Origin of the sequence: Pseudoalteromonas rubra (assembly GCF_005887095.1) — a bacterium.
Taxonomy (GTDB): domain Bacteria; phylum Pseudomonadota; class Gammaproteobacteria; order Enterobacterales; family Alteromonadaceae; genus Pseudoalteromonas; species Pseudoalteromonas rubra_E.
In genome coordinates this window covers 1-55,807 of record NZ_PNCI01000006.1, presented here as the reverse complement: position 1 = coordinate 55,807, position 55,807 = coordinate 1, and the positions used below count along the sequence as shown (strand labels likewise).

The window sequence follows — 55,807 nt, the reverse complement described above, 5'->3', positions numbered from 1 at the left end:
GTGTTTTTCAGTGATGACTAACGAGGCACACTTACACCTGACCGCCCCAATTGGTTAAATTTTAGGAGTGACAACTATCCTGCCATAGGGGGCTAACTTGAAAAACACCGTAAACACGATCCAAACAATATGATCGTTGATCATTTTTCAATAAAAGACAAGTCACCAAACCAACCCAAAACATTGAAAAACAACACTTTTGTTGTGATTTTCAATTCAAAATAGAGCCTATGATTGAAATATATCAACGGTGCTTTTTAGCGCGATTTGCTAACTTTATGATTTACTTGGGAGGAAACAATGATTTTGTTGTGGAAGTTTTTTTCGGATCAAAAAATGAAAAAATTTAAGACATTTTTAAAAAATTTTCAGACAATAATGTATTTTTCCCTAATTCACGGGTAATAACTTGAAAAAGAGCCCCCAAAAAAGGTTGAGCTCTTTTTCACAATTTAATTTAAAACGTGCCTAAAGTTTATTTACATATAGAACAGATGGCCAATCTGCACTATTTTTTACTTGGCCTAATGACCAAACTTTGATCATTTGCTCAAGTTGCTTGTGTACCTCAGTAAATTCAAATTGAAAAAGTTCTCGACTGACTTCATGAGACCAATAACCAACTCCTTGATCAAAAGCTATTGAATATTGTTCGCCATCCTTGAATGTTAAAATCAACTCTCTTCGATGAGGAACGTTTGCTCTCTTCTGATGAATAGTAAGTTTAACTGGCAAAGAAATCCCTTTTGCGAACCAAATATCTACAACTTGCTTAAATTCATCCTGACAATCCCAGTCGTCATGTAGCCGCCTGCCAGTCCTGTCTTTTGGATTAAACAACGTGTTAATTGAAAAAGATGTATTATCCAGACTACCAAGACCACGCATTACTTCTCCCAATAAAATAATACTCCAGGGTGACTGAATGTACCTGTCTGTATACTCAATTGACTCTACCCCAACACTAGCAACTTTCTGATTGATACTCGAATACTTACCTTCGATAGTACTCCATAATTTTTTTCCAAATTGATTAACTCGACCATTAAGCTCCGACTTAATCTCAATTCTTCCCCCTGCTTTAAACTCTTGCCAATCAGAGGTATCGACATCAGTCCAAATTGGAGTATTAGCAAGTGATGCGGTTACCACCATGCAACCTGAATCAATATCTAACCAGTTACTGCAAGGGACTAATGGCGATTCGTTTTGTACAGCTATGCCATACATTTGCTCATCTCTTCCAACAGCTACTGCTAAGCAACCCCCATTTTCTGCAACAGTGGATGTAGTAACCAATGCCACACCTAACTCTTGATAACGTTTTAATATCTGCTGTTCAGATTTTGATAGCTTTGTCGCAGGCAAAACCATACTTAGCGAGACGTTATAATACTCAACAAGCTGCTCTACGTATCTATGGACTTGTCTAGCATTGAGATCCCACTCATTTGAATTTGCTGATAGCCAAATGAAAACTTTATTGGCACCTTTGCTTACCCTGCGAGAAATTTCCTCCTTGATAGAATGATGACAGTATTCAGCGTCAGGCAAATACTGGTACTCAGCAGGAAGGTTTAGAAAAAGATTAAAGTCATCACCTAACCAATCGAGTGCTGCATTTCTATTTAAGCTATTAGCATCATGGCGAGTGTTGGAGTCTAACAAACATGATGAACAAGCCTCCTCGCAGCTATCTACGCATTTCAACTCCTCATGCATTTTACGTAACAAAACATTGATGTCTTCAGCTGCACTTGAGGCGAAACCAGCTCCACCAGAAAGAGTGTCATATAGTTGGATAACCATTCCAGGAAGGTTTGACAACTCATCGATACCAGCCTTAACTAAATATCCTATTTCAGAAGTAGATATACCTCTCTTTCCAGCAAGAGCATTTCTTAGCGCTACAGCTAACGTCAACGCAATGGTTTTACCTTCTTCGGTATTGGCGATTAACTCACCTGTAACAGGGTGCTTTAATACCAGTTCAAAAGCATCAGTATAGCTGGAACAGCCAAGATGAATTTCTTTTTGAAGATTCCCATCACATCTTTCATCAAACTTATTATCGTCTTTTGACTTGGGTGTGGACAGGATAGGACGGTGCTTTTCATTTGGTTGTAATTCTCTTGGGTACTCACCATCAGCTGACATCGACTCTGCTTTTCCGCAACTCAAACAAACCGCATATCCATGACCGTGTTCACCAGATGAATGCTGGAATAGCTGAGCATTAGAACCTACTCGCATGCGACCAACTAGAGGGTTAGGCAATGGCTGGTATTTTCCAGAAACCGATAACCAGGCTGGTTGAACAGGTACATATTTTTGGGAACTAATGTCATTGCTTGGTTCTTCAAAGAAGTCTGTAACAAAGCCTGTTGGTTGCAAGGTTTTCTTTAGTTCTGAGTTTGGTGAAAGCGCCACTAGATGTCCACATGAGTAGCATTCTAACTCTGATTCATCGACAACGTTACCTTCTAAACCGGTCTGCCCACATCTTCCACACTTCCAAGCTAGGTCAAATTTTTCACCACCGCGTTCGCCAAACTTCTGCCAGTTCAATGAAATACCAGCAGATTTAAATACTCTACCATCAATTACAAGTTGAGAGCCCGGCGCATATTCACGAATGGCAACCGCCAAATTGCGGCTTGGCATTTCTCTTAATTGAGAAATATTATCTTCTCGATTTTCTTTAGGTTTATTTTTTCCTTGCTTGGCACGCCTATAATCAACAATATTGGTATTGTCCAAAGTAACAACGTCCGTTGGAAACCCATATCCTGGTAAAAAAGTCTTTGCAGTCAACTCCTTTAGCAAATATTCTGAACGATGACGTGCAAGCTCTAATTCAATGCGGTATTCAAAAGGAGAATCTTTTACTGCATTTTTCAATTTATTAGATAGATCATTGAATTGATTAGCCCACTTTCGTTGCAGTGTGTTAATCTGCCCTATAGTGTTGTTAACTATCCTTATGGGCTCATGGCTTTCAAGCGCAGTGCCCTGCACCAGTTTTATAATCTTTGCTTCAACAACATCAAAACTAGTATCCAGCCATGCCGTAAATCGCTCGCAAACTGACTGTCGGCTCTCGTCTGGCTCAAAAAACCATTGTAGATTTAATGCAGTTTTTTCTTTCTCTGTATACCCTACAACGTGTTGAAGAAACTCAGCAAGTAATAATGAGTTTACATGCCTATATACTAATCTCTCTGAATTAAGAGAAATATGCGGTGCAGGTATTGTAGTTATAAATGGCCATAATGGTTCACTGAAAGCTTGTCTGTCATGAGGATTACTTTTACATAATGTATGTGTGATTGCTCGAGACTCTTTACTTCGACCAGCACGACCCGCCCTTTGGAGATAATTTGCAGGATGGGGAGGAACATTATTCATCACAACAGCTGAAATACCACCTATATCAACACCCATTTCCATGGTGGTTGAGCAATTTAATACGTTAATGTTTCCCTTTTTGAATTCACCTTCGTATGCTTGTAATCGATCTGCTGATTGTTGAGCTGAGTGCTCTGCGGTCCTATAGTAAAAGCCTTTCTCTACAGTCCTATCATTAATATCTGTCCACAAGCTTTGCTCCCGGAGTGCTTCAATACCAGCGTCTTGATGCACTAGCTCACGCATCTTGCTTAACCCTCGCGAATAATCCTCTTGAGATATATCAAACATCCAAAAAGCTGGAATAGGCACTTTTTCACAGAGTATGTTGCTAGCTTCAATGTTGTGAGGAAGGTAAGGCGTCAAACCCTTGAAAGTCGTATCGATAAGCTTATTTGTATTTGGACAAACATAACTGGTGTCCGAGAATGAAAAAGTAATTTTTTCTGGATTTAAATAGAATTGGTTACCTTCGTTATCCAAGATTCTTCTTGTAGTAAGAGCATTCCAAGCAGACTTCAGCCACTCGTTCACTATGTCGATTGCAGTACTATCACTGGCATCCAATTTTGCAGCTATAAGCAGCATCTTTCCTAATCGACTGCGATGTTGTTTTGAGATCTGAGGCCACTTTTTGATCCTATCGCTTTCAATTTCATTTGATTGAGGATTAAGTAACTTTTTGGGAAAGAAGCGGAAACCTACCCATTTCAACAACCTTGGGTCCAGAAGCGTAAAGGTATTTTCTCTTACGAAAAAATCCAGACTGACCTTCAAAAAATCCAGCCAATCTTGCAGTGAAAATCCATGTTCGACCCAACGTTCTGGCAGTGCTGTTATGCTTTCCAAGCCGATATATCCTAGTTTAACTATACCTTGGGTTTCCAAGTTATTTTGTCGCTTTGGTCGTCTCGCGAACTCCCGAATTAACAACATTTTGGCCAACGTTTTAGCACCCAAACTATCATCAAACAATTCAGGGTTGGCATATTTGTTATATTTGAGAATGGAGTATTTTATATCCGCTTTTTCTGATAGCAAATCAACCATTTCTGGCCAGCTAACCACAACAGGTTTAAGACCGTTGTTTATAGACTCTTGTTGGTTAAGTTGGTTTTCAAGCTTTGCCGCAAATTCGTGTTGACCTGCCATTTTCAAGGCCGTAATCGCTTGCTTTTGTTGAGCAATTTCGTCGTCTGTTGGGCCATCATTAGAAGAAGTTTCAGATAATTGTTTGTTCTGGAGAATCTCAAACAATAATCCTCTGAGTCGACTTCGTTCCGCCTCCTGCTGCATCCTAACGGCCATTCTGGCTGTTCCCTGACGACTATCTGTGAACGTAATTAGTTTTCGACCTCGCCCTGGAAGCTCTGCTGGTGATAATTTATTATCAACGTCAGGCTGGTGATCTGGACAATATTCTAAAATCGTAGGAACGGCATTAGCTACGTAAAATGGAGAACCAAGAATGGCCCGTCGAATCGCTTTTTGTCCTCGAACACCTTTAAATCCGCACCCACCACACTCATTTTCATAGTCTTGTAAAAGATATAACGGGATAGGGTCATTCGCTGTTCCAATTGAAGCTGTTGTCTTATCAATATTGACTTCAATGTAATCACCTGCTTTATCCGGCTCTGCTCTTAGTGTTACTGGGTAGATGGTTTTTTTGTTATGTGAAATGTTGGATTCGTCGACTTCCTCTACTTCTTCAGTATCAAGTAATAAAGCAAACTCGTCCGATATAAATAGATCTCGTTGCGTTAATGTACCATCATGCTTTTCAACTGCGAGAAGGTGTGGCGAATTGCAATCATCGCAAAGCGCTACTTCACATACAGGAGCCCCACATTCACAACGGCTACGTTGGCGTGTATAAACAAATCCAAATGGCCAATGGTCTTGCAGTGAAGTGCCTGATTTTTCCTCGCATTTAGGGTTAATACAACTCCACAAACCATTCAACATTGACTGAAAAAAATGTGCTCTAATCTTAAGAAAGGCCTCTTGATTCTCTTCGCCCTTGGTACCTGTCAGTAGATCAATCCATTGTAGAATAACCGATTCATCCACTGTTTCACTTGGGAAACATAATTCCAAATGTTCGCGTAACTCTGTAAGCTTCAAAGCTCTATCACTCGTTACAAACTTATGCCTTATTTCGCGAGCTATTGGTGACTCACATAACTTATTAAAGCGTTCACTAGACACTTCCTCTGAACTATCAATTGCTAATAATTCTTCTAGAGAATGGTGGGCGCTTAAAGCAGATGGCAATGATGGAATAGCCCTGTTGCCGTCTATAACAACAATTTGCTCTTCAGATACATTTGCAAGACCTGCCAGATAAGTCTTTAACTGTTGATGAGCATTCTTATCGGCAATGGTTGCCGATGTTGCTACAAAACGAACATCTTTGGCGTCTACGCCAAAAGCCTGAATAACACGGCGCAATTGCATCGATAACTCTGCGGCCTGAGATCCGATGTATGAGTGAGCTTCGTCCAATATTATCCACCTAAGAGATTTTTCTTTCCGGGATGTTTGGACAATTGGCGCATCGATGTTTCGAACCAACATGTATTCTAGCATTGTGCCGTTTGTAACAAGTATTGGAGCTGGTTCTTCTCTCATTAACTCACGCGATAATATTTCATTTGGTCGCTCTTTTTGCTTGTCACGGACGGTTCGCATTTTTTCAGGCGTATTTCCGTTGTACAAACAATAACGGACATTATCGCCAAATGATTGAGTCCATGCATTTAGCCTTTCACGCTGAGAGTTTATTAATGCATTTAACGGGTAAAGAAAAATTGCGCGAACTCCAATAAGTTTACCCTTTGACTGCGCGAACTCGCGATAAAGATCTTCCAAAACCGGTACCATAAAACATTCCGTTTTACCTGAACCCGTACCGCTGGTAACAATTACGGACTGAGGCTTGTCTCCCAATAGCGTTTGCCAACTTGCTAGCTGGTGAGTATACGGTGAAAAATGAGCTGCAAATCGATACCGATTCTCGATCTCTTTACCTTCTATACTTTTCACCTTTTCTCGATTCAATGACTCCACTATAGGACCGGAAAGCAAACCATTATTATTAGAAAGACCTCCCAGCGTGAACTCCTTTGCTTGCTCCCATCCAAATGTATGTTCCATCACCGGATCTGCTAAGAACGAACCGGGAGTGCCACACTCTTTAGACATCTGCTGTTGAAGGTGTTTTCTTAAATTAGGGCTAGTGATCCCCAACACACCCAGTGTAGACTCTTTAGCTCGATTGATTGATTGCTCAACAAGGCTTGTGAAATATTTCATGGTTAACTCCCTTTATTCTGATTTTCATAAGCACTGACAAAATAGCTGAATGCAGCACTGAACCAATCACGATCAAAATCGCGTAATTTTTTCATTTCATATATGGCGTTGGCATCGACTCGAACATAGTCTTCTATCTGCATCATACCCATAGCAATAGCCGCACAAATAGCAGGATAATAAACAGCTGACGTTTGATATGGCTCGCATTCCATAAATCCAACAGCTTTACAGGCTCTTGCAGCCTTTAAAAATGGTGTATTTAACATATCTGGCCATTTGGAATCAGCATGTATGCGACGAAGATCTTGGAGCCAACATTGATTTACAAGAACCTTTGCTTGAGCAACCTCTAACACTGTCTCAAACTCGCCTTGAACCAAGTAATGAGCAAACGGGTCTGGGAATGAAGAAACACAACTTGTCAGGTTTGAAAAAAGCTCACTCAAACGGGCTGTTACAATGTTGCTATCTGGCAAAAAACGACCAATAAATGCCCTATATTGTTCGATTGCCAATTTCCAATCATCAATCTTTATCATTTCCCAAAAAATGGGAAACTCTATGTCCAATTTTTGAATAAACTCTTCGTTCATTTCAAAAACAAAAAGTGCTAATGTTAAAGCTCGATCATCTTTAGCTAGTTCGTGCCACACTTGAAAAGTTGAAAGAGGAAGGTAGTTAGTTTCAGTCCAAAGTGTTCTGAGATACCCCCAACTGCGATGCTCAATATTTTTCCCCATCTCAGATATAACCTTACCGATGACACCTGGATTAGAAACAGGGTGATATGCTCTTACTGCTGATTGAAGGGTATCAATCTCTCGTGTTTCAACATTGTCGACTTCATGTCCCAAACTAAATAACCGTGGTCTAAAAGCAAGGTCGTTTCCACGTCCAGGAATGATCATCCAAACATCGCCCTTAAACATTGCTGGCGGCAATTCAAAACGATCAAACAAAATGTCACCGAGTTTCTTTGGCGGAAGAGGTAAAGTGTGTCTCTCAGGCTCTGCAATTCTAAGTGTTTGAGGCTGCTCACTAAAAGTATCAACCTCACTATCGCTGTTGAAAGAGACGATATTGTGTTTTGCGTCTATTTCAATTTTTGTAATGTATTTTCTGACATTGTACTTCTTAGCATTGATGCCATTACGTATTTCAATTTCAACTTCAGCGTCAATTCCTTCCTCCAGTGCGCATAACGCAAAAAGCTCCATTATTCTGTCTTTAAAGCTATAGAGGCTGACAGTAACTGGGCGATTTCCAACTTTAATTTTGGATTCAAATCTCGGCGAATTACGAGTAATAGGTTTAAGCGATACGGACAAAATATAGGTTTCAACATAATCTTTTGCCGAGTAAAGCAATACCTCAGAACCAAGTAACTGAGGTACAGTAAGTGAAGAACTAAGTTCATCTCCTTTACTATTAAAACCGAATATTCCAGCAGCCGGAAATGGTAGAGTTATATCAATTGGGTCGGAGGCAAGGTTGGCGTTCAAAAACAGCTTGATAGTAGATGGCGGCTTGTCATTAACCTCCAAAGAATAAATATGGGTTTGCTCTTGCTTTGAGTATTCACTATGTACATTGTCAGCCATAACTTCTACGAAAATCGTTGCAGCAGTAGTGATGTGCAGTTCAACGCTTCGTTGCGTAGAGTGAAATTTCATAGTCAGATCTTCTGGCAGCACACCTATCTTTCTTTTTAATAGAACATCACCCTCGGAATTTTTCAGGCTAAAAGTATGAACACCGTACTTTTCGTGTGTTTTTAGTTCATGTAAAGGCCTGTCGTTAAGAAACTCAAATGTATTTGGCGCATTTTGATTGTCTGCGTCTGGCAATACTACTCTTGGCATGCCTTTATAAACTCGTGTTGGTTTAGTCTCCCATTGCAATTCCAGCCCCAACAACTCAAATGCACCTGTGCTGTTATGGGTAGAATTTGTGCAAATGCGATATCTGTTGCCATTATCGTAAACACGGATTTCGCCAAACATTTTATACCATTTCAGTTTTTTTTCGCGCAAAAACAATGTCTTTTCTAGTTCACAGTTTCCCCCCAACACTTCTAACTCGGCATTACCCGATACAAGTACATAAATCGTTTTTGTTTTGACACTAAAACTAGCCTGACCGCAGCAACTGAATCCATTTTCAGTCTTTTCAAAACCGATAGGTATTTCGCCTAAGGGAATTGCAGAAGCCCTGATTTCCTGCCGGTCTCTGCAAATACCAGACTCAGATAATTCGACAAATAGTGGTGTGTATAGATTATCTCGATTAACAACAACGCTTTTTGATCTTGGTCTGACTTTACATACGCGCTCATCAAATTGAGCATAAGCGCTCCCTAATTGCGCCGCCTTTTTTACACCCTCATTAAGTCCAAGTTCTAATCTTGTTGAACTAACTTGTGAGCGGTCAATGTCAAAACTAAGATTTTTGGGAAACGTGACCTTGGATTTTATTTTTAAAGTGTCAATGTCAAAGAAATGCTCACAAGTTAGCTTAGTCTGAATGTTTTTTATCGATTGACTTGCGGTACTTGCCTTCTCAAGCCAGTTATTTAAAAGCTCATGCCCCGTTTCGTTGTCCAAAGGAATGGGAAATTGTTCTCGCCAATTCGGCACAAGTTTATCTAACTGTTGAGAAGGCCTTAGATCCAAGTTATTAAGGTCCACTTCGTTACCTAAACGCATTAAATTTCGGATCAAACTGGCGATAAGCTCTACACTTTCTGATTCTGAAAAAACAGTAGGTAAGTAACCGACATTTAGCCTGATGAGTTCAGATAACTCAATCCCTAATAGTTCGACTTGGTAATAATTTTTCAAGACTCGCCAAACCAAAAAGCCAAATTTATTGTCGGACTGGCGTATAAGTTGGAATGGCAAACCTCCTTCAATAAATACTGACCCCAAGAAGGTTCTGGCACCGGACACTTCAAAACGGCGAACAGTTCTCTTCCAGTAAGTCTCCAACCCCATTGGGACTATCTGGCGGATATCACTTGGGTCTAATTGAAAGTTCAACTCCTGCCAAATAGGGGACCATTGCCATCCATCTTGTGCCTGATATTCCCTCCGGTACCACTCAGCACAAAACAACACAAAGCAAGCCGCCCAATGAGTGTGTCGTGAGGCTGTTACAGATGTCTTAGGATAAAAACGCTTTGTTACATCACGCAGAGATATATATTCATCGTGAGATACTTGATAGGCAAAAAGAGGTTGGCCAGTAGGCGTATTTAGTCCTCTTTTATTTAGTAGGGAAATAATAAAGTCTGATGGTGTTACTAATGTGCTCGTTGTTGCTAATATATTCTTTTCCATAATCGCTACCTCCTTTTATGCGCTTAACTTCAGAATGTCATAATCAGCATAGAACCCTCTAACCTGACACTCTAACTCCAGCTCGCGCCATCGCTTACCTCTTGAATAATTAGCCGCAACTGTTGGGCTCATTCCCTCAATAAGCACCTGGTGTACACCTAAACGCTTGATAAATTTTTTTAGAATTGCTTTTTCTTTGTTTTCCTCGGCTATCATTCCAGCATATAAAAATAACAGAATGAATTGCACCTCTTGAGGTCTTGGGTAAGACCTTGAAATATGTACAATTTTTTCAACTAAATCATAATTAACGTGATTTGTCACTTCATTGAATATGCTCAAAAAATCCCGATAAAGCAAAAAGCGAGTGTGCCCAGAGGCGTAATGACTCATCATCATAAATACTTCCTCATCCCTGACTGCATGAGCTTTGTTCTCCCGAACATGGTAAATACACCAACGGTCAAATCTACCTTGTGAAAATACAAACCGTGTACCGTCTTGCAGGTGTGCGATTAACGTTGATTTAGTATTAAAGTTTTCATTGATAATAAATGACATACTAGCCTCCAGATTGATGTACATCGCATCTAAGCTTTAGTAATGCCAAAAACAAGCCAATTTAAAAACAATTAAAAATCAATATATTAAAACAAAAAAACAACCAAGATAGTTAACATTTTTACCTTTAAGTAAGTTTTTTTACTTTCTAGCATTCTTTAAATACATAATGCCAGTTAGCTTGCTTTAACAAGTAGCAATCCAATATTTTTATTTATCAACGTCTATACCAAGACGCTTCATCCAATTTGTTAGCGTTTGATGATCTTTTAATCCCAACATTTGGGTTGCGTGCTTCTTCACATTCCCGCTTGCTTTCAATGCTGCTTCAACATATTTCTTTTGATAATTTTCAGTTAGTTGAACTATGTCCACTTTATCGTTAAAAGACAGCCTAACATCATTATTTTGCGCACCAAGCCTTCTATTTATGGTCGCGTGAGACAGTTCCTTTTCACCTACCAATTTTGCATCTGTCCAGAGAAAAGCCCTGTTCAATGTGCTCCATAATTCACGAATATTGCCTAGCCATGATTGCGATAAAATAAATTTAATTCCATTTTCGGAAACTTTTTTACTTATGTAGTTTGGGTGCTTGGACCCCGACTCATTAATTTGTTCTGTCAGTTGTTCAACTATGATTGGAATATCTTCAAGTCGATCTCTAAGTGATGGCATATTGATAATGCCCACTGCTAATCGATAAAAAAGATCTTCACGAAAATCCCCTTGTTCAATCAAGGTGGTCAAATCTTGGTGAGTAGCAGCAATAACGCGCACATCGACATTAATGGTTTTCGTATCACCAAGTCTGGTAATTTCACCTTGCTGTAATGCCCTTAGAAGCTTAATTTGTATATCGGGCTTTAATTCACCAACTTCATCTAAAAATAAGGTTCCACCGTTAGCTTGCTCAAATAGACCTGCATAATCTTTATCTGCGCCAGTAAACGCCCCTTTTTTATGACCAAAGAGTGTTGAATCAACTATATTTTCAGCAAGCGCACCACAGTTTACGGCTCTTATAGGCTTGTTGCCTCTTAGGCTACCTTTGTGAATAGCATTTGCCATTAGCTCTTTACCAGTGCCAGTTTCACCTAAGATAAGTGCTGGAACTTCAGATGCAGCTATTCTTTTAGCTTTTTCAACCACATCGGTCATTGTTTTTGACCTGGCAGTTAATTCTGAAAATGCCTTTTGTACCTTAGGTAATGAGGTCGCTGTATGAGCAATGTTCTTTGAGGCAGACCTTACGTATTCTTTACCGAAATCCAGCGGTATTTCGACTTCTTCAATAACGTTTTTAGGGGACGATTGCACAAAGCGGGTATTGGACTTTCCCTTGCCATGAAGCACCGAAAGGGTTGTCATTGCTGGTGTGCCAGATGTTAGGTTGATTGAGAGCGTGTCAGACTCTTCAGACAACTTTGTGATCCACTTTTCTGTTTCAACTGAGATAGATTGGTAGTCAATTGGACTCTGAATTTGCGCCAAGTGAATTTTAATATCTTCAGATGGTCTGCTTATCATCGCCATGCGCTTTTTCAAAAAGCGTTCAAACAAATCCCACTTAGCTTCATCTTTATTAGAAAGAATAACGATTTTATCAAATGGAACTTCAGATTTTGTTGCAAGTGAAACAATAGCCGCGTTTTGCTCTTGCTCCATGTTTTCAATATCGCGATTACCAAGCCACGTAAAAAGTGTATGCACTATCCAATTGCTTATTTTTATTCGTTTGTAAATCATCTTACATGAAATAAAAATTTTTACCCATTAAAAAAGGCGAACCATTTCTAGTTCGCCTTTTCTTATTTATGCGTTCACAATCTTAATTGCATTCACATTTTTAATTGTTGCGTTCACAAACTTAATTGTTGATCGCCACAAAAATTCACTTACTCAGCATAAGTCTCAACAGCTGGGCAAGAACAAATAAGGTTACGGTCGCCGTATACGTCGTCGATACGGGTTACCGTTGGCCAGAACTTGTCTTTAGCAACACTTGCAACCGGGAAGGCTGCTGCGAGGCGGTCGTAGGCACGATCCCACTCGTTGCCCAGTACGTCTGCCTGGGTGTGTGGTGCGAACACCAGTGGGTTGTTCTCTACTGACCATTCGCCGTTTTCTACTTTGGCGATTTCAGCGCGGATAGAGATCATGGCTTCGATGAAACGGTCGATTTCTACCTTAGACTCAGATTCCGTTGGCTCGATCATCAGCGTACCAGCAACCGGGAATGACATAGTCGGCGCGTGGAAACCGTAGTCCATCAGACGCTTCGCTACGTCCATTTCTGTGATGCCAGAGGCTTCTTTCAGCGGGCGCAGGTCGATAATACACTCGTGGGCAACGCGGTCGTTGCGGCCACGGTAGAGTACCGGATAGTGCTTACTTAATTTCTCTGTCAGGTAGTTGGCGTTTACGATGGCCATTTCAGTGGCCTGCTTCAGGCCTTCGCTACCCATCATGGCAATATACGCCCATGAGATTGGCAGGATGGCTGCTGAGCCATAAGGTGCCGCAGAAACTGCACCGTTACCTTCGTTGGTGCCCGCTACTTTGATCACGCTGTGGTTAGGCATAAATGGCGCAAGGTGCGATTTAACACCGATAGGACCAACTCCCGGGCCACCACCACCGTGCGGAATACAGAATGTTTTATGCAGGTTCAGGTGCGATACGTCAGAACCAATTGAGCCCGGGCTGGTTACACCAACCTGTGCGTTCATGTTCGCGCCGTCCATGTAAACCTGGCCGCCGTGCTGGTGAACGATGTCACACACTTCACGGATGGCTTCTTCGTATACACCGTGGGTTGACGGGTAAGTAACCATGATACAAGACAGGTTCTCAGACACATCTTCTGCCTTCGCGCGCAGATCGTCCAGGTCAATGTTACCGTCGCTGTCACAACCAACCACAACTACTTTCATGCTGGCCATCTGCGCCGACGCAGGGTTAGTACCGTGCGCAGAGCTTGGGATTAGACACACGTTACGGTGACCTTCGCCGCGTGACTCGTGGTATTTACGAATCGCGATAAGACCCGCGTATTCACCCTGCGCACCTGAGTTAGGTTGCAGTGATACTGCGTCGTAGCCTGTGATGTTCACCAGCCAGTCGTGCAACTCAGTCATCATGACCTGATAACCCTGTGCCTGCTCTAACGGGCAGAATGGGTGCAGTTCAGCGAACTCAGGCCAGGTGACCGGGATCATCTCAGCGGTCGCGTTCAGCTTCATGGTACAAGAACCCAGAGAGATCATAGAGTGGTTCAGTGCCAGATCTTTGTTCTCAAGACGCTTGATGTAACGCAGCATCTCAGTTTCGCTGTGGTAGCTGTTGAAGTTGTCGTGCGTCAGTACTTCGTCATCACGTACCAGGCTCGCCGGAATACCTGTGATGTTGTTTGCAGCAACTTCGCTGTCCAGTGCAGCTACATCTAAACCATGGCCTTCGCCCAGGATGATGTCGAACAGTTCTGCGATGTCACCGCGGGTCGTCGTTTCGTTCAGCGCAATCGAGTACTCGCCAGCGTGGTTGATGGCAAAGTTGACTTCGTTTGCAACGGCGCGCGCGACTACTGCGTCTTTGTCAGCATCGTTAGCAACCACTGTGATGGTGTCGAACCAGGTATCGTGCTTCAGTGCTACGCCTTTGGCTTTCAGGCCGGTTGCCAGAATGCTGGCGAAACGGTTAATGCGCTCGGCAATGGTTTTCAGGCCCTGTGGACCGTGGTACACCGCATAGAATGCAGCCATGTTGGCCAGCAGTACCTGCGCTGTACAAATGTTTGAGTTGGCTTTTTCGCGGCGGATGTGCTGCTCGCGCGTTTGCATTGCCATACGCAGTGCGTCGTTACCCAAACGGTCTTTCGATACACCAATGATACGGCCTGGCAGTGAACGCTTGTATGCATCACGTGTTGCAAAGAACGCAGCGTGTGGACCACCGTAACCCATAGGTACACCAAAGCGCTGTGCAGAACCCAGTACCACGTCTGCGCCCAGTTTACCTGGTGCTTTCAGTAGCATTAAGCTCATGATGTCAGCGGCCACACAGGCAATCGCTTTTTTGCTTTGTACTTGTGCGATGATGTCTGTGATATCGACCACTTCACCTGAAGTCGTTGGATACTGGAACAGGGCACCGAAAATCTCGTGGTTTGCCGCTTCGCTTGCAGGACCAACGATCACTTCAAAACCAAACTGCTCGGCACGAGTGGTGACTACGTCGATGGTTTGTGTATGTACGTCTTCTGCAATAAAGAACAGGTTCGCTTTTTTCGCTTTAGAAACACGCTTAGCCAGCGCCATGGCTTCGGCTGCTGCGGTTGATTCGTCAAGCAGTGACGCACTGGCCAGGTCAAGGCCAGTGATGTCCATGGTCATAGTCTGGAAGTTAAGCAAAGACTCAAGACGGCCTTGTGCAATCTCTGGCTGATACGGCGTATAAGCTGTATACCAGCCTGGGTTTTCCAGTACGTTACGCAAGATAACGTTAGGCACGTGTGTCGGGTGATAACCCTGACCGATGTAAGATTTGAAGACTTTGTTTTTGCTTGCTACAGATTTTAGATAGCTCAGCGTTTCTACTTCGGTACGGCTTTCACCAATTTGCAGGCCTTGCTCTAAACGGATTGAGCTAGGTACTGTCTGACCGATCAGCTCTTCAACACTCGATACTCCAAGCGCAGCAAGCATGTCACTCACCTGAGCCGGGCTCGGGCCGATATGGCGACGAATAAAGTCTTGCTTTTGCTCTAGTTGTTCAAGAGATTTGGCGTTTGACATGTGTCCAGATTCCTATGATCCAAGTAAAAATGGGGGTGTCACTGTTGTTCGACGACCTGCACCTTTATGCACAGTGCGACGAAAATACCTTGGTAACAGTCACAGAGTTTAACGGTGTTGCCACGCCTTAACGTTGTGGCACAACTATAAAAGCCCCACGCAGGGGGCTTTTATGGTATCTACAACGAATTAGTCTTCGTCGATGTTGGCTTCGTAGCCTTCTGCGTCAAGCAGGTTTTCAAGTTCGCTTGCATCAGATGCTTTAATGCGGAACAGCCAGCCGTCACCGTAAGGGTCGTTGTTTACCGATTCCGGAGAGTCTTCAAGCTCTTCGTTGATGGCCACGATCTCGCCACCGATTGGCGCGTAGATGTCAGATGCAGCTTTTACAGACTCAGCAACCGCGCAGTCATCACCAGCGTCAACTTCGTCACCTACGTCAGGCAGGTCAACGAATACCATGTCACCCAAAAGTTCCTGCGCATGCTCAGTGATACCCACTGTGAATGTGCCGTCGTCTTCAGCGCGAACCCACTCGTGAGACGTTGCGTACTTTAACTCGCTAGGAATGTTGCTCATTTTTTTGTTCCTTTGGTCGATTTATGTGGGCCATCGCCCGTTATTCTTTAATGCTCTGTGCGTTACAGAACCGACTTACCATTGCGTACAAAGCAAGGTTTAACCACTTTAACGTCTACCAGCTTTTTGCGCATTTCAACCTGAGCTGTGTCACCCGTAGAGCGAGGTACACGGGCCAAAGCTACGCTAAAGCCTAACGTCGGCGAGAATGTACCAGAAGTGATAACACCTTCGCCACCTTCTACGATAACTTTAGAGCCACCGCGCAGCACGCCTTTGCTCTCAAGTACCAGGCCAACCAGCTTGTCTGTGCTCTTGTCAGCACGTTGCTGCTCAATCACTTTACGACCGATAAAGTCACGCTCTGCCGGCTCCCACGCAATGGTCCACGCCATGTTAGCTGCCAGTGGAGAAACGCTTTCGTCCATATCTGAGCCGTAAAGGTTCATGCCCGCTTCTAAACGTAGCGTATCACGTGCACCTAGGCCAGCCGGACGGACGCCCGCGTCTAATAATTTTTGCCACAGTTGCGCTGCATCATCGTTGTGTACCACGATTTCGTAGCCGTCTTCACCTGTGTAGCCCGTGGTGGCAATAAACAACTCTTCGGCTTGCACGCCAAAGAACGGCTTCATGCCCTCTACTGCTGCGTTTTGTGTATCGCTCAGTATGGTGGCTGTTTTTGCTTTGGCATTTGGACCCTGTACCGCAATCATCGCGTACTCAGGGCGCTCAGTGATGGCCACTTCAAAGTCGGCAGCAACCGCATTCATGTGTGCCAGATCTTTTTCGCGTGTTGCAGAGTTTACAACCAGACGATATTCAGTTTCTGTGAAGAAGTAGATGATCAAATCATCAATCACACCGCCCTGCTCGTTCAGCATGCCAGTGTAAAGTGCTTTACCTGCAACTTTCAGTTTAGCCACATCGTTGGCAACCAGCTTGCGCAAGAACGCCTGAGCTTCGGCGCCTTTCACATCCACTATGGTCATGTGAGACACGTCAAACATACCCGCGTCTTCACGCACAGCGTTGTGCTCTTCGATTTGGGAGCCATAGTTGATTGGCATTTCCCAACCGTGGAAATCAACCATTTTCGCGCCAGCTTCTAGGTGCTTGGCATGCAGTACTGTTTTAGAAGTCATACTCTTCCTTCACTTATTGTCATCACCCACCCGGTTACAAGCCAGGTGCATGTTCACCAGCGCAACACCGGTGAATGGGGTTAATTTGGGGCGTGTTCGACTGGCTGAGCAAAACCCTGTTCAGCCAGTCGAGCCTGCCACAGGCTCAAAGATTCTTGGTTTGCAATCAGCTGATATTGCTGCTGGCCCTGTTGTACTAAGGTAGTGACGAAAACGTCGCCGCTTTGTTTACCATAGCACGCCTGCAAGTCTGAAATTTGCAGGCCCGGTGTCAGCGAAAAGCTGTTCAGCACAGTCTCAAGCGCAGCCTGACCGCTCAGTTGTGTAATGGCCAAGTCGCTGCGACGTACCAATTCAATGTCATAGTCGCTGTCATGTTTGCTTACCAGCGCAGTAAGTGCTTGTGCAGCGTCTTCGCTCAGCACAAAACGGTAGGCAGTTTCGCTAAAGTAATAAACAGCAAATGACTGTGCGCCTGCCAGCTGACCTTGTACACCCAGACCGGGTGCCATCAGTTTGTTGAGGTTCAGCCCCAGCTCCTGATTTAGAAAAGGTGTGGTTTCAAATCCGCTGAAATCCAGTACGACCAGATCCTGTGGCGAGAAAATGCGATTTTCCGCCGCCACCGTACCTAAACGGTGCTTAGCGAAGATGATTGGCGTGCTCATCATGCGACTATCCTGATGAAATTAAGATGCCCAAAAGTATAGGGATCCGCTATCGCAACAACAAATTGTATTTATTTATCGTTTGATAAATAATATTAATGTATTTGGGTTTTATAAATTGATTTTATTAATATGAAAAACTTATCGATTGATGGCCTGCGCACCCTGGTGACTGTGGTTGAAGTGGGTGGTTTTGCCAAGGCTGGCGAGCTGCTGGGCCTGTCTCAGCCAGCGGTGAGCTTGCAGATAAAACGCCTTGAAGAGCAACTGGGCTGTAAACTGTTTAAAAAGCAGGGCCAGCGACAGGTACTCAACCAGTATGGCGAGCTGCTGCTGCCTCAGGCCAAGCAAATGCTGCAATTCAACGATGGGATCATTCAGCAATTTACCTCAGAGAGCGTTACCGGCCGGGTGCGTCTGGGTATTCCCAGTGAGTTTGCCGCACGCATATTGCCCGCCATCATCGGCGACTTCGTGTCTTTATATCCGGACGTGGCGCTGGAAGTGAAATCCCGACTCAGTAAACATCTGTTATCGGTTTCTCGGCAGGATCAGTTCGATTTGGTGCTGGCGCTGAACGAAGATCTTAATTCGTCAAATTATCCGGTGTTTATGCAGGACCAGCTGGTATGGGTGGGCGACCTGTCTCTGGCACAACAGCAAATTGTTACTTTGGTCACGGCCCCGGAGGGCTGTATTTATCGTCGCCGTGCCATTGAGGCACTGCAACAGGCCGGTCTGCAATACCGCATTGTGTACAGCAATGCCGATTTAACAGGGCTGACGGCTGCGCTTAAAGAAGGCCTGGGCATTACGGTGCTGGCCAAAAGCACCGTGCCGGCTACGCTCAGTTACCAGGCACAAACGCCCTTTTTGCCCGAACTGGGCCAGATTGGGATCAGCCTGGTTAAAAACACTCAGGAGTCTGCGCACGCGGTGAATAAGCTGGCCGAGTTTATTGCACTGCGTTTGGGGTAAGCACTGCTTTTGAGAACTGCGGGATGACGGGTGGCGTATGTGGGAATGGGTGTTATTGGTGTCACTCCTGAGTCGCCTGTTAGCAGATCCCGCATCGAGTGCGGGATGACTAAGGATGGATGCGAGAGTTGGTGCTTACAAGCAGTATTGAGTCGCCTGACCCCTCGATTATCACTCCTAACCGGTGTGCCTACACGCCGTCATCCCGGCCTGCGAGCCGGGAACTATTTGAATTCAGCTTAAGCGCATTTTTTAGCCGCCAGGTCGCCTGCTAGTAGTTCCCGCATCAAGTGCGGGATGACAGGCTGTGTATGTGGGAATGGGTGTTATTGGTGTCACTCCTGAGTAGCCTGCCCCTTTAAGCTCTGTCTATCATTGCTCCTAATCAGTATGCCTACACGCCGTCATCCCGGCCCCCGAGCCGGGAACTATTTGAATTCAGCGCAGGCGTATTTTTTGGCCAACAAGTCGTCTGTAAGTAGATCCCGCATCAAGTACGGGAAGACAGGCTGTGTATGTGGGAATGGGTGTTATTGGTGTCACTCCTGAGTAGCCTGTTAGCAGATCCCGCATCGAGTGCGGGATGACGGGATGACGGGAGTTGAGTTTCAAAAGTTGTGTTTGATGCTCAACCCTGCAGGTGTAAGCGGGCTGCTTGTTTGGCACAAAGCAGCCCTTCAATATTAGTTATTCGCCGATGGCTTGCTGTACAAATAGGTCTTTAATGGGGCCGAGGTTGTCTACCACATTTAGCCCCACGCCACGTACCAGCTTTTTCAGTGGATGACTGCCGCTGAACAATTCTTTTAAGCCCTGCATCATGGCAATGTGTTTTTGTGCATCGAGTTTGCGGGTGCGTTCGTACTCGCGCAATGTACGATGAGAGACGAACTCCTCGTTGTCTTCGCTGAGTGCTTTGATCAGGTGCGCAGCATCTTTAAGGCCCAGGTTCATGCCCAGTCCGGCCAGCGGGTGAATGGTGTGTGCGGCATCGCCCATTAACACCACTTTGCCGGTCAGCCACTGCTGTGCGTAGCGCATGGTCAGCGGGAATACCGCGCGCTCGCCCTGCACCTTGCACAAACCACATTGCAGGTCACTGGCAGCACTCAATGCTTTATTAAAGCTTTGCTCATCCATGGCCATCAGCTCGCGGGCGTGTTCAGGTGCCGTTGACCAAACGATTGACTGGGTATGGGGGTCAGACAAAGGCAACAACGCCAGAGGACCATTCGGCAGGAACACCTGACGCGCTGTGGCATCGTGCGGTTGCTCTGTTTTGATGGTGGCCACAATAGCATGATGATCGTAATCCCAGAAGCTGATCGGCAGGTTAAACTGGCTACGTACCCCTGAGTTGGCACCGTCTGCTGCAACCAGCAGTTTAGCCATCACGGGTGTGCCCTGCTCCAGCGTGATCAGCACATCGCTGTCGGTCTGGTGGATAGACTGATAGCGACTACCAAACAGTAAACTCGCCTGGCTGTGCTGTTGTAAGGCCTGATATAGGGCAAAACGGATAGCATCGTTTTCGATAATATGGCCCAGCTCAGGCAGAGCCAGCTGCTGTGCATTAAACTGAATACTGCCAAAGCTGTCGGCGTCGCACACCGACATCTTGCGATAGGCCGTGGCCCGCTGCGCCTTAATGGCATCCCACACGCCTAAAGACTCAAACAGACTTTGGCTGGCCAAACTGATGGCACTGACCCGTGCGCCATAAGCCTCGCTCAGTGGCTGAGGTTCAGGACCGGCATCCAGCACCATCACCGAGATATTGTTCTGTGCCAGACCCAGCGCTAAAGCCAGGCCGACACACCCACCACCGACTATGCACACTTGTACTTGCTGCATGATTATTCCTTACAGGGTTCGTCCCATGAGTTGTCGCGCCAGTGGCGCTTTCAGTTGTGAGAACAGGCTCATCGACAACAGGCCACAACTGCGCCCCAGTGCCAGCATACGGGAATCATTAGAAAACAGTCTGACCAGAGAATCGGTCAGTGTCATGACACGGTTAATATCTGACTCGCGCGCGGTTTTGTAGCTCTGTGTGAACGCATGACTGCCCCACTGCTCACGTTCTGTCTGTTGCAACTGCGCAACCAGCGCCTGAATATCACGCAATCCCAGGTTAAAGCCCTGACCTGCAATAGGGTGAATGGCATGCGCGGCATTACCAATGAGCACACAGCGATGATGCACCAGCTGCTCAACCCGACCCAAAACCAGTGGGTAACTTGTGCGTCTGCCAACCCGTTCAAACATCCCGGCGCGATAGCCAAATGCGCTTTGCAAACGCGCCAGAAATTCCGTCTCATCGCATTCTCGCAACGTATCGAGTTCCTGCTGCGGCATACACCACACCAGAGAGTAGCGGTTGTTGCTCATCGGCAGCAGGGCCATCGGGCCATGCTCGGTAAAGCGTTCAAACGCCTGACCCTGATGATTATCGCTAATCTGCACATTGGCGATCAGGGCACCCTGTTCATAGGCCACGCTGTCAAAGCCAATATTCAGCTTACTGCGAGTAGGCGATTGCGCGCCATCAGCCACCACCAAGAGTTTACCCGACAGCGTTTCGTCGCTGTCGAGCACCACATCGACCTGCGTCTGCTGCTGATGCAAACTGGTAATTTTGGCCGGGCAATACAACGCAATGTCCAGTTTGCTCAGTTGCTGATGCAAATACGCGCCGTAAGGGTTCACTTCGACCACATAACCCAGCGCCTCAACAGCAAATTCATCATGGGTAATCGTGGTTTTGCCAAAGTGACCACGGTCAGATACGTGCACCTGAGTGATCGGCTCTGCAAACGTCCAGTGCGGATCAAACAACCCGAGTGTACGCAAATAAGAAACCGACTGCTCAGCCAGTGCCAGGCTGCGGTCGTCAAAGCTGGGATGATGCGCCGCTTTAGGCTCAAAGGCTTCAATCACCGCGATGCGGCTGTCGGGAAGCTGTTTTTTGATCGTGACGGCAGCGGTGGCACCGGCCATGCCACCACCCACGATTAACACATCAAAGTGTTGCAAGTGTTGCTCCTGCTTGTATTTATTCGCCTGAGCGCATTAAGGTTTCAATCTCTGCAATGGTTTTAGGCACCCCAGCGGTGAGGTTTTCAAAGCCATCCGCGGTGATCAGCAAGTCATCTTCAATGCGCACGCCAATGCCCTTAAATTGCTCAGGTACTTCAGCATCTTCATCAAAGTACAGACCCGGCTCTATGGTCAGCACCATGCCCGGTTCAAATGGTCTGTCGGCTTCATCCAGTTTGTATTCGCCCACATCGTGCACATCCAGCCCCAGCCAGTGGCCCAGGCCATGCATATAAAAAGCTTTACAGGCTTGCTTGTCGAGCAATTCATCGACTTCGCCGGCCAGAATGCCCAGCTCTATCAGCCCTTCGGTCATCACCCGCATTGCGGCTTCATTGGCTTTGACCAAAGTGCCGCCCGGCTTAACCTGTTCAAAAGCGGCCTGTTGAGAGGCCAGTACTAACTCATATACGGCTTTTTGCGGCGCGCTGAAACGACCATTTACCGGGAAAGTACGCGTAATGTCGGCAGCATACCCTTCAAGTTCGCAGCCTGAGTCGATCAGGATCAAATCGCCGTCGGTTAATACGTCGCAATTGTCGGTATAGTGCAAAATATTAGCGTTGTTACCCGAGCCCACTATGGTGCCATAGGCCGGATGACGGGCCCCGTTCATGGCGTAATGGTGGTGAATTTCGGCTTCCAGCTGGAACTCGGTGGCACCGGGCTTTGCAAACTGCATGGCACGTTTATGAGCATCTGCACTGATCTCGCCCGCTTTGCGCATCACTGCAATTTCAGCTTCTGACTTAAACAGGCGCATTTCATGCAGTAACGGGCGCACATCCTTAATGATTTCTGGTGCCCGGTAGCCTTTTTTCGGCGCGCCACGCAAAGTGCCAAGTATGGCCCAAATTTTATCGTCAAACGCGGTGTATGTGCCCTGACCGTAGTAAAGTGCCTTACGGCCATTGACCAGGTTCAGCAACTCCTCATCCAGTTCACTCAAAGGAAAGGTCTGGTCCAGCTCTAAGGCGGTTTTGGCTTTTTCGTGACCCATGCGGCGGCCGTGCCAGATCTCAGCTAGCTTGTCTTTGTTACGACAAAACAGCGTTTGCTGTGTTGTGCCGTCTTTGTCTTTACAAAGCACCAGTACCGCATCGGGCTCTTTAAACCCGGTTAAATAGAAAAAGTCGCTGTCCTGACGGAACGGATACTCAGTATCACGGCTACGGGTGAGCTCAACGGCAGCGGGGATCACTGCCACCGCATTATTATCCATCTGCGCCAGCAGCTCAGTGCGGCGCGTTACAAATTCCTGGTTGGCTATCATCATAATTAATGCACTGTTTTAGAGGTCGGTGAAGCAGCGTCTTTGCCTAGCTCAGCAAAACACAACAGTGCCGACACACGGATGTATTCAATCACCTCATGCAGTGCCTGTTTGTCTTCTTCACTTTCGTCAAAATGGGTATCTAATTTAGTGATTTCGCTAAAATCACCAATCACTTCCTTTACATCAGCCGAAAACTTACCATAGTCTTTTTGCTTGAGGCCAAAGCCTAGTAAAAACCCGGACACCCAGGCCACCAAGGCATTGGCCTGATCGCTCAGGCTTTCTTCCATTGGTAAATACAGCTCAAACAGGTGCTCTGGATCATTAAAATGTGCAACGACCAGTTTATATAGCTCGGCAAAAAATTCTTTCAGTGGCGCAGCAAACTTCTGACCATCGTTAAAGACATCGCTCAGCAGCCCCAGGTACTCCTGCTCTTCGATATTCAGGCCACATGCCAGTAATCCGCTGATGGTACCGTGCACTTCAGCAGGGGCTATGTAGATATCGTGTTGTTCCAGCAGTAGCTGTGCTTGCTGATAATCTCTTAATTCACTCATGGATAATGTTCTCGTTTGCTTTGATCTGCTTAGTTAATGCTACCACCCGAAGTATAGCAACAGCAACGACTTGTCTGTTTGCGTACAAATAATCTACGCACTTTTTTGCATTGTTCAGATGCCATACAAAAAGTGCATGAATCGCGGCCAGTCGGACGACTTTTTACGGATATTTGCCGATAAAGGTTTCTAGATGCGGCTGGGTCTTATATACTGAAATCGTTCCCTAGCACGTTGGACAGTGGATGATGTCCCTGAGCCGATAACTTTTTCTTAGGAACGCAGTTTGCTTACTATTGCGCAGGCTCGGCAGGTACCGAGAAGCCTACGGTAGGCTGTTGCTTTCCGCCTTGAACCTTAGGGTTCAAGGACTGACATCTGCATCCGCGTTGCCGGGGACACCTTTTCTTTTTGCTGCAAATGCACCGCCACTCCTTGCACCATCAATCAAACATAAAAACAGCCAGGCATAAAAAACGCCCCGAAAGGCGCTTTAGATTACTACTGCGACAACTTGCGTTTAGCGGGCTGCGCGTAGATAGATAGTACCAGCTGGCGTAACTCTTCTGGCACTTGCTCCAGCGCTTCCATAAAACGATTTTTTTCAAGCTCACTGCTCTGACTTTCATCGCCGGCGGCCAGGTAATTGCTCGAATGCAAATAATAATTGCTGACTATCTGCTGGTCGATGATTTCGGCTAGCTGCTCCGGCGTTTCGAATTCTTCGTCTATGGGTGAGCCAAACGCCACATGTACATGACCCTTGTCGCTGCTGAACCCTTCGATGATGCTGCTGATGTCTTCGCCTTCGGCTTTCACATATTCACCGAACTGCTGTTTATGGTACAGCTCGCGAGCTTTTGACACGGCGCAGGGTTCATACTGGTAAGAAATCGACACAGGCACAATCTTGAGCTGGCGCACATATTCGGCAAACGGCAGTTTTAGCTTACGCCCATTCAACTGCAACATTTTCAGCAATGCCGGATCGGTAAAGTCGACGCCATCTTTGGCACGGCCTTCTTTTTGTGCAATCCAGATTGAATTGCCCTCATCCAGCGAATCATAAATATACGCTGACAGCTGAGACAAGGCACGCAGCATTTCTTTTGGTGCTTTGGCTGAGCGCTTCACAATAAAGCTCTTATTCAGGCGCATCAGTTCAGTGATGTATGGCACCTGCAGCAAGTTATCGCCAATGGCAATGCGCACGGTTTGCATCTTTTGCTGATGCAGGCCCCAGTTGACCAGCGCCGGATCCAGCACTATGTCCCTGTGGTTGGAGATAAACAGATAGGCGCCCTGCTTGTCGAGCTTATCCAGGCCAGAATAGGTGACTTTACTGGTTGTACGCTCAATCAGCATCGACAGATAACCGGCCACTTCATTCTGAACCGCTTCAACATTGGTGACTGACTGCCACTTTTTCTTCAACCGGCTACGTACCAGTGGCCGGGATATCAGATCCCATCCTGCCAGCCATTTGGGCAGGTTATGCTCCGCAATCACATCAATAAACTGATCATCGTCCAGCAAACGCTGCAAAGCTGCGGGGACTTCATCGTCATTGTAAGGTCTGATATCTGCGTATTTATCCACTAAACTACTCTTTATTATTGGGTGGTTGTCATCAAAACGTCTTATTCTATCGTGCAGCCTGATCGGAAGCTAAGAATATCAAGTCTGACCAGAAGTGCCTGCATCACTTGTTTCATCATGCGGGCACCTGAAGTTAAGCTGAAGCCTGAGTGGGCGTAAAGCGTTGTTTAATACCCAGCAACATCAACCTTGCCATCAGCAGAGCCAATGCCACGCCAGACCCCAGCGTCAGCCAGTATGGTAAGACTTCATGGTCATGCCCCATCATAGGCGCCACCGTAAAGCCAAACTGTGCCACCAGCCAGTCGGTCAAAAATCCAAAAATAATTGCCACACCTATGACCGCGCCAAGATAAGCAAACACGGCGCGACGACCCAGCTCTTTGGCCACCACACCAATGGTGGCAACGTTGGTGGCGGGACCTGCCAGCATAAAGACCAGCACCGCACCGGGAGACACACCCGCCAGCAATAAACCGGCTGCAATGGGCGTTGAGGCTGTGGCACAAATGTACATTGGAATGCTAACCAGAATAACCACTATCATGGCCAGGATGCCGTTGCCCCACTGTGCTAAAAAGGCTTCGGGAACATAGGTTTGCACTAAGGCCGCAAAGAATAGACCAATCAGTAGCCATTGCATAGTATCGGCTAACAATTTGTTACAGCTAAATTGCACGGCAGACATTAACTTTTGCCAAAGCCCGGTCTTAGCTTGCGCGGATGCACAACAGGATACAGCCTGTTCGGCGGGCTTTTGTTCAGGCTTACTGTCGCAACAGCTGGTGTGTGATGCTGGTTCTACCTTAGTTTGGCTGTCACAACAACTGCTGGATTGCACTGGCGCCGGTTTGGGCTCAGTGGCACAGCAACTGCTTTTTTCCGCTGCTACTTTTTTAGCTTTACTGCCACAGCACCCACTGTCTGATGCATCTGACTTGGTGGGCTGTGTGTTGCTTTCGTCTTTACCAACCAGCACACCGGCGGTGATCGCACTGGCAACCGCGGCAATAGGCCGGATCACGGCCATAAAAGGCCCCAGCAGCGCGTAAGAAACCGAGATGGAGTCGACTCCCGTTTCAGGTGTGGATACCAAAAAGGCAGTGGTGGCACTTTTGGACCCGCCCGCACGACGCAACCCGATGGCGGCCGGGATGACGCCACAAGAACACAACGGCATAGGCGCACCAATCAGAGCTGCTTTAATGGTCGTCCAGAGACCTTCTTTACCCAGGTGCCTTTGTAAAAAATCTTTGGGAATAAATACGTTAAGTAACCCGGCAAGCAGCAAGCCCAGCATCAGCCAGGGCGCTGAAACCAAAAAGAGTTGCCAAAAATTATCAAGCAGAGCCATCTACATCCTCCAACGCGGTTAAAATGGAACAATCATCAGCACTTTCTTCACCGCCACAGCAACGCTCGGCCAGCACACTCAATGAGCGCTCAAACTTCAGTAATTCTTCAATTCTTTGCCGGGTTTGAGTCAGCTTCTGTAACGTCAGCGATTTCACTTCTTCACAGCTGTGATTGTGTTTATCAATTTTAATGGTCAGCAGTTCCTGAATATCTTTGAGACTGAAGCCCACTGCCTTTGCCCGCACGATAAAACGCATCTGCTCAAGCGCGCTATCGTCATATAACCGGTAACCTGCCGGGCTGCGAACACTGGCCTGCAACAGACCCTGACGCTCATAATAACGCAGTGTGTCGGTAGACACATTCAATTGTTTTGCAATATGGCCAATCTTATACATAGTCAGTTTTGCCGTTCTTTATGAATCTGATCACAGTATAAACCTTAGAGTTGAGTTCAAGGTCAAGCACAAAGATAAACTTTGGCAATAAAAATGATACACTCGGCGCCATCTGTTAGTAAGGAATGTTTGCTCACCATGAATATTGTTGTTTTAGATGCCGCCACACTGGCGGGTGTTAGTCTGGATCCGCTCAGAGAGTTTGGCGCAGTCACCGAGTACGATACCACCTCAGCTGAGCAGCTGATGTCACGTATACAGAACGCAGAGGTGGTGGTGACCAACAAGGTGGTGCTCAATGCCGATGCACTGAGCCAGCTGCCAAACCTCAGATTGATTTGTGTAGCCGCGACCGGCACCAATAATATCGACCTGGAGGCTGCACGTGCCCACAATATCGCGGTGACCAATGTGGCTGGCTATTCTACGCCATCTGTGGTTTTGCATACTTTTACACTGCTTGGCAATCTGATGAGTAATATTCACCGCTACACGCAGGATTGTGCCAATGGTGCCTGGCAACGCAGCGACCTGTTTTGTCGTCTGGACTACCCAATTCACGACCTGTCGGGCAAACGCTTTGTGATAGTCGGCTATGGTAACCTTGGTCAGGCGGTCGCTAAGGTCGCCAGCGCCTTTGGAGCCGAAGTAGTGATTGCAGAGCGGCCTGGACAAGAGACAGTACGTGCTGAGCGCGTTGAATTTACTGAGGCGCTGCGTAGTGCCGATATTGTCTCTATTCATTGCCCTTTGACCGACACCACCCGCGACTTGTTCGATGCCGACACATTAGCACTGCTTCCGGCTCACGCCATCTTACTGAATACGGCACGCGGTGGCATTGTCAATGAACAGGCACTGGCAGATGCGCTTGCCACTAAGCAGCTACTCGGTGCCGGCGTGGATGTACTCAGCGTTGAGCCGGCAGCAGCTGATAACCCGCTGGTACAGTATCAGGGCAATAACTTACTACTGACCCCGCACACGGCCTGGGCGAGTCAGGAGTCGATCACCCGCTTGATCCAAGGTATTGCCGAGAATATTGATAGCTTTTTACAGGGGCGCGAACATAACCGACTGGTGTAATAGTGTTGCTTCGCGAGCCTGATATTTGGAGTCTTCGCCGTATTGTCTGCGTTCGAATCCGGAACTGCTCGAGTACAGTGGATCAGTAGCCAGCCAGCATCGAGTCGCCTGTTGGTAGTTCCCGCATCGAGTGCGGGATGACGCGCGGTATGTGAGAGTGGGTGCAATTGGCGTCACTCCTGAGTCGCCTGTTGGTAGTTCCCGCATCAAGTGCGGGATGACGGTCCGTGTATGTGGGAATGGGCGTAATTGGTGCTACTCTTGAGTCGCCTGCCCCTTTAAGCTCTGTCTATCATTGCTCCTAATCGGCATGCCTACACGCCGTCATCCCGGCCTGCGAGCCGGGAACTATTTGAATTCAGCGTAAGTGTATTTTTAGTCACCAAGTCGCCTGTTGGAAGTTCCCGCATCAAGTGCGGGATGACAGGCTGTGTATGTGAGAATAGGTGTTATTGGTGTCACTCTTGAGTCGCCTGCACCTTTAAGCTCTGTCTATCATTGCTCCTAATCGGCATGCCTACACACCGTCATCCCGGCCTGCGAGCCGGGAACTATTTGAATTCAGCGTAAGCGTATTTTTAGTCACCATGTCGCCTGTTGGAAGTTCCCGCATCAAGTGCGGGATGACAGGCTGTGTATGTGGGAATAGGTGTTATTGGTGTCACTCTTGAGTCGCCTGCACCTTTAAGCTCTGTCTATCATTGCTCCTAATCGGCATGCCTACACGCCGTCATCCCGGCCTGCAAGCCGGGAACTATTTGAATTCAGCGTAAGCGTATTTTTAGTCACCATGTCGCCTGTTGGAAGTTCCCGCATCGAGTGCGGGATGACGGTCGGTGTATATGAGAATGGTGTAATTGGCGTCATTCCTGAGTCGCTTCTAAGTAGTTCCCGCATCGAGTGCGGGATGACGCGCGGTATGTGAGAGTGGGTGCAATTAGCGTCACTCCTGAGTCGCATTTAAGTAGTTCCCGCATCGAGTGCGGGATGACGGTCGGTGTATGTGAGAATGGTGCAATTAGTGTCATTCCTGAGTCGCTTCTAAGTAGATCACGCATCGAGTTAGGGATGACTGGCGGTGTATGGGGGAGGGTCTGTGGTGATAAGTGTGTACTTTTAACTAACTATTGGTTAATTTATTCAAAATGTAGCATTTCATAATAGTTACATCCTTACCGAAAAACACAACCAATTGATTTGTAAGGATTAAAAAGTTGGCAAACTCTTTGCTCTGTATAACTCAAAGAAAATAAAGATGGCTAAGCCTGGGATATTACAATGAAAAAATTACTACTTGCTACTGCGCTATTAAGTTCAACCGCACTGACAGGCTGTGTAGTCGCAGTCACAGATGGTGAATATAACGGTCACCAAAGCTGGAAGAAAGAACAAAAACAGAATCGCGAGAAAATAAGCCAACTCAAAATAGGCACTGAGTATCAGCGTGTGTTAAGCAAGCTGGGTACCCCTGAATTCACAGACATGGTGTCTAAGGACGATACGGTTTATCAGATACTGTACTTTGCAACCAACAGCAAGCACTCCGACGGTGTTGTTACAAAAGATGAGTGTACGCCTTTGCTTTTCAAAGACAATAAATTAGTCGGTTTTGGTGACACGGCTTTGGCACACCTGCTTTAAACTTATAGCCTGACGGGCTCAGAGCCTTGCTCTCTGAACCCGTTACACCACATTCAACACCGCTTTTTGTTGGCGTTCACGCGCATCATTAAGCGCCATTGCAGCCTTATCTAGCGGCTCGTTGTGATCTCTGGAAAAATCAGCCTTGGTATAACAAATGCCCACACTCACGGTCACATGTGCGCAAGTCGGTGATGCTGGATGTCGGATGGCTAACGCAGCGACGGCTTTGTGGATCGCTTCAGCCACTTCAAGCGTTTCCTCCTCACTGATATCACGAAGCAACGCCACAAAACGTCCGCCGTCGTGTCGCGCCGTGAACCCATCCATATTGGCTATCAAGCCGGAAACCACTTGGGCAATTTTACAGAGACATTCATCGCCACTCGCGTGACCAAATAACTGGTTATAGCGTTCAAAATGATCGATCCCCAACACAAATACCGCCAACGGCCGTACACCCGATGCACACTGTCGCCAGTAGGTTGTTAAAGTTTCATTCAGTGCACGGCGATTGGGCAGCGACGTCATGCCATCAATTAGCACCTGTTGGGAAAGTTGATCGTTTCTTTGTTTGTTGCTCAGATGAATTTTTACCCTGGCTTTCACAATGTTAGGGTTAAACGGTTTGGTAATATAATCGACCGCGCCTTGCTGAAGACTATCTGCTTCGTCCAAAAAACTGGCACTGGCGGAGATCACGATAACAGGTAACTGTGCGGTGTCGGCATTTGCTTTCAACGCTTGCAGAAAAGGCTCTGCAGTGCCGTCGAGTTGTTGATTATCCATGATGATCAGGTCGATGCCGTTACTTTTCAGCAACCCCAGCGCCTGTTCCTGTGATGAGCTCAGCGTCACAAAGTAAGTTTCTTCCAAGGTGTTTTGCAGTACCACCCGATTGAGGGGATCCGGGTCTAAGACCAGGATATGAGCCGATTTGTGCATTTTCTTATCCTTTTAGCCACAACGAAATAAAACACAAAGTTTGTTCTACAGCCATGTAGAGTTGCTTAGGTAACTGGTCAGATAAAGGTTCAGATGTTACCTCAATCGTTTGCTTTGCCTGCGCTTCGCATTGACGCGCCTGCTCAGCCAGGCGACGTAACCCAAGACCCGCGGCAGAGCCTTTAATGGTATGTGCCAGGCTTGCCAGTTCCGTAACACTTTCAACACCCTGCAAACTCGTCATATACTCTTCACAAAGCTTAGCAAACTTTTCAAGCATAGTGCGTAACAGCGCCTCTTTATTCATCATTTGTGTCAGCGCGAACGGATAATCAAACACAACTTCCCCTGTTGGGACATACTCCTGCAGTGCCGAGCACAGATCCGCAGGTGTAATCGGCTTCACCAAGAACCCGTTTAGCCCGGTCGCCAGCGCTTGCTGCTTTTCCTGTTCATGAGCATTCGCGGTCAGCGCTACGATAGGCAGTGACTGGCTGTTGAATTGACGTCGGAGTTGCCGGCTGGCCTCGTAGCCATCAATATTGGGCATATAAAGATCCATCAATACCACATCCGGGCGCAGCTTCTGACAAATGGTCACTATATTCTCTGCATTGCTTAGCGCAATCACGGTTGCCCCGTGCTGTTCCAGCACCGTTCTGCTGATATCCAGGTTCACCGGATTATCGTCCACTACAATACACAATAAAGGCGTTAAGGTATGGGGGTCTGGTGAATCTGTGACCGATCTTTCCAGTGAGCATGCGCTCAGGCTCTGGTAAAACACCGGTGCAGACAGTCTGAGCGCATCAGACTCTGGCGGCAGTGCATCGGTAAATGCATCGGTATCCGGTACCAGCCAATGTACCTGCTGGCCACGCTCAGTCTGGCTTAACACACGAACACGTTCTGCGTTGTCACAGGCCAGATAGGCCACAGAGCCCTTTGTAAGCTGTGAATTCAATTCCGCCTCACTTCCCTGATGTATGCCCTGATGAGCAAGATAAGGCAGAGGAGCCTGTCGCTCCAAAATGAGAAACAGAGATTGTCGGCTATCGTCATCTGCCAGTGCCGCGCGCTCTAACCGTAAAGTAAACTCAAACCGGCTGCCCACTTGTGGTGTACTCGAAAGCGTCACCTCTCCGCCGAGTAATTGAATAACTTGTTTCACTATCGCCAGCCCGAGTCCAATACCTTCATGTGGACGTGAGCTACTTTCATTACCCTGAGCAAATGCATCAAACAAACGTGCCTGATCTTCTTCACTAATGCCCGGGCCTGTATCCCAAACACAGAACCTGACGGCCTGCTCCGGACCATGGCTGTCCTGTTGCAGGGACATAGTCAACCCTACCCGGCCAGATTCAGTAAACTTCACCGCGTTCCCCAGCAGGTTCATCAGAACAAGCTTTATACGCGCCTCATCGCCAATTAACCGGGGCCAGATAAAGGGATCGACTTCTATCTCAAACTCAAGCTGTTTGGCACTGCTGAGGGGCGTAATCAAACTACTCAGGTTAGTGATCAGATCAACGACACAAAACGGCTGGTTGTTAGATTTACCCTGCCCACTTTCAAGCCGAGCAAAATTGAGAATGTCATTTAGCATCGCTAATAGCTGCTGAGCAGCACTTTCAATCTGCTCCAACTTCTGCTGTTCTTGGCGCGCGTCCAACGCAGGTTTCAGGATACTCACCAGGCCCAGGATGGCATTAATCGGTGTACGGATCTCGTGACTGATATTGGCAATAAAGCGGCTTTTGGCGTGATTGGCCCGTTCGGCATCGAGCCGGGCTCGGATGAGTGCCGTGACATTTTGCACGTGAATGACAAAGTATTTGGGGTTTTTCTGTTTGTCCCAGACCAAAGAGACACTCAGGTGCAACCAGCGTTTTGGATCTTGCTGAGCCAGGCTCAGTTCACTGGCTCCCTGTCGCTCGTGCAAGCAATGATCCAGCACATCATTTAATGCTTCTACATCTGCATCTTCAAACACACTGTACAGACTGCTGCCAATATCTACCCGGTCGAACAACTTACGCGCAGTCCGATTGAGCTCTAATACCAGCCGGTCGATAGATAACAAGATAACGCCGTTTGGAGCATACTCGATAGCCGCTTTAAAATTTTGCTCCGATGCCCTGAGTGCGGTCAGCGCCTGCTGTTGTTCACTGATATCCCGGGCAACCCCCAAGGTGCCGATACGCTTGCGCAGATCATTATATAAAGGAGAAACCGTGATCAGGTAACTGCTGCCCTCTAACACCAGAGTGTCAGTCAGACTTTGTCCCTGGCGATTCATTGCCAGCTCCAGATCCAGTAAGGCCAGATGTCGTTCGGTCACTTCCTGATGTTCGCGTGCTACCAGGTCAACCTGAGCGACCCCAATAAACCGCTCAAATGACTCATTGCAACCAATAAAAGAGCCATCTATGTTCTTATAGTAAACCAGATCAGGCACTGAATTTAATACGGTTTTAAGTAAGGCGGCCTGGCGCTCTTTGGCTTCAAGGCTTCGCGAAAGTGCTTTCTTCTGCTGCTGCACCTGTTCATCAAGCCTTACATTGTTCTCCTGAAGCTGCTGTAACGCATTGCGTTTTTGTGTAACAACCCGTTTGATTTCAATAAACCAAGGCTGCCAGTCTTTCGGAACCGCATAATTCATCGTCGCTTGTGGGGTATTTTCTTGGTAGGTCAGGTACTTTACAAAGTGTTTAAGGGGGCGAATAAAGACCTGAGCGTTTAGCCATACATAAGCAGCAAAGGTGGACACAATGAACAAGATCAGGAAACCCAGTTCGAGTAATGCTTCATACCGCGCAGGCGCAGAAAAGCTTGCTTCGCTCTGAACAAAACGCAGTGTAAAAGGCTGTTCCGGGGGTTGATAACTAAAACGTACACCACCTTCCCAGGGAAGCTTATCGTTGCGTGATGGGCCTGCTTCTGGCTCGCGGTATGCTTTGCTGGTGGCCAGCGTTACACCCGGCTGGGTGCCCTTTAACGCCAGCTCCCCGCCAGCAAAGGTCATCTGTTGTAATCGACCAGCCAGTTTCTCCACATCGTAGATAAGCAGTATTTGTGCAAGTGAGCCACTGGCCAGGCGCTGCCCGAGTGCAAAATAATGCTTGCCAAATACCCGGGTTGGCATACTCGTGGCGGTGATCCCCTGACTAAATTGCGGTGTAAAACGCGACTCCACTATGGCCGTTAATAAGTTGCTCTGGCTGGTATCGCGGCGTTTCACAAAGGCAAAACCATTATCCTGAATAAATACTACAGCTTCGAGCTCATCAATCAGGGCCAATGCAGTATCAAAACTGGGACCCAAAGCCATAATTTGCTGCCATTGCGCAACAAGTGCACCAGTGGGCACAAATCTGCCCAATCCGACAACTTCTCCTCCGTTGTCGGGAAGCTGCCGATAGAAATACCCTGTCTGCTGACGAATATTGTGTTGCCAGTTTTCATCCAACTGATAGCGAATAGGCTCAGCCAGACTATCTCGAATGCTGGATATGACGGTTTGCGCGGCCAGCGTTTCCTGCTCAACTTGACCTGCAAGTACATAAAACTGAGCCTGATACACCTGATACTGGCGTTCAAGTTTGATCTGATATAAATGAAAACAGAGCACCACCGCCAGTAGCATAGGCACCAGCAAAGCGATGCTGATAGCCTTACGATAGTTCTTAAGAGGGAGAAATTCCGGCACGCAGCGGCTCGATGTTAGTTCCTTGTTTTAGCAAGAGTAACCAGCGCTTAGCGATCTTTCAAGTGGATATGATCCCTGTTGAACGACGCTAAAAGCTTGATGAGGGTCTTATCGCCTTTACGCTGAACAAATAAACACATGGCTGCGGCTGAACAGTCAAAATAAATTGAGGAAACACAGCCGCTGTGAACACAATCGCTTTAGGGTGAGTCATAGCAACAAGCAGACGATAAGCATTGCGGGTTGGTATTAAACCGGCACCATCAACGGGCCGGAGATCAGCACTCTGGCAACATAACAGGTCAGCCATATCCATAGCTGACCTGTTGATTTAGCTATAGGTTTTGCTCTGCAAAAGAGGCCAAACGACTTCTGACCACGCCATTAAGGTTAATGGTGGCGGAGCCTTCAAAGTCCTTAAAGCGCTCCACAATGTAGGTCAGCCCCGAGGTGACCGGAGTAAGGTAATTACTGTCTATCTGTGCCAGGTTACCCGTACAGATCAGCTTAGTCCCCTCTCCGCACCGCGTAATGATGGTTTTTAGCTGCGAGGCCGTCAGGTTCTGGCTTTCATCCAATATCACCACTGCATTCTGGATACTGCGCCCACGCATAAAGTTAACCGACTTAAACTGAATATTGGCCTTCTCCATGATGTAGTTACGACTAGAAATTGGGCTTTCGTCGTGTTTGTGCAGTACTTCCAACGTATCTGTTATTGCCGCCAGCCAGGGCGCCATTTTTTCTTCTTCCGTGCCCGGTAAAAAGCCAATGCTTTCTGCAATTTCCGGGGTATTACGCGTCACGATCACTTTGTCATATACGCCCTTCTCTATGATCATCTCCAGTGCACTGGCCAGCGCCAGTAAAGTTTTACCGCAGCCCGCCGGGCCGGTCAGGATCACCAGTTCAATGTTGGGATCAAGCAGCGCATCGAGCGCCATGCCCTGATACACATTCTTAGGGGAAACGCCCCAGGCTTGTTGGTGCATCAGGCGCTCTACACTGATGTCCTTGAGGGTGACATGTTCGGAGTCATACCCAGTCACACGGGCGGCAAAGTGCTCACCCTCATCTATCAGGTATTCATTAACAAACACTTCGGGCATCAGCTTGGCGGGTACCTGGTGCAAAGTATAACGCCCTTGTTGCTCGGTCTGACATTCGCCGACATTGGCCCAGAAGTCACCGGTAAACTTGTTATATCCTGAGGTCAGCAAGTTAATATCATCGATCAACTGATCAGTACGATAATCTTCGACAAACTTCAGTCCTGCCCCCTTAGCCTTGAGACGCATGTTGATGTCTTTGGTAACCAGCACCACTTTTTTGTCTGAGTATTGCTTTTGTAGCTGTATGGCGCAGTTAATTATACGATGGTCGTTTTCGTTACCCGGTAATCCGGAGATGCTATCCGGATAAAGGTGGTCGTTGATCACAACCAGCCTGCCGCTGCTGGCAGGTTTGTGTGTGTCGCGCTGCACTTTAGGCAAAGCAACGCCTTCGAGCATTTGCTCAGGTGATGCATCACGCAACACGTCGTCAAGGCTGCGAATCGCCACCCTGGCATCGCTGCTGACATCGCGTTTTCTGTCTTTTATGTGGTCCAGCTCTTCCAGAACTGTCATGGGGATTACTACGTCGTGTTCCTGAAATGAAAAGAAAGCGAGGGGTTCGTGAAGGAGTACGTTGGTATCTAACACATACATTTTCCGGTCGAGGTCATCATTTCCCATAGTGCGTTCCTATTTAGTGAAAACTACTACTGAACAAAGACTTGGTCGCCACGCAAGTCTGTGCCCTTACCCTAAGTTTAGTCTATTTGTCACAAAAGTCGTTTTTATGACAGTCAGCTCAAGTATCAGGATGAACGAGTGGGGTTAACTACCTCAATTTTGAGCAACTGAGCTATGCTTATTTTTTGTCGTGAGGACGTAAACGCCACTGCCCGAAATAACGCCAAACAGGACAACAAATAGTCCCAGCTCCTGCGACGGCTCAGGTCAATAGCATAAAGTGAAAAAAATCACAGTTTATGTACGTTTATCCATGCCTCACAACCTTGAACAAGGCGGTGCTTCTCGGTACCATGGCCGCCTTTTTTCCGCGAGACGAGACAAGCATGAATTTTTCCTTAGGTCAGCGCTGGATCAGTGATACTGAATCAGATTTAGGATTGGGCACCATAGTGGCATTGGAAGGACGCCAGGTGACCATATTGTTTCCTGCCAGCGGTGAAAACCGCGTGTATTCTGTACAGGAAGCTCCGGTTACCCGCGTGATTTTTAATCCCGGTGATGTGATCCGCTGTGTTGACGAATGGGAAATACGTGTTGAGAAGGTCGAAGAGCAAGGCGATCTCCTGTGTTACCACGGCGAACGCCTGGACAATGAAGAACCCGTCACGCTGAAAGAGACCTTTTTGGATCATTTTATTAAGTTTAATAAGCCGCAGGACCGCTTATTTGCAGGTCAGGTTGACCGCTTCGACCGCTACACTCTGCGCTATCAAACCTGGCAACACCAGTTCAGCCGCCAGCAGTCTCATTTAAAAGGTCTGATAGGTCAGCGCGCCAGCCTGATCCCACACCAGCTTTATATTGCCGACGAAGTGGGTAAACGTTTCGCCCCGCGGGTATTGCTGTCGGACGAGGTGGGCTTAGGTAAAACCATCGAAGCGGGTATGATCTTACATCAGCAGATCCTCACCGGACGTGCCAGCCGGGTACTAATTGTGGTGCCAGAAAGCCTGCAACACCAGTGGCTGGTTGAGATGCTGCGCCGCTTTAACCTGCACTTTTCTATTTTTGATGAAGACCGTTGCGACGAAGCTTTTGCGGATTCACCTAACGTGTTTGAAACCGAGCAGCTGGTGTTGGTCAGCCTTGAGTTTATCACCAAGAAACGCCGCTGGTTTGAGCAGGCCACACTGGCCGACTGGGATCTGTTGGTTGTGGATGAAGCCCACCACCTGACGGTAGAAAAAGACAAGCCCAGCACAGAGTACCAGCGTATTGCTGAGCTGAGCCAGGACATTGCCGGCCTTATCTTGCTTACCGCCACACCTGATCAGCTTGGTCACCGCAGCCACTTTGCGCGTTTGCAATTGCTGGACCCGGACAGATTCTACGATTACGACGCCTTCGTAGAAGAAGAAAGCCACTATAAAGAAGTGGCTGATGCCGCCAATAAACTGCTTCAGGATGCCAAGCTTGACGACAAAGCTAAGGCCACCCTGACCGAGCTGTTAAAAGAAACCGACATCAGCGACCTGCTGAGCCAGGTTGAACAAGGCGAAGAGACAGCCAAGCAAACGCTGCTGAATAACCTGTTAGACAGACACGGCACGGGCCGCATTCTGTTCCGTAACAGCCGCAGTGGTATCGACGGCTACCCGAGCCGTAAACTACATGCTTGTCCGGTAGACATGCCAAAGCAATACAAAACCGCTATCTCTGTAATGGGTAATATCGGCGGTATTCAGAGTGCTGAAAAGAGCGCGCTGCGCGCCCTGTTCCCGGAAAAAATCTTCCAGGAGTTTGAAGGCGAAAGCGCCAGCTGGACTCAGTTCGATCCGCGCGTTACCTGGCTGATCGACAAACTTAAAGAGCTGAAACAGCAAAAAGTATTGCTGATCTGTGCCGAAGCGCAAACCGCCATCAGCCTGGAGCAAACCCTGCGCGAGCGCGAAGGCATTAAGTCGGCGGTGTTCCACGAGGGGATGTCGATTATCGAACGTGACCGTGCGGCGGCTTACTTTGCTGACGAATATGATTCTGCCCAGGTACTACTGTGTTCAGAAATTGGCTCGGAAGGTCGTAACTTCCAGTTTGCCCACCACCTGGTATTGTTCGACCTACCGCTAAACCCGGATCTGCTGGAGCAGCGTATTGGCCGCCTGGACCGTATTGGTCAGCAACAGGATGTGAATATTCATGTGCCTTACTTCGCCAACACTGCGCAGGAAGTGTTACTGCGTTGGTACGACGAAGCACTGGACGCGTTCGAAACCACCAGTACCACAGGACAGCTACTGTATAAAGAGTTCTCAGACGATTTGCTGGAACTGGTAGCAGCGCATAACTGTGACGAAGAAGAGCTCGACCCGCTACTTGAACAAGTCGCCAAGCAAAACACTGTGCTGCGCGCCAAAATGGAGCAAGGTCGTGACCGCCTGCTGGAGCTGCACTCAAGCGGCATGGGTAAAGCAGACACGATTGTCGAAGAAATCGAAACTCTGGATGACGACGTAGTACTGCCGACTTACATGATCAATGTATTCGACATCTTTGGTGTCAATCAGGAAGACAAGGGTGAAAACACCATTATCCTGAAGCCCACAGAGCATATGCTGAACCCATCTTTCCCTTGTCTGAAAGACGATGGCATCACCGTCACCTTTGACCGTGGTACGTCGCTTTCGCAGGAAGATGCGCAGTTTATCAGCTGGGACCATCCTATGGTTGAAGGCGTAATGGACATGATCTGTGATGACGACTTTGGTTGTGCATCCGTTGCCTTGTTGAAAAACAACAAGCTCCCAGTGGGTACTTTCTTTGTTGAGCTGATCTTTGTGGCCGAAACCTCAGCACCTAAATCTTTGCAGATTGGCCGCTTCCTGCCACCAACGCCTATCCGAGTACTGATGGACAAAAGCGGTAACGACCTGGCACAGAACGTCGCCTTTGATGCCTTTAATAACCAGCTTTCTGCCGTTGGTCGCCAGACCGCCAGCAAGCTGGCCAACGCCCTGCAGTCGGGCATTCACCCGCTGATCAGCAAAGCCGAAGAGCAGGCCAAAGCACAGATGGCTGAACTGCAACAAGCAGCACAGTCACAGATGGAAACCCGACTGGGTGACGAACAAGCCCGCTTACAGGCACTCAAAGCCGTTAACCCGAATATCCGCGATGAAGAAATTCAGGTATTCGACAAACAACGCAGCGCGCTGAGCGAGCACATCAGCAAAGCGCAGGTCAAACTGGATGCAATTCGCCTGATCGTGGTCGCACACTAAATTATACCTATCGCAGGGCACCATCGTGCCCTGCTCTTCCTTACCCTCTCCATCTTGTTAACCAAAACAATATAATTGACACAAAATTAACCAACTGTTACATTTTGTGAATCCATCCGTCTGTTACTTTCGATTCCGATTTGCATGCCTGTCAGGGAGGCGCGGTCACAATAATGAAGAACAACTCAAGCCTAAGGAAAGACAAGGTTAATAAATTCAGAGACCAGGTAAGGGTGTCTCTGCGCAGAGTGCGCCTGGAAATGGGTCTGTCTCAACAGGGTCTGGCAAAAAAGCTGGGGGTCGATCAGAGTACCATCAGTAACTGGGAATCCGGCCGCACAGATTTAACACATGTACAAATGTTTGAAATTATGCTGATATGCGGTAAAGATATCTTTGCTGCCTATCTTGGGTTTCTGCCCGAAAGGGACGACACATCATCACAAGAAGAACAAAAGGACAGCGTTAAAAAGCAGGATTAACCATGGATATTTATACCTTTTTTACTTACATGCAGCTACCGATTATGCTGTTTGCACTGATTAAAACTTGGCGATACGAGTGTGCCAGATGGTTTTTGATTACATTTGCATTTGTAGAGCTGATCGATGAATTAATGGTTCCTGTCGTCATGACCTGGCACACGCATTTTTATATCTGGTGTGTAGCCATGAATTTTGTCTTCTTATTACCCATAATTTATCGAAAGTCACTTGCTGGCTGGTTGTACCAAATGACAGGCATTGAATTTTTTAATAATGTGTATGAAAAGCATTACTTTTCATTGCAGGAAGGTGCATTTTTTTTCCTGATCACAATATCAATTATCATCAACGGTATTACCTATATCGAAGTATTGCTATATGTACAAGATGTCATTAATACACTTTATATTAAGCTCTATGTAAGAGACTTCGTGAGTGCCACTCTACACATACTTATGTCTCTAGCGTTGTTAACCTATGCAGCTAAAACCCCTATGAGAGAAAGGAATTTAAGCTATGAAAACTAATATTATTCCAAAAGACTTTTTAAAAAAAATAAGTGGTGGTATCGGGGGGCCAGTAGGCAGCCCCGGAATTCCTCCTAAATTAATTGATCCAGGGAAAACAGAAAAGCTTAAGGGTTGAGCTTCTACTAAGAATTCCCGCACGCAAAGGAATTGAAAGTATGAGATTTAATATCACTCAAACAAACAGTTTAGTGAGAGCATTAGCTTGTACGACCTGCCCAGTTGTACAATCAACTAAGTGGACTCGAAAAAGGCAGTGATTGATAAGCTTTTTACGGAAGTACATTTATGAATATATCCATAGGTGTTGTCCGTCAACCGAGTTGGTCGAGAAGGAATGATCAAATGAACACATACCATTCCAAACGGCCTGCTTAGCAGTACCTCTGTAGGCATTGGACGCTCTTGACTTGCCACTACAGTCATTTAGCGCTAATAGCCCAGACTTGCCTCCAAAAGTTTACAGTGCTGAAAGCGTGTCTTTGCCGCCCAAGTGACTCGCCAGAAGATATTGAATACAACACTCAGTTTATTAAGTGCATTTATGAATATATCCATAGATGCACTTTTACCTTAGCGCACAGCAATTTGCTAAAGCACACATTAACCTCAATATGAACCGCAATATTATACAGACAGCTCATGCAATTGTAGTGCAAACACTATCAATTCGACCTCTTAGGCACCTGATATCTCAAGTTTTAACAAAGACTTAAAATCGGCTAACCTAGATTCCCCCTTCAGAGTGCGCATTCTCCTCTAACAGGGCTATTAGCATGGTTGGAGACATAGGGAGCAGACCAACCTTCAAATCAAATGGCTAGCAGGCTTTGTTTAATACTTCCGTTTTATAGTTTCCACGGTCGTTTTCTATATCAGAGAGTGTTTTGCGAGAGATGTTTACCAAATTTGCTCTTTTAAGATGAGATAGAGGAGAGGCATTTCTGAATCACGACACAGCGCTTAGAAACACAAAGCAGGCCAGTAAACTGGCCTACGATCAACAACATTGTCTAGCAAGAAACTAAAAGTATAACCTGTCAGGTCGCCCTGAGCCGGTCATACAATAGTCATTAAGCGCACTGCCAGGTTTGCGGGCACTGCATGGTTCTCAGACACATAAGTGTGTCCAGGTTAGTACCACCAGCAACTTGCGGGGTTTGCTGTGGGTTTAGTTTAGCAGAAGTGGTGTTAAGGTTTTTAACGGTCTTTTTGCTTAGTTTAAGTAACATCTTAATTTCCTTTGGTTAGTTACATAAGTCGCGGCAACAGTATCAGGTTTTTATAGTCGTACAAAGCCCAAATAGATGAAATATTTATTTAAATCAAACCAAGTTTAATAAATAATCATTCATTAAAAAACAGTTATAAAAATAGCTCATGTTTTGATCAAACCATTTTTCTGAACGCATTATTTCCCAATTGGGAACATTTATACCCAAATCAGCTTTAACCTTTATTTAACCTAACAAACGTTAGCTTAATCTTTGACCCGGCTTCGTCCGCACAAATAAGCAACTGTAGTGAAAGGAAGATCAACATGAGAAAGGTTAAAACTGGTGCCATTGCACTTTTGCTGGGCAGCGTGTTTAACGCACACGCGCTGCCTATCCCTGATGACTTAGATCAGGCACTCACTGAGCTTATTGCTCAGCATGGCCTGACAGGCAAACCCGATAACGGCTTTGACTTACCCGGCGTCGATGACCCCGAAGTCAAACTGGGTAAGCTGCTGTTTTTTAGTAAAGCGCTCAGTGGCGATAAGCAAGTCGCCTGCGCCAGCTGTCACCATCCTTATCTGGGTGGCGGTGATGGTCTCTCCCTGCCTGTGGGCACGCTGGCGCAAGACCCGGATGTACTAGGACCGGGCCGTAAAACCACCACAGGGCAATTTTATGTGCCACGCAACTCGCCCAGTATTTTCAATGCCTGGGTGCATAAACGCAGTTTGTTTCGTGATGCCCGGGTGGAGTTTCTGGACTGGCTGAACCCCGAGCAGGGAATAAGTACGCCGGATGTGCCGCATGGTGAAGCCGACCCCAATGCGGGTGACTCTTTGTTAGCGGCACAAGCGCGCTTTCCGGTCGTTACCCCCTCAGAAATGCAGGGCTTTGAGTTTATGAAAGGCGCGCCCAATGAAGCCGTCAGGGCCCATCTGGCAGCACGTATCGGCAACTATGGCAGCGCCCGGGGCGAGCTGTTTCGCAACCAGTGGCGGGACTATTTTGCCGCGGTCTATGGCGATAAAAGCGCCGAAGAAATCGTTACTTTTGATAATATCACCCGCGCACTGGCAGCTTACCAGCAGTCGATGAATTTTACCGACAACCCCTGGAACCGCTACGTTCAGGGCGATAAAAACGCGCTGAGTGAATCCGAAAAGCGCGGGGCCTACCTGTATTTGTATATGCCGCCTCCACCATCAGATGGTGGCAGCGAACCTGATTTCTTGCCCACCCAGTGCATTGGCTGTCACAATACCGACAGCTTTAGTCAGACCAAAGGCACCAACCACCACCGCCTGGCATTTCCGCAGATTGGGCCAGGGATAGGTGAGCCTGGCGATGAAAGCAATGATCGCGGCCGTTTGCTGCGCAACCAAAGCCTGGATGATATCTACAGCTTTCGCTCCACGACCTTGCTGAACGTCGAGGTCACCGGCCCGTATGGGCATGCGGGCAGCTACGATACGCTGGAGGAAGTGGTCGAGCATTACGATTATTACCATGCGGTATTAGATGACTACATAGACAACCAGGGCTGGTGCAGACAACCGCAATTCAAAGACATAGAAAATTGTGTCGACTTATTCCCCGACACCCGACAGCACACCGATGCCGCCGCTAAAATCATTGACGATGAAATTGCCGACGGTGCCCCGGTACTGCGCAAGCTGGAGCTGAGCACTCAGGAAAAAGCGGACTTGGTCAACTTTATGAAGGCCCTGACCGATCCATGTGTAAAGCAAGCTGAGTGCCTCATGGCCTGGCTGCCGCAACCACAGGAAGGCGATCCGGATGGCCTGCAACTGTTTGCCAAAAACTATCAGGGTGTGCCCTTGTATCTGCCCGCAGACTGCCGTCAGGGCGACACGGCGGTAACTGGCAGCCGCTTGTTGCTGGCGCAGGGTGAATGTATCTCGGGCAAAGCCCATTATTTTTATGTGGATGTCGCACAGGATAACACCACCTTGTATTTCAGCAGCCGTGGTGGCGCAGGACGCCCTCGCCTGTTTTACAACCCCGACCAATGGGCCAGTACGGCCAATGCTCAGGCAATATCGCGTGGCACAGGCACCGAGCAGGTGCTGAAAGTGACCGTAAATCGGGGCCGCCACTTTGTTTCTGTGTTGGATCCGCAGGGCTATGAAGGACTGACAATTGCAGCGGGTATCGACAGCGCCCTGCGTGAGCCCGGTGAGCAACCCCGCGATATCGTCAATGCCTGTGAGCAGGGTCTGCCCAGTGGCTACGCTGAGCTTATGCCTGGCCGCGCCCAATGTGCATCCTCTGGTGACAGTTACTTTTTTGTCAAAGTGACTGAACCGGGTAGCACGCTGGAAGTTCGTACCCGACACGGCGCTGGCAACAGCGACCTGTTTGTTAGCAACTTCTGGCCCAGCACCAGCATGTATACCTTTGTCTCACGCTCAGCAGATAACACTGAGTTTCTGCGTATCGACGGCGCAGCCCCAGGCTGGTACTACTTTTTGCTCTCAGGTGATGGCCAGAATGAGGGGGTGAGTATTCAGGTCGACCTCATTCGTCCTGACCGCCCAAAAGATCATAAACAGAACCGCAAGCCAAACTAGAGTCCTCGCTCTGTTTTGCCCAGTAGATATCAGCCGTGATATCAACCCCCATAGCCGTAGTCCTACCTGCGGTTTTTTTCTTCTTCACAGTCTAATCAAAGACTTGTAGTGACCGACAATCTCTTTAACCCGCCTTTAACCGCACACTCTTTAGACTGGCGGTTACTTTTTACCCGCATCAAAAATCGGCGGGCAAACCTAAGTGCTTATTCAGAGAGTTCATCATGACGTTACTCAACAACCGTTTACTCATTACCCAGCTGGCTTTTTGTGGCCTGTGTGCTGCCATTGTTTTTGCAATCCCCTCTCTGGGTGGTGCCGAGGCGCAGGCCCAGCCTCAGCCTGGCTCTGAGCAACGCCAACAAACGGGCGCTACCCTGAGCCTGCCTCAAGTCACGGTCACCCCAGTGCAGGCAGCCAGTTACACTCGGGTCATTACCGCGTATGGCACAGTCAGGGCCACTCACGCACTGACGCTCAGTAGCGAGGTGGGCGGCCGGGTGACTCAGCTACACCCAGACTTTAAGCAAGGAGCACGTCTGTCGTCCGGGACGGTACTGGCACGCATAGACGACACCCAGTTGCAACAAGCGCTGGCCAGTGCCGAAGTATCGCTGGCACAAGCCAGACTGGATGCGGAAGAAGAAAAGCTACAGAGCTCGCCAAACAAGGCGCAGTGGCGCCAGCTGGCCAGCACCGACAGTAATGGGATCTTGTCGTCTTTACGTGCACCGCAGCAAGACGTTGTGGCCACGCAGCTAAGTTTAGCGAAAGCGCAGCTGCAAAGTGCCCGGTACAACCTGGCCGCCAGCCAGTTTACTCTGCCCTTTGATGCCACCATAGTCACGCGCTCGGTACAGCCTGGCAGTTATGTCCAACCGGGCAGCCCCATTGCCACACTTTACAGCACAGCGCAGGCCGAAGTATCCGTTGAACTCAGCGCCGAGCAATGGCAGCACCTGCCCGCTCAGGCAATGCCCGAAGGTGGCTGGTCGGTTACTCTCAACGATGCCACAAGCGATACCGCAGATACACAATGGCATGGCCGGGTGACGCGTCTGAGTCAGCATATTGACCCTCAGTCGCGCCAGCGCCTGGCCATTGTCAGCGTAGACAACCCCTTAGATCAGGCTCAGCCGTTGTACTTTGGCAGCTATATGGAGGTGTACATTGAGGGCGCGGAGCAAAACGACCTGTGGCGCATTCCCGCGTCAGCGCTGTCGCAGCAAAATCATGTCTGGTATGTCGATGAGGAAAATCGCCTGGCGCACTTTACCCCGCAGATCCAGTTTCGCCAGCACGGCGCCGTTTATATCAAGGCCCGTAGAGGCATGCACCAGGCTAACATAGTGCTACGCCCGCTCAGTGCCTACCTCGACGGCATGAAAGTCACCCCAGTGACAGAGGAGCGCGCCCATGACTGAACGTTTTTCAATCATTGCCTGGTTTGCCAAAAACCCGGTCGCGGCCAACCTGCTTATGCTGGCGGTTATTCTGTTGGGGCTAAGCAGCGCCGGTAGTCTGCGCAAAGAAGGCTTTCCGCAACAAGACCCGGACACAGTACAGATCAGTGTGGCCTACCCCAGCGGCAGCGCCGCTCAGGCTGAGCAGGGTATTGCAATCGCCATAGAAAATGCCCTGGAATCCGTCAAAGGGATCAAACGCGTTACCACCACAGCCAGCGCCAGTAATGTGCAGGTACTGGTAGAAAAAACCTCGCAACATGACCTGGATACCTTACAAAGAGACATTAAAAACCAGGTTGATGCCATCTACAACCTGCCAGAAGACGCCGAAAAACCCGTGATCACCACGGCTCAGCGGGAGCAGGAAGTGATCCGGGTGCAGCTGTTTGGCGCGCTGTCGACTCAGACACTGCAAACCCTGGGCAGCCAGCTTGCCGACGACTTACTGGCTCAGCCCAATATCGCCAAACTCAACCAAAACGATCATCGCGATCCGCTGGTGGCGATTGAAATCGACGAGGCCCGCCTGCAAGCCTATCAGCTCAGTTTCAGCGACGTGGCCGAGGCCATTAATCAGTATTCCGGCACGGCACTGACCACCAGCCTGCGTAACCCGGATAAGGTACTGCGCCTCAAAGCCGCCGAGCAGGCGCTTTATGCCAGCGACTTTGCCTCGATTGTGGTCGCGACCACAGCTGCGGGCAAAAGCATTCGACTCAGTGACGTTGCCACATTACAAGACACCTTTGCCGATGACAGCTTTCATCTGGCCCGGTTTAACGGTCATCCCACCTATGGCATTACCATAGTGATGGACGAATACGGCGACATGAGCAAAAGTGTGGCACAGGCCAAAGCCGTGGTGGCCCAATGGCAAAGCAAACTGCCTGAAGGCGCTTCGCTTATCACCTGGTACGACAATTCTAAACTGATCACCGAGCGCCTGAGCCTGCTGAGCCTGAACGCGCTGAGCGGTATTGCCTTGGTGTTTATGGTACTGGCACTATTTTTAAACCTGAAAGTGGCTTTCTGGGTTGCTGCGGGCCTGCCCTTTGTATTCTTTGGCAGCCTGTATTTTATGACTGAGCCCTACACGGGCATGACCCTCAACGAAATGACCACCTTTGGCTTTATTATGGCGCTGGGCATAGTCGTGGACGATGCCGTGGTGGTGGGTGAAAGTATTTACACCACCCGAAAACGCTTTGGCGACACCCTCAGTAACACCATCAAAGGCACCCACCTGGTCGCGGTTCCTACTTTGTTTGGCGTATTAACGACCGTCGCGGCCTTTGCGGCACTGGCCAATATCTCAGGCGGGCTGGGCGTTTTGTATGCGCAGTTTGGCACTGTGGTCACCTTATGTTTGTTGCTGTCTGTGGTGGAATCTAAACTGATCTTACCGACGCATCTGGCGCACATTCACACCCGACAAAAACCCCAAAAACAGCCAAACCGCATCGCGGTGCTGTGGCATCGCGTGCAACAAAAGGCAGACGGTTTACTGACTGGCTTTAATCAGCGCCTGTACAAGCCGGCACTGGAGCGCGTAATGCACTTTCGCTACGCCGCACTGATGGGCTTTGTTGCACTGTTTTTTCTGGCCATCAGCCTGATCACCCAGGGCATGGTCAGAGTGGGCTTTTTCCCCGGACTGCCAGCCGATACCATCACCGCCACCATGACACTCTATAACGACGCCAGCTTTGGCCAGACTGCCCGCAATCTGGATCAGCTGGAGGCCCAGCTATATCAGGCCGAGCAGCAATTGCTGGACGAGCAAAACATCAGCCACATCGCCAGCGTGTCGGTCAGTGCCACAGGCGATCAGAGCGGCACACTCAATGTGGAACTGGTCGGCACCCAGCCCTACACCCTGAGCGAACTGGCAAAACGCTGGCGCGCCATCGCTGGCACCCCGGAGGCCAGTAAAACCTTACACATTCAGGAGCAACTGGCGCGTGTTTCCAACTTTAAGGTGGAGCTAAAAAGTACCAGCGACGAAACGTTAGAGGCCGCCGAAGCGACCTTGCAGCAGGCGCTGCGCGATATCAGTGGCGTACACAGCATCGACAGCTCGCTGGCTCCGGGCGAAGCGACGATGCGTTTTGAAGTGACCGAAGAGGGCGAAATGCGCGGCTTTACCACACAGCTGCTGGCACGCCAGCTGTTGCAAGCCTTTGGCGGAGAAGTGGTACAACGCTATATGCGCAACAAAGATGAAGTGAAAGTAAGGGTTCGCTACCCGCTGGATGAGCGCAGCGAACAGGGGGATGTGCTTGCAGCCCGGGTGCGTGCCCCGGACGGGCGAACCGTGCCGCTGGGCAACGTTGCTAAAGTGATCTACACCAGCGAAGTACAGTCCATTACCCGTATCAATGGCGTCAGAGCGGTCACTGTGTCCGCTGCGGTGAATAAAACCCAGCTGACCCCCACTGAATTAGTGGCCAAACTGGAGCAAAGCGTGGTCCCTGAGCTACGTGCGCAGTACCCGGATCTGACGCTGCACTTTGCCGGAGAAGCGGAGCACCAAAAAGAAGCCACCGACTCCATGAGCTCGGCTTACCTGCTGGCGCTGCTGGCCATCTATGCGCTGCTGGCTATCCCACTGAAATCCTACTGGCAGCCACTGATCATCATGTCGGTGATCCCGTTTGGCTTTGTGGGCGCGATTTTAGGACACTGGGGCTTAGGTTTAACGCTCAGTATTCTATCCTTAAATGGCATACTGGCGCTCAGTGGCGTGGTGATCAACGACAGCCTGCTGCTGGTCAGCCAGTTTAATCGCTATCGCAATGAGGGTAAAACCATGCAAAATGCGCTACTTGAAGCCTGCACAGGTCGCCTGCGCGCAATACTGCTAACGTCCCTGACCACTTTTGCCGGGCTGTATCCTATTTTGGGCGAAACCTCCCAGCAGGCACAGTTTCTGATCCCCGCCGCGGCATCGCTGGGCTATGGCATTTTGTTTGCCACTGCCATCACCTTGTTTTTAATTCCTGTTTTACTGCTGATCAGCCACGATATTGCCAACCTGATGTGCCGATTCAGCCCCATTCGTACGGAGCATGTCCCCCATGATCAACGTCATTTTAGTTGAGGATGACCTGGCACTGGCCGGTAATATCATTGATTACTTTGAGCTGGAAAATATCATCTGCGACCACGCAGCCAACGGGGTCGCCGCGCTCAACCTGATCCGCGACAACCACTATCAGGTGATCATTCTGGATTTAAACCTGCCGCGCATGGATGGCCTGCAGATCTGTCAGGCACTGCGCGACGAAGGCGATGATACCTCAGTGATCATGCTCACGGCGCGAGATCAGCTCGAAGACAAACTGGCCGGTTTTGCCACCGGCTGTGACGACTACCTGGTCAAACCCTTTGCCATGATGGAGCTAGTGGTCAGGGTAAAAACCCTGGCCAAACGCAAAAGCGGCGAAATAAAACGGCTGGAGCTGGCCGGATTATGCCTGGATATAGATGGCCGTGACGCCACGTATCATGGCAGCCGACTTAAGCTCAGCCCCACCGGCATGGTAATACTGGAAACCCTACTGCGCGCCCACCCTAACCTGGTTACTAGGCAAGTGCTGTTGCAGGCTATCTGGGGCGATGAACAACCCGACAGCAACGCGCTTAAAGTGCATATTCACCACCTGCGCAAAGCGCTGGCGGCATGCACAACCCATATCACCCTCGAAGCCATTCCCAGACAGGGCTTTAAGCTGCATTGCCATGAGGAGAAAGTTTAATGGCCCCCATACATATGAGCTTGCGCCGCTATATTCTTGCCGCCCTACTGGTGCTGGCCACTTTGGTGATCAGCCTGTTATCAGTGCTCTGGACCAACAGCTTTTTTACCGGGCTCGATGACATGATGAAAGGCACTATGCTGAATATGGCTCAGGCCCATCATCCGCAGCCCGGTTATCCGATCCAGGCGCACAACTTTGTGGTGGCCAGTCAGTGGCAGGATTTACCCGAGCCCATCCGTGCGGCGTTTACCCGCCAGGAAATAGAGACCAACACATTACACAAGCTGGTTACCCGAGGTAATATGCTGACAAGGCCCAGCGAAGCCCGCTTTGTAATGTTTTTTGAAACGCCCGATGGCCAGTCCGGCTTTGTGGCCCATCATTTTACCGCCCCAAAAACATCGCCCAAGTCCTGGTTTCAGGGGCCTGAAATATTGGGAATACTCTTTGCGCTGGGCACCCTTGCACTGTTTGCTGCGATCCTGGTGATGCTGATGCGCACCGTGACCCGGCCCGTCGCAGAGCTGCACGCATGGGCGGCCGAGCTGGATCATCACTCGCTCGACGAGCCACCACCGGTATTCAGGTATCGCGAGCTGACCACACTCGCGGAGCTTATCCAGCTAAGCCTGCAACAGGTCAAACATAGTCTCGACAGAGAGCAGGAGTTTGTCAGCTACGTCAGCCACGAACTGCGCACGCCCATTGCCGTGATCCGCAGTAGCGTAGAACTACTGCAACGCCTTGACAGCGCTCAATGTGAAAAAAGCAACAAGGCACTAAAGCGCATTGACCATGCGAGTCAGGCAATGGTCGCGCTGACTGAAACTCTGCTGTGGCTAAGTCGCAAGGGACAACCTCTGAGAGATTTAAAGACCGTAAAACTGGCCGAGTTGGTGGAGTCACTGATGCAGGACCTGACTTATCTGAAGCAGGGAAAACACATAGACATACGGCTTGAGACCGACGATTATCGCTGCGAATTGCCCCATTCCGGCGCAACTATCGTCATTGGCAACCTGTTGCGAAATGCCATTCAGCATACCCATCAGGGTGCCATTTCTATACACCAGACTCAGCATATACTGGAAATTGAAAATCACGAATACATAGGCTCAGAGCCACCCGCAGAGCACAGTGCGCTCCACAATACTGCGGGATACGGTTTAGGTCTGGATCTGGCGCAAAAACTATGTGACGAACTTGGCTGGCAGTTGAGCATTCGCCACGACGCACACCGCTTTAGTGTTACGCTGGTTTTATCACCACAATATTAGACAACTAGGTGAGCTAACGACCTGCCGAATCCGCTTAGAGTCAGGCTCGCGCTCAGTGAGCAGTTAAGTCTGCTTCACAGAGCCTGTATGAATTATTCGGCTTTACTTCAGCCTGTCCCTGCGCAACTTCATTAACCAGGATGATTTGTTTTTTTCTGCGTCATAAAATACCGCAATGGTAAAGAAAAACATCAGAAAAAGAACAATGTGTGTAGCCAGGCTGACCCCAAATACGATCATACTGCCTATATAAGTAGCAAAAGCAAAGCTCCACAGGCAGGCAAGAACGGTCATTATGTGGAAGCGACTGACAGGGTCCGGTATATGCCGAAGCGGGTTTCTGGTTGAGTCGAAAATATACTTGTAGAAATCATATATTCTGAGTGCAAGCTGTTTCATATCCACCTCACAGCCAATTGAAAGGTCACAACGTTATACGAAAGAATCTGCGCATTAAAAATACACCCTGTTTAAAATGGCCAAAACCCACACAAAAGTCTCATAAACATCATCAAGGCCTCTTATTTAATAATAAAATATTATTGTACTTAAGCAGAACTCTGGCATCATGCAGGCGTTATTTATAAACAAGGAGAATAGACATCATGTCTAAAATAACAGCGCTACTTCTGGCGGCCTTATCTGGCCACGCTACTGCAAATGTACAATGGGATCTGGTTACAGACTCACATTTAGACGGCGTGTTGGCAACGAGCGGTACCCAGCTGCAACAGCTAACGGTGCAAATGCACGCGAATAAATTCAACGCGACAGATGCTCAGGCGCCTGAAGCTTCACTTATCCAGGGTGAGTTTGAACTTCCAAAAACCTTTGAAATTGGCTCAGGCCTGAAACAACGTGTGCAATTTAGCATTGCAAAAGACGGGGCGCGTTTTTACTTTCTGGGTCAGGGCTCTGAACAGGATGGATATCAGGGTACCTGGTATGGTCCAAACAATGACTCCGGCGATTTTACGTTGACGACTCAGACAGCGATTGAAGTGCTCCCTGCCAGCTGTGCACAGATCCTGAGTGAAAACCCGGACGCCCAGTCAGGGGTTTACAACATAGATCCAGATGGCAGTGGCTCACACCCTGGCTTTGACGCTTATTGTGATATGGACACTGACGAAGGCGGCTGGACACTGATTGGCACTTACAGCAAATCAGAGCCAGGCGGAAAGAAATATATCAGTGAGTACAATCCGCAGCCGGATGTGACAGCCATAAGTCCGACGGTAACAGGCCTTTACCAGGGTCCGCTGAGTGCATTCAGAGATGTCCGCGAGCAAGTTTCTTGTGATTACGCAAGTTGCCGAACGGTTTACCAAAGTTCAATGAGCCAGGCTGAGTTAGAAATGGTGCGTTATACCTGGGGATATGAAGATCAACAGGCACATCAGAAAGATACACCACTACCTAGCTGTCGTACCGCTTACGTTACGAATGAAGAACCAATCGAAAACTGCCTTTATGTAAAAGATGGTCAGAATAGAAACAATACCAATGTTGTTGGCTGGCAACGTGATGTACACCCTGGATACAGCGCATGCTGGTTAGCACATGGTGTATACAGTCCAGACTCACTAGGCTCACCTCGATGCAGTGGCACTCTCAAAGGTAACGCTACCCGTTGGGGCCTGCTGTGGGCTCGATAATATAAGTCATTAAAAAGGCGCTCAATGAGCGCCTTTATGTTATATCTGGGCTTTGCGTAAGCGGGATGCTGAGGGAAAGCTCACTTTTAGCTGTGAGGGAGTAGTTGCGAGAGACATTTTCCTCTAATATTCCAATAGTTCATTCCACCCAACACTTACTATCAGAACAGCCCACTCCTCTTAAATCCATGGAGCATGAGCTGAAAGCCGACGATGTATCATCTGCGCACGAATTTTGAAGCAAATAGCGTCCATATATGTCTTTTTAACTTTTATGTTATAACTTGTTAGGTTGATTGCTTTACAATTTTGGCTTGAACTCTCAAACTCTCTTTAGCTTCACCACCAGAAAGGATTTTCAACGTACTTTCTGAAACACCAAATACAAACTCCGTACCTTTATCGGGACCAACAGAATGCTTAGGATGTATTCTGATTTCCACTACTGGTTCTTCTAGTAAGTCTCTGTTCGTCAAGCGTACCCAAAATTCACCACCCCTTCCAAAATTGGGAACTTTCCACTACTTGAGTCATAAACAACTACAGAGTCTCGTAGGTTAGGGTTTATTAAAAGTCTGACTTGGGTGGTGCCTGTTACGTCCTCGAACCCAGTAACCGAGCCTATTTTAGCTTCAAGTTCTTTGATGCGTTTTCCTAGAGTTTCGTACTGTGACTTTGTTTGCTTAGATACTTCTGAAACACTACCAACAATTATATCTTTATGGGAGTTCAATGCGGTTGAAGCAGTTGTAGACTTTTCATTTACCAATGAGTTTATTTTATTTTGATTAGCTTCATCTGTTTTTGAAAGTTCGAATAGGTGACTCACTACCAAACTTTGTAATAACATGATCATAAATATCGTAATAGCCCAAAAATGCTTTTGTTTCTTGGCTATTGCACTATCATCTGATACTGGGAAGAAAAATTCTGTCGCCACAAATGAAGCTATTGAAAAAAGCAATCCCCAGACGTAAGCACTATTCAAGTATTCCATTACTACCCTTTTGATTTTCCTTAACTACCTCAAGATTAGCTGAGTAAGTTCCTGCTGTCGACTTTGAAACCAAACAGTGTATTAGTGAGAATGCCGGTTTAAAAAGAACTGCAAAAGGACCAAAGGAACGCTAAAGGAACAGATAACGCTGGGTGCAGGAGCAGGAAATAGCTAACTTTAGCTATAGTGGTGCACTTCAATTTAGAACATAGCTACGCCATTTATGACTTAGATATCTTCAAAAACCACATTAGTAACTGCCCTAAACTCACTGCTAAAAAACGAAGCAATGTAGGAAGCGTCAAATGCTGAAATGTAGCTTTTAACGTCAAGGTCTCTTGTTATGAACTAGTCATTTAATTGCCAGCTCTCATTGCCTTGGCATCCATGCTCTTTAATGAGCCGCTGCTCGACATCATTTATATTCTCGGAAGCATCGATGTTACAAAGGAAAGATAAAGTGATTTTGTGACCACTACGATCCGCTTCAGCTAAGTGCCTATGCACTTTCCGATAACCCTTGGGATTTGACTTCCGGTATGGTCGATTTTGGAGAAGGCGACGAACATTACGTTTGTAGTGCTGCCGAGGCCTTTTGCTTCCACCTTTAGCTTTGCCTACATAGCGACCTGTGAGGGCACCATCTTCGTCATGGGTTTCCCACATGTAGATCAGCGCCTTGCCTTCATTTACGTTATAGGTGAGTGTTTCGAATTCCATATGTCGCATAAGAGCTTATTAGCGTGAATATCGGTCCCCTGCTCTCAGAGCCTTACCAATCCACCACTAAAATATTTATTCATAATAAGAGCAATAACCTACCACCATTACTCTCTCTGCTAAAGCAAAAACGGCTTTGTTGAAACCGAGCCTTGTTCATTACGAAACTGGGGTCTAGTTACGCAAAACTACTAACCTTTAGACTCTAATTTACTTAAATAGGTACCTCAGGTAAACGAGAGCTTCGAGGACATCCAGGTTGAACCTGCCAACCCATAATAAGAACAAATAAGGACGGGTGTCATTAATATTCTAGAAATGTTTCACCTTGTTTTCAATAATTTAAATTCATTTGCTGTTCTAAAGTTAGTGTATTTCATCATTGAATCTGTTACTTCATGAACACGATAAACTTCTTGGTAAAGTACAGGATCTGAATCTACTTTTTTTACAATGACTGTATACAAACAACCAGAGTAAGACCACAAGCCTGATTCTGTTCTCTCATCAACTACTTCGCCATCCCGATAAGAAGTAAACTTTATATTGTAATGTCCGTCAGCAGTTCTGGTATTTGTCCAACGCCGGATCGTTCCGGTTTCTTGAATTTCTTTTTCGCCTAACCAAGTTCCAACTAGGGCGTCATAGGCAATATTGGGGCATGTATCTTCGTCTTGATATGCATTTGAGCTCATATCAAATTCGATCACACCTATGGCTGGGGTGTTTTTATCTTGAATCAATGTGACAAATAAGGTGCCAGCTAGTAGGCATAAGCAGCTTAAAAATCCAAAAATGAAAAAACCAATTTTAATTTTCATATCGTATGCCTATCGCAACGCTCTGAGGCAAATTTGGAGCGCAGCGTAAAACTTGTCCGACAGCAATGCCTTTATGAAGAGGGTGGCCTGAATTAGCAGCGATTTTAGACTTCGCAAGCAATATTTCTTCTATAGTATCAAAGTGTTTTTCGAGCAGTAACATCCTTTCATCCATGCCATTTAACGCTTTAGCATTCATGCGTACGCAGTACGTATGATCGCTTGTTGAACTGGGCCGCCACCAGCACTCCGTATCCCGCTGGTGTGGTTTATGCTGTGGGAATGTGCTTTTGATGGGTGACCTTGTTTCAACAGTTCATGCTTTAAACCATGACATCGTGACTCATTCCCTGCCTGAACAACATGTATATGAATATCATTAGACCCATTTTTGTTCTATTTGGCAAGGTGTTATACAGATTGGTTAGCTCTCTCTTGAAGTGGCTTTGGTAAAGTTAGTGGTATTGGCAAAGTGGCATTCATGGCTGAATTCATTTGGTTGGGTTTGTAGTTCTGTCAAACTTTCTTAAAGGAGCAAATAGCTGACACCCATTCCAAAACTTGTCTGTCATACAACCCCCGCCTATGCTTTTAATCTACTCCAAGGATAAGGACGAACCAAATGCCTACGGCACGGAAAAGCCAGGTCAGCTTAGTTGACACAAAATACTACCATTGCGTCTCTCGCTGCGTACGACGTGCCTTTCTATGTGGTGAGGACCCATTAACAGGCCAATCTTATGAACATCGTCGTGAATGGGTTGAAGAAAAGCTTCTCCTGCTGGCCACCATTTTCTGTAT

Annotated in this window: 38 protein-coding genes, 1 other RNA gene and 1 pseudogene; 15 read left to right on the top strand and 25 right to left on the bottom strand. The window is 47.7% G+C overall.

Translation table 11 applies throughout. The features are described 5' to 3' along the window. Positions 1-468: 468 nt before the first annotated feature. The 8 genes from CWB99_RS02510 to CWB99_RS02475 form a co-directional block, all read right to left on the bottom strand. Positions 469-6,726 carry a DEAD/DEAH box helicase gene (locus CWB99_RS02510; RefSeq protein WP_138552846.1) on the bottom strand — a complete coding sequence of 2,086 codons (6,258 nt, stop codon included), beginning with the start codon at positions 6,724-6,726 and terminating at the stop codon, positions 469-471. Positions 6,727-6,728: 2 nt separating this feature from the next. Further along, entirely contained in the window at positions 6,729-10,067 is a 3,339-nt protein-coding gene (locus tag CWB99_RS02505; RefSeq protein WP_138552845.1) for an STY4851/ECs_5259 family protein, read from the bottom strand. A gap of 15 nt (positions 10,068-10,082) precedes the next feature. Next, positions 10,083-10,628, bottom strand: coding sequence for a DUF7004 family protein (locus tag CWB99_RS02500; protein WP_138552844.1), 546 nt, complete (start codon positions 10,626-10,628; stop codon positions 10,083-10,085). A gap of 210 nt (positions 10,629-10,838) precedes the next feature. Further along, the gene (locus CWB99_RS02495; RefSeq protein WP_138552843.1) at positions 10,839-12,341 is read right to left on the bottom strand and encodes a sigma 54-interacting transcriptional regulator; all 1,503 of its coding nucleotides are present in this window, start codon (positions 12,339-12,341) and stop codon (positions 10,839-10,841) included. A gap of 185 nt (positions 12,342-12,526) precedes the next feature. Next, a complete protein-coding gene (gcvP, locus tag CWB99_RS02490) occupies positions 12,527-15,424 on the bottom strand; it encodes an aminomethyl-transferring glycine dehydrogenase (RefSeq protein ID WP_138552842.1) in 2,898 nt (965 codons plus the stop codon). A gap of 189 nt (positions 15,425-15,613) precedes the next feature. Then, complete coding sequence (gene gcvH, locus CWB99_RS02485) at positions 15,614-16,003, bottom strand: glycine cleavage system protein GcvH (protein WP_138552841.1); 390 nt, start codon at positions 16,001-16,003, stop codon at positions 15,614-15,616. Positions 16,004-16,065: 62 nt separating this feature from the next. Beyond that, positions 16,066-17,148, bottom strand: coding sequence for a glycine cleavage system aminomethyltransferase GcvT (gene gcvT / locus CWB99_RS02480; protein WP_138552840.1), 1,083 nt, complete (start codon positions 17,146-17,148; stop codon positions 16,066-16,068). A gap of 80 nt (positions 17,149-17,228) precedes the next feature. Further along, the gene (locus tag CWB99_RS02475) at positions 17,229-17,819 is read right to left on the bottom strand and encodes a hypothetical protein (RefSeq protein WP_138552839.1); all 591 of its coding nucleotides are present in this window, start codon (positions 17,817-17,819) and stop codon (positions 17,229-17,231) included. Between the two features lie 129 nt (positions 17,820-17,948). Between CWB99_RS02475 and CWB99_RS02470 the strand changes: the two genes are divergently transcribed. Next, positions 17,949-18,794 carry a LysR family transcriptional regulator gene (locus CWB99_RS02470; protein ID WP_010385250.1) on the top strand — a complete coding sequence of 282 codons (846 nt, stop codon included), beginning with the start codon at positions 17,949-17,951 and terminating at the stop codon, positions 18,792-18,794. Positions 18,795-19,481: 687 nt separating this feature from the next. On the opposite strand, the gene CWB99_RS02465 is transcribed toward CWB99_RS02470, so the two are convergent. The 4 genes from CWB99_RS02465 to CWB99_RS02450 are packed head-to-tail and all read right to left on the bottom strand — an operon-like array spanning position 19,482 to position 23,729. Further along, positions 19,482-20,648 carry an FAD-dependent oxidoreductase gene (locus CWB99_RS02465; protein WP_138552838.1) on the bottom strand — a complete coding sequence of 389 codons (1,167 nt, stop codon included), beginning with the start codon at positions 20,646-20,648 and terminating at the stop codon, positions 19,482-19,484. Positions 20,649-20,657: 9 nt separating this feature from the next. Next, the gene (ubiH, locus tag CWB99_RS02460) at positions 20,658-21,830 is read right to left on the bottom strand and encodes a 2-octaprenyl-6-methoxyphenyl hydroxylase (protein ID WP_138552837.1); all 1,173 of its coding nucleotides are present in this window, start codon (positions 21,828-21,830) and stop codon (positions 20,658-20,660) included. Between the two features lie 19 nt (positions 21,831-21,849). Next, positions 21,850-23,166, bottom strand: coding sequence for a Xaa-Pro aminopeptidase (gene pepP / locus CWB99_RS02455; RefSeq protein ID WP_138552848.1), 1,317 nt, complete (start codon positions 23,164-23,166; stop codon positions 21,850-21,852). 5 nt (positions 23,167-23,171) lie between these two features. Next, positions 23,172-23,729 carry a UPF0149 family protein gene (locus CWB99_RS02450; RefSeq protein ID WP_046005547.1) on the bottom strand — a complete coding sequence of 186 codons (558 nt, stop codon included), beginning with the start codon at positions 23,727-23,729 and terminating at the stop codon, positions 23,172-23,174. A gap of 220 nt (positions 23,730-23,949) precedes the next feature. Between CWB99_RS02450 and ssrS the strand changes: the two genes are divergently transcribed. Beyond that, positions 23,950-24,132: non-coding RNA, 6S RNA (gene ssrS, locus CWB99_RS02445), on the top strand. A gap of 98 nt (positions 24,133-24,230) precedes the next feature. On the opposite strand, the gene CWB99_RS02440 is transcribed toward ssrS, so the two are convergent. From CWB99_RS02440 to zntR, 3 genes are all read right to left on the bottom strand, one after another. Further along, entirely contained in the window at positions 24,231-25,328 is a 1,098-nt protein-coding gene (locus CWB99_RS02440) for a lysophospholipid acyltransferase family protein (RefSeq protein ID WP_130244322.1), read from the bottom strand. A 133-nt stretch (positions 25,329-25,461) separates the two neighbouring features. Beyond that, positions 25,462-26,682 (bottom strand): SO_0444 family Cu/Zn efflux transporter, encoded by a 1,221-nt coding sequence (locus CWB99_RS02435; RefSeq protein WP_138552836.1) that lies wholly within the window; start codon positions 26,680-26,682, stop codon positions 25,462-25,464. Further along, the gene (zntR, locus tag CWB99_RS02430; RefSeq protein ID WP_054016471.1) at positions 26,669-27,082 is read right to left on the bottom strand and encodes a Zn(2+)-responsive transcriptional regulator; all 414 of its coding nucleotides are present in this window, start codon (positions 27,080-27,082) and stop codon (positions 26,669-26,671) included. Before zntR ends, CWB99_RS02435 begins: the two co-directional genes overlap by 14 nt. Positions 27,083-27,220: 138 nt before the next feature. On the opposite strand from zntR, the gene CWB99_RS02425 reads away from it, so the two are divergent. After that, complete coding sequence (locus CWB99_RS02425) at positions 27,221-28,168, top strand: D-2-hydroxyacid dehydrogenase (RefSeq protein ID WP_138552835.1); 948 nt, start codon at positions 27,221-27,223, stop codon at positions 28,166-28,168. Between the two features lie 1,278 nt (positions 28,169-29,446). Continuing rightward, a complete protein-coding gene (locus tag CWB99_RS02420; RefSeq protein ID WP_138552834.1) occupies positions 29,447-29,809 on the top strand; it encodes a DUF3192 domain-containing protein in 363 nt (120 codons plus the stop codon). Between the two features lie 42 nt (positions 29,810-29,851). Here the strand turns inward: CWB99_RS02420 and CWB99_RS02415 are convergent, their stop codons facing one another. The 3 genes from CWB99_RS02415 to CWB99_RS02405 form a co-directional block, all read right to left on the bottom strand. Then, the gene (locus CWB99_RS02415; RefSeq protein ID WP_138552833.1) at positions 29,852-30,754 is read right to left on the bottom strand and encodes a GGDEF domain-containing response regulator; all 903 of its coding nucleotides are present in this window, start codon (positions 30,752-30,754) and stop codon (positions 29,852-29,854) included. A 4-nt stretch (positions 30,755-30,758) separates the two neighbouring features. Beyond that, a complete protein-coding gene (locus tag CWB99_RS02410) occupies positions 30,759-34,466 on the bottom strand; it encodes a PAS domain-containing hybrid sensor histidine kinase/response regulator (RefSeq protein WP_138552832.1) in 3,708 nt (1,235 codons plus the stop codon). 335 nt (positions 34,467-34,801) lie between these two features. Beyond that, a complete protein-coding gene (locus tag CWB99_RS02405; protein WP_138552831.1) occupies positions 34,802-36,202 on the bottom strand; it encodes a PhoH family protein in 1,401 nt (466 codons plus the stop codon). 386 nt (positions 36,203-36,588) lie between these two features. Here CWB99_RS02405 and rapA point away from each other — a divergent pair, with 386 nt between their 5' ends. The 4 genes from rapA (at position 36,589) to CWB99_RS24750 (ending at position 40,613) form a co-directional block, all read left to right on the top strand. After that, the gene (gene rapA / locus CWB99_RS02400; RefSeq protein WP_138552830.1) at positions 36,589-39,483 is read left to right on the top strand and encodes an RNA polymerase-associated protein RapA; all 2,895 of its coding nucleotides are present in this window, start codon (positions 36,589-36,591) and stop codon (positions 39,481-39,483) included. A gap of 173 nt (positions 39,484-39,656) precedes the next feature. Further along, entirely contained in the window at positions 39,657-39,965 is a 309-nt protein-coding gene (locus CWB99_RS02395; RefSeq protein ID WP_249331634.1) for a helix-turn-helix transcriptional regulator, read from the top strand. 2 nt (positions 39,966-39,967) lie between these two features. Continuing rightward, positions 39,968-40,495, top strand: a complete 528-nt coding sequence (locus CWB99_RS02390) for a hypothetical protein (RefSeq protein WP_138552829.1) — start codon at positions 39,968-39,970, stop codon at positions 40,493-40,495. Then, positions 40,485-40,613 (top strand): hypothetical protein, encoded by a 129-nt coding sequence (locus CWB99_RS24750; RefSeq protein WP_283235373.1) that lies wholly within the window; start codon positions 40,485-40,487, stop codon positions 40,611-40,613. Before CWB99_RS02390 ends, CWB99_RS24750 begins: the two co-directional genes overlap by 11 nt. Before the next feature lie 955 nt (positions 40,614-41,568). On the opposite strand, the gene CWB99_RS23955 is transcribed toward CWB99_RS24750, so the two are convergent. Beyond that, positions 41,569-41,727 (bottom strand): hypothetical protein, encoded by a 159-nt coding sequence (locus CWB99_RS23955; protein WP_160317408.1) that lies wholly within the window; start codon positions 41,725-41,727, stop codon positions 41,569-41,571. A gap of 308 nt (positions 41,728-42,035) precedes the next feature. Here CWB99_RS23955 and CWB99_RS02380 point away from each other — a divergent pair, with 308 nt between their 5' ends. The 5 genes from CWB99_RS02380 to CWB99_RS02360 all read left to right on the top strand — a co-directional run bounded on the left by CWB99_RS02380 (position 42,036) and on the right by CWB99_RS02360 (position 50,810). Then, entirely contained in the window at positions 42,036-44,306 is a 2,271-nt protein-coding gene (locus CWB99_RS02380) for a cytochrome c peroxidase (protein WP_138552828.1), read from the top strand. A gap of 224 nt (positions 44,307-44,530) precedes the next feature. Beyond that, positions 44,531-45,730 (top strand): efflux RND transporter periplasmic adaptor subunit, encoded by a 1,200-nt coding sequence (locus CWB99_RS02375; RefSeq protein WP_138552827.1) that lies wholly within the window; start codon positions 44,531-44,533, stop codon positions 45,728-45,730. After that, a complete protein-coding gene (locus CWB99_RS02370; RefSeq protein ID WP_138552826.1) occupies positions 45,723-48,872 on the top strand; it encodes an efflux RND transporter permease subunit in 3,150 nt (1,049 codons plus the stop codon). The genes CWB99_RS02375 and CWB99_RS02370 overlap by 8 nt, the downstream gene beginning before the upstream one ends. Then, complete coding sequence (locus CWB99_RS02365; protein WP_138552825.1) at positions 48,850-49,530, top strand: response regulator transcription factor; 681 nt, start codon at positions 48,850-48,852, stop codon at positions 49,528-49,530. The genes CWB99_RS02370 and CWB99_RS02365 overlap by 23 nt, the downstream gene beginning before the upstream one ends. After that, positions 49,530-50,810 (top strand): sensor histidine kinase, encoded by a 1,281-nt coding sequence (locus CWB99_RS02360; protein ID WP_138552824.1) that lies wholly within the window; start codon positions 49,530-49,532, stop codon positions 50,808-50,810. The genes CWB99_RS02365 and CWB99_RS02360 overlap by 1 nt, the downstream gene beginning before the upstream one ends. Before the next feature lie 102 nt (positions 50,811-50,912). Here the strand turns inward: CWB99_RS02360 and CWB99_RS02355 are convergent, their stop codons facing one another. Beyond that, positions 50,913-51,209, bottom strand: a complete 297-nt coding sequence (locus tag CWB99_RS02355) for a hypothetical protein (protein ID WP_138552823.1) — start codon at positions 51,207-51,209, stop codon at positions 50,913-50,915. Positions 51,210-51,415: 206 nt separating this feature from the next. Here CWB99_RS02355 and CWB99_RS02350 point away from each other — a divergent pair, with 206 nt between their 5' ends. Further along, positions 51,416-52,468, top strand: coding sequence for a fibrinogen-like YCDxxxxGGGW domain-containing protein (locus CWB99_RS02350; RefSeq protein WP_138552822.1), 1,053 nt, complete (start codon positions 51,416-51,418; stop codon positions 52,466-52,468). Positions 52,469-52,755: 287 nt separating this feature from the next. On the opposite strand, the gene CWB99_RS23950 is transcribed toward CWB99_RS02350, so the two are convergent. The 5 genes from CWB99_RS23950 to CWB99_RS02330 form a co-directional block, all read right to left on the bottom strand. Then, positions 52,756-52,911 carry a hypothetical protein gene (locus tag CWB99_RS23950; RefSeq protein WP_171045240.1) on the bottom strand — a complete coding sequence of 52 codons (156 nt, stop codon included), beginning with the start codon at positions 52,909-52,911 and terminating at the stop codon, positions 52,756-52,758. 29 nt (positions 52,912-52,940) lie between these two features. Continuing rightward, positions 52,941-53,465 carry a hypothetical protein gene (locus CWB99_RS02345; protein ID WP_138552821.1) on the bottom strand — a complete coding sequence of 175 codons (525 nt, stop codon included), beginning with the start codon at positions 53,463-53,465 and terminating at the stop codon, positions 52,941-52,943. A 348-nt stretch (positions 53,466-53,813) separates the two neighbouring features. Further along, entirely contained in the window at positions 53,814-54,185 is a 372-nt protein-coding gene (locus CWB99_RS02340) for a hypothetical protein (protein WP_138552820.1), read from the bottom strand. A gap of 323 nt (positions 54,186-54,508) precedes the next feature. Next, positions 54,509-55,006, bottom strand: coding sequence for a hypothetical protein (locus CWB99_RS02335; RefSeq protein WP_138552819.1), 498 nt, complete (start codon positions 55,004-55,006; stop codon positions 54,509-54,511). Next, positions 54,996-55,205, bottom strand: coding sequence for a hypothetical protein (locus CWB99_RS02330; protein WP_138552818.1), 210 nt, complete (start codon positions 55,203-55,205; stop codon positions 54,996-54,998). The genes CWB99_RS02335 and CWB99_RS02330 overlap by 11 nt, the downstream gene beginning before the upstream one ends. Before the next feature lie 423 nt (positions 55,206-55,628). On the opposite strand from CWB99_RS02330, the pseudogene CWB99_RS02325 reads away from it, so the two are divergent. Then, a pseudogene (locus CWB99_RS02325) lies at positions 55,629-55,807 on the top strand (transposase); the annotation flags it as partial.

Coding starts and splice junctions, on each gene's coding strand:
- CWB99_RS02510 (WP_138552846.1), bottom strand. CDS start 6,726: ATGAAATATTTCACAAGCCTTGTTGAGCAATCAATCAATCGAGCTAAA.
- CWB99_RS02505 (WP_138552845.1), bottom strand. CDS start 10,067: ATGGAAAAGAATATATTAGCAACAACGAGCACATTAGTAACACCATCA.
- CWB99_RS02500 (WP_138552844.1), bottom strand. CDS start 10,628: ATGTCATTTATTATCAATGAAAACTTTAATACTAAATCAACGTTAATC.
- gcvP (WP_138552842.1), bottom strand. CDS start 15,424: ATGTCAAACGCCAAATCTCTTGAACAACTAGAGCAAAAGCAAGACTTT.
- gcvH (WP_138552841.1), bottom strand. CDS start 16,003: ATGAGCAACATTCCTAGCGAGTTAAAGTACGCAACGTCTCACGAGTGG.
- gcvT (WP_138552840.1), bottom strand. CDS start 17,148: ATGACTTCTAAAACAGTACTGCATGCCAAGCACCTAGAAGCTGGCGCG.
- CWB99_RS02475 (WP_138552839.1), bottom strand. CDS start 17,819: ATGATGAGCACGCCAATCATCTTCGCTAAGCACCGTTTAGGTACGGTG.
- CWB99_RS02470 (WP_010385250.1), top strand. CDS start 17,949: ATGAAAAACTTATCGATTGATGGCCTGCGCACCCTGGTGACTGTGGTT.
- CWB99_RS02465 (WP_138552838.1), bottom strand. CDS start 20,648: ATGCAGCAAGTACAAGTGTGCATAGTCGGTGGTGGGTGTGTCGGCCTG.
- pepP (WP_138552848.1), bottom strand. CDS start 23,166: ATGATAGCCAACCAGGAATTTGTAACGCGCCGCACTGAGCTGCTGGCG.
- CWB99_RS02450 (WP_046005547.1), bottom strand. CDS start 23,729: ATGAGTGAATTAAGAGATTATCAGCAAGCACAGCTACTGCTGGAACAA.
- CWB99_RS02435 (WP_138552836.1), bottom strand. CDS start 26,682: ATGGCTCTGCTTGATAATTTTTGGCAACTCTTTTTGGTTTCAGCGCCC.
- zntR (WP_054016471.1), bottom strand. CDS start 27,082: ATGTATAAGATTGGCCATATTGCAAAACAATTGAATGTGTCTACCGAC.
- CWB99_RS02425 (WP_138552835.1), top strand. CDS start 27,221: ATGAATATTGTTGTTTTAGATGCCGCCACACTGGCGGGTGTTAGTCTG.
- CWB99_RS02420 (WP_138552834.1), top strand. CDS start 29,447: ATGAAAAAATTACTACTTGCTACTGCGCTATTAAGTTCAACCGCACTG.
- CWB99_RS02415 (WP_138552833.1), bottom strand. CDS start 30,754: ATGCACAAATCGGCTCATATCCTGGTCTTAGACCCGGATCCCCTCAAT.
- CWB99_RS02405 (WP_138552831.1), bottom strand. CDS start 36,202: ATGGGAAATGATGACCTCGACCGGAAAATGTATGTGTTAGATACCAAC.
- rapA (WP_138552830.1), top strand. CDS start 36,589: ATGAATTTTTCCTTAGGTCAGCGCTGGATCAGTGATACTGAATCAGAT.
- CWB99_RS02395 (WP_249331634.1), top strand. CDS start 39,657: ATGAAGAACAACTCAAGCCTAAGGAAAGACAAGGTTAATAAATTCAGA.
- CWB99_RS02390 (WP_138552829.1), top strand. CDS start 39,968: ATGGATATTTATACCTTTTTTACTTACATGCAGCTACCGATTATGCTG.
- CWB99_RS24750 (WP_283235373.1), top strand. CDS start 40,485: ATGAAAACTAATATTATTCCAAAAGACTTTTTAAAAAAAATAAGTGGT.
- CWB99_RS23955 (WP_160317408.1), bottom strand. CDS start 41,727: ATGTTACTTAAACTAAGCAAAAAGACCGTTAAAAACCTTAACACCACT.
- CWB99_RS02380 (WP_138552828.1), top strand. CDS start 42,036: ATGAGAAAGGTTAAAACTGGTGCCATTGCACTTTTGCTGGGCAGCGTG.
- CWB99_RS02375 (WP_138552827.1), top strand. CDS start 44,531: ATGACGTTACTCAACAACCGTTTACTCATTACCCAGCTGGCTTTTTGT.
- CWB99_RS02370 (WP_138552826.1), top strand. CDS start 45,723: ATGACTGAACGTTTTTCAATCATTGCCTGGTTTGCCAAAAACCCGGTC.
- CWB99_RS02365 (WP_138552825.1), top strand. CDS start 48,850: ATGATCAACGTCATTTTAGTTGAGGATGACCTGGCACTGGCCGGTAAT.
- CWB99_RS02360 (WP_138552824.1), top strand. CDS start 49,530: ATGGCCCCCATACATATGAGCTTGCGCCGCTATATTCTTGCCGCCCTA.
- CWB99_RS02355 (WP_138552823.1), bottom strand. CDS start 51,209: ATGAAACAGCTTGCACTCAGAATATATGATTTCTACAAGTATATTTTC.
- CWB99_RS02350 (WP_138552822.1), top strand. CDS start 51,416: ATGTCTAAAATAACAGCGCTACTTCTGGCGGCCTTATCTGGCCACGCT.
- CWB99_RS02345 (WP_138552821.1), bottom strand. CDS start 53,465: ATGGAATACTTGAATAGTGCTTACGTCTGGGGATTGCTTTTTTCAATA.
- CWB99_RS02340 (WP_138552820.1), bottom strand. CDS start 54,185: ATGGAATTCGAAACACTCACCTATAACGTAAATGAAGGCAAGGCGCTG.
- CWB99_RS02335 (WP_138552819.1), bottom strand. CDS start 55,006: ATGAAAATTAAAATTGGTTTTTTCATTTTTGGATTTTTAAGCTGCTTA.
- CWB99_RS02330 (WP_138552818.1), bottom strand. CDS start 55,205: ATGAATGCTAAAGCGTTAAATGGCATGGATGAAAGGATGTTACTGCTC.